General features: G+C 37.7%; 63 protein-coding genes and 1 pseudogene (2 of these 64 cut by a window edge). 58 read left to right on the top strand and 6 right to left on the bottom strand.

The window, feature by feature from the left end; genetic code table 11:
- The 19 genes from ACXADT_RS22355 to ACXADT_RS22265 all read left to right on the top strand — a co-directional run.
- Positions 1 to 902 carry the end of a copper resistance protein CopC gene (locus tag ACXADT_RS22355; protein WP_474834772.1) on the top strand. It extends 1027 nt beyond the left edge of the window, so only the last 902 of its 1929 coding nucleotides appear in the window; its start codon lies beyond the left edge, outside the window; it ends in the stop codon at positions 900 to 902.
- Positions 903 to 953: 51 nt separating this feature from the next.
- The gene (locus ACXADT_RS22350; protein ID WP_474834774.1) at positions 954 to 1553 is read left to right on the top strand and encodes a hypothetical protein; all 600 of its coding nucleotides are present in this window, start codon (positions 954 to 956) and stop codon (positions 1551 to 1553) included.
- 105 nt (positions 1554 to 1658) lie between these two features.
- Positions 1659 to 2282, top strand: a complete 624-nt coding sequence (locus tag ACXADT_RS22345; protein ID WP_305914002.1) for a TVP38/TMEM64 family protein — start codon at positions 1659 to 1661, stop codon at positions 2280 to 2282.
- Between the two features lie 92 nt (positions 2283 to 2374).
- Complete coding sequence (locus ACXADT_RS22340) at positions 2375 to 2650, top strand: thioredoxin family protein (RefSeq protein ID WP_305913979.1); 276 nt, start codon at positions 2375 to 2377, stop codon at positions 2648 to 2650.
- Between the two features lie 30 nt (positions 2651 to 2680).
- On the top strand, positions 2681 to 3094 hold the full coding sequence (locus ACXADT_RS22335) for a MerR family transcriptional regulator (protein ID WP_474834776.1): 414 nt from the start codon (positions 2681 to 2683) through the stop codon (positions 3092 to 3094).
- Between the two features lie 1285 nt (positions 3095 to 4379).
- Positions 4380 to 5252 carry an ArdC-like ssDNA-binding domain-containing protein gene (locus ACXADT_RS22330; RefSeq protein ID WP_474834778.1) on the top strand — a complete coding sequence of 291 codons (873 nt, stop codon included), beginning with the start codon at positions 4380 to 4382 and terminating at the stop codon, positions 5250 to 5252.
- 117 nt (positions 5253 to 5369) lie between these two features.
- Positions 5370 to 7187, top strand: coding sequence for a hypothetical protein (locus tag ACXADT_RS22325; RefSeq protein ID WP_474834780.1), 1818 nt, complete (start codon positions 5370 to 5372; stop codon positions 7185 to 7187).
- Positions 7188 to 7752: 565 nt separating this feature from the next.
- A complete protein-coding gene (locus ACXADT_RS22320) occupies positions 7753 to 9588 on the top strand; it encodes a reverse transcriptase/maturase family protein (protein WP_474834782.1) in 1836 nt (611 codons plus the stop codon).
- A gap of 155 nt (positions 9589 to 9743) precedes the next feature.
- Entirely contained in the window at positions 9744 to 11237 is a 1494-nt protein-coding gene (locus ACXADT_RS22315; RefSeq protein WP_474834784.1) for a helicase-related protein, read from the top strand.
- Positions 11238 to 11258: 21 nt separating this feature from the next.
- Entirely contained in the window at positions 11259 to 12041 is a 783-nt protein-coding gene (locus ACXADT_RS22310) for a hypothetical protein (protein WP_474834786.1), read from the top strand.
- Positions 12042 to 12340: 299 nt separating this feature from the next.
- Positions 12341 to 13522 (top strand): AimR family lysis-lysogeny pheromone receptor, encoded by a 1182-nt coding sequence (locus tag ACXADT_RS22305; protein ID WP_474834788.1) that lies wholly within the window; start codon positions 12341 to 12343, stop codon positions 13520 to 13522.
- Between the two features lie 76 nt (positions 13523 to 13598).
- Positions 13599 to 13745, top strand: coding sequence for a hypothetical protein (locus ACXADT_RS22300; RefSeq protein WP_474834790.1), 147 nt, complete (start codon positions 13599 to 13601; stop codon positions 13743 to 13745).
- A 281-nt stretch (positions 13746 to 14026) separates the two neighbouring features.
- Positions 14027 to 14614: a hypothetical protein gene (locus ACXADT_RS22295; protein ID WP_474834792.1), complete on the top strand. Its 588-nt coding sequence runs from the start codon at positions 14027 to 14029 to the stop codon at positions 14612 to 14614.
- The gene (locus tag ACXADT_RS22290) at positions 14607 to 15212 is read left to right on the top strand and encodes a hypothetical protein (RefSeq protein ID WP_474834794.1); all 606 of its coding nucleotides are present in this window, start codon (positions 14607 to 14609) and stop codon (positions 15210 to 15212) included. Before ACXADT_RS22295 ends, ACXADT_RS22290 begins: the two co-directional genes overlap by 8 nt.
- A gap of 24 nt (positions 15213 to 15236) precedes the next feature.
- On the top strand, positions 15237 to 15878 hold the full coding sequence (locus tag ACXADT_RS22285) for a hypothetical protein (RefSeq protein ID WP_474834796.1): 642 nt from the start codon (positions 15237 to 15239) through the stop codon (positions 15876 to 15878).
- 403 nt (positions 15879 to 16281) lie between these two features.
- Complete coding sequence (locus ACXADT_RS22280; protein ID WP_474834798.1) at positions 16282 to 16734, top strand: response regulator; 453 nt, start codon at positions 16282 to 16284, stop codon at positions 16732 to 16734.
- 90 nt (positions 16735 to 16824) lie between these two features.
- Positions 16825 to 17142 (top strand): DUF2325 domain-containing protein, encoded by a 318-nt coding sequence (locus ACXADT_RS22275; RefSeq protein WP_474834800.1) that lies wholly within the window; start codon positions 16825 to 16827, stop codon positions 17140 to 17142.
- Positions 17143 to 17381: 239 nt separating this feature from the next.
- Entirely contained in the window at positions 17382 to 17960 is a 579-nt protein-coding gene (locus ACXADT_RS22270) for a hypothetical protein (protein ID WP_474834802.1), read from the top strand.
- A 259-nt stretch (positions 17961 to 18219) separates the two neighbouring features.
- Complete coding sequence (locus ACXADT_RS22265; RefSeq protein ID WP_474834804.1) at positions 18220 to 18579, top strand: hypothetical protein; 360 nt, start codon at positions 18220 to 18222, stop codon at positions 18577 to 18579.
- 294 nt (positions 18580 to 18873) lie between these two features.
- Here the strand turns inward: ACXADT_RS22265 and ACXADT_RS22260 are convergent, their stop codons facing one another.
- From ACXADT_RS22260 to ACXADT_RS22250, 3 genes are all read right to left on the bottom strand, one after another.
- Positions 18874 to 19029 (bottom strand): hypothetical protein, encoded by a 156-nt coding sequence (locus ACXADT_RS22260; RefSeq protein ID WP_474834806.1) that lies wholly within the window; start codon positions 19027 to 19029, stop codon positions 18874 to 18876.
- A gap of 86 nt (positions 19030 to 19115) precedes the next feature.
- On the bottom strand, positions 19116 to 19604 hold the full coding sequence (locus tag ACXADT_RS22255; RefSeq protein ID WP_474834808.1) for a hypothetical protein: 489 nt from the start codon (positions 19602 to 19604) through the stop codon (positions 19116 to 19118).
- A gap of 380 nt (positions 19605 to 19984) precedes the next feature.
- Positions 19985 to 20890, bottom strand: a complete 906-nt coding sequence (locus tag ACXADT_RS22250) for a hypothetical protein (protein ID WP_474834810.1) — start codon at positions 20888 to 20890, stop codon at positions 19985 to 19987.
- A gap of 238 nt (positions 20891 to 21128) precedes the next feature.
- Between ACXADT_RS22250 and ACXADT_RS22245 the strand changes: the two genes are divergently transcribed.
- Positions 21129 to 21359 carry a hypothetical protein gene (locus tag ACXADT_RS22245; RefSeq protein ID WP_474834812.1) on the top strand — a complete coding sequence of 77 codons (231 nt, stop codon included), beginning with the start codon at positions 21129 to 21131 and terminating at the stop codon, positions 21357 to 21359.
- Positions 21360 to 21721: 362 nt separating this feature from the next.
- On the opposite strand, the gene ACXADT_RS22240 is transcribed toward ACXADT_RS22245, so the two are convergent.
- Positions 21722 to 22945 (bottom strand): tyrosine-type recombinase/integrase, encoded by a 1224-nt coding sequence (locus ACXADT_RS22240; RefSeq protein WP_474834814.1) that lies wholly within the window; start codon positions 22943 to 22945, stop codon positions 21722 to 21724.
- 510 nt (positions 22946 to 23455) lie between these two features.
- Here ACXADT_RS22240 and ACXADT_RS22235 point away from each other — a divergent pair.
- The 24 genes and pseudogenes from ACXADT_RS22235 to ACXADT_RS22120 all read left to right on the top strand — a co-directional run bounded on the left by ACXADT_RS22235 (position 23456) and on the right by ACXADT_RS22120 (position 42513).
- Positions 23456 to 24046 (top strand): hypothetical protein, encoded by a 591-nt coding sequence (locus ACXADT_RS22235; protein WP_474834816.1) that lies wholly within the window; start codon positions 23456 to 23458, stop codon positions 24044 to 24046.
- Between the two features lie 95 nt (positions 24047 to 24141).
- Positions 24142 to 24450 carry a hypothetical protein gene (locus ACXADT_RS22230; RefSeq protein WP_474834817.1) on the top strand — a complete coding sequence of 103 codons (309 nt, stop codon included), beginning with the start codon at positions 24142 to 24144 and terminating at the stop codon, positions 24448 to 24450.
- Positions 24451 to 24521: 71 nt separating this feature from the next.
- Positions 24522 to 25499, top strand: a complete 978-nt coding sequence (locus ACXADT_RS22225; protein WP_474834819.1) for a helix-turn-helix domain-containing protein — start codon at positions 24522 to 24524, stop codon at positions 25497 to 25499.
- Between the two features lie 21 nt (positions 25500 to 25520).
- Positions 25521 to 25799 (top strand): hypothetical protein, encoded by a 279-nt coding sequence (locus ACXADT_RS22220; RefSeq protein WP_474834821.1) that lies wholly within the window; start codon positions 25521 to 25523, stop codon positions 25797 to 25799.
- A 372-nt stretch (positions 25800 to 26171) separates the two neighbouring features.
- A pseudogene (locus ACXADT_RS22215) lies at positions 26172 to 26263 on the top strand (transcriptional regulator); the annotation flags it as partial.
- A 54-nt stretch (positions 26264 to 26317) separates the two neighbouring features.
- Positions 26318 to 26935, top strand: coding sequence for a CadD family cadmium resistance transporter (locus ACXADT_RS22210; protein ID WP_474834823.1), 618 nt, complete (start codon positions 26318 to 26320; stop codon positions 26933 to 26935).
- 87 nt (positions 26936 to 27022) lie between these two features.
- On the top strand, positions 27023 to 27388 hold the full coding sequence (locus tag ACXADT_RS22205; protein WP_474834825.1) for an ArsR/SmtB family transcription factor: 366 nt from the start codon (positions 27023 to 27025) through the stop codon (positions 27386 to 27388).
- On the top strand, positions 27381 to 29507 hold the full coding sequence (locus ACXADT_RS22200; RefSeq protein ID WP_474834827.1) for a heavy metal translocating P-type ATPase: 2127 nt from the start codon (positions 27381 to 27383) through the stop codon (positions 29505 to 29507). The genes ACXADT_RS22205 and ACXADT_RS22200 overlap by 8 nt, the downstream gene beginning before the upstream one ends.
- 587 nt (positions 29508 to 30094) lie before the next feature.
- Positions 30095 to 30574 (top strand): hypothetical protein, encoded by a 480-nt coding sequence (locus ACXADT_RS22195; RefSeq protein WP_474834829.1) that lies wholly within the window; start codon positions 30095 to 30097, stop codon positions 30572 to 30574.
- A 439-nt stretch (positions 30575 to 31013) separates the two neighbouring features.
- Positions 31014 to 31253: a hypothetical protein gene (locus ACXADT_RS22190; protein WP_474834830.1), complete on the top strand. Its 240-nt coding sequence runs from the start codon at positions 31014 to 31016 to the stop codon at positions 31251 to 31253.
- Between the two features lie 230 nt (positions 31254 to 31483).
- Positions 31484 to 32404 carry an APC family permease gene (locus ACXADT_RS22185; RefSeq protein ID WP_474835899.1) on the top strand — a complete coding sequence of 307 codons (921 nt, stop codon included), beginning with the start codon at positions 31484 to 31486 and terminating at the stop codon, positions 32402 to 32404.
- Positions 32398 to 32781, top strand: coding sequence for a hypothetical protein (locus ACXADT_RS22180; RefSeq protein ID WP_474834834.1), 384 nt, complete (start codon positions 32398 to 32400; stop codon positions 32779 to 32781). Before ACXADT_RS22185 ends, ACXADT_RS22180 begins: the two co-directional genes overlap by 7 nt.
- Before the next feature lie 33 nt (positions 32782 to 32814).
- Complete coding sequence (locus ACXADT_RS22175) at positions 32815 to 33045, top strand: SHOCT domain-containing protein (protein WP_474834836.1); 231 nt, start codon at positions 32815 to 32817, stop codon at positions 33043 to 33045.
- Positions 33046 to 33173: 128 nt separating this feature from the next.
- Positions 33174 to 34706 carry a multicopper oxidase family protein gene (locus ACXADT_RS22170; protein ID WP_474834838.1) on the top strand — a complete coding sequence of 511 codons (1533 nt, stop codon included), beginning with the start codon at positions 33174 to 33176 and terminating at the stop codon, positions 34704 to 34706.
- Between the two features lie 182 nt (positions 34707 to 34888).
- Positions 34889 to 35470 (top strand): YdhK family protein, encoded by a 582-nt coding sequence (locus ACXADT_RS22165; RefSeq protein ID WP_474835135.1) that lies wholly within the window; start codon positions 34889 to 34891, stop codon positions 35468 to 35470.
- Between the two features lie 176 nt (positions 35471 to 35646).
- Positions 35647 to 35829, top strand: coding sequence for a hypothetical protein (locus ACXADT_RS22160; protein WP_474834840.1), 183 nt, complete (start codon positions 35647 to 35649; stop codon positions 35827 to 35829).
- 44 nt (positions 35830 to 35873) lie between these two features.
- Positions 35874 to 36620: a F510_1955 family glycosylhydrolase gene (locus ACXADT_RS22155; RefSeq protein ID WP_474834842.1), complete on the top strand. Its 747-nt coding sequence runs from the start codon at positions 35874 to 35876 to the stop codon at positions 36618 to 36620.
- Positions 36621 to 36637: 17 nt separating this feature from the next.
- Positions 36638 to 37369, top strand: coding sequence for an urease accessory protein UreH domain-containing protein (locus ACXADT_RS22150; protein WP_474834844.1), 732 nt, complete (start codon positions 36638 to 36640; stop codon positions 37367 to 37369).
- An 88-nt stretch (positions 37370 to 37457) separates the two neighbouring features.
- Positions 37458 to 37682, top strand: coding sequence for a glutaredoxin family protein (locus tag ACXADT_RS22145; RefSeq protein WP_211201530.1), 225 nt, complete (start codon positions 37458 to 37460; stop codon positions 37680 to 37682).
- Positions 37683 to 37871: 189 nt separating this feature from the next.
- A complete protein-coding gene (locus ACXADT_RS22140; RefSeq protein WP_474834847.1) occupies positions 37872 to 38198 on the top strand; it encodes a metal-sensing transcriptional repressor in 327 nt (108 codons plus the stop codon).
- A gap of 12 nt (positions 38199 to 38210) precedes the next feature.
- Complete coding sequence (locus tag ACXADT_RS22135; RefSeq protein WP_474834849.1) at positions 38211 to 40616, top strand: heavy metal translocating P-type ATPase; 2406 nt, start codon at positions 38211 to 38213, stop codon at positions 40614 to 40616.
- Between the two features lie 27 nt (positions 40617 to 40643).
- Positions 40644 to 40850 carry a copper chaperone CopZ gene (gene copZ / locus ACXADT_RS22130; protein WP_474834851.1) on the top strand — a complete coding sequence of 69 codons (207 nt, stop codon included), beginning with the start codon at positions 40644 to 40646 and terminating at the stop codon, positions 40848 to 40850.
- A gap of 114 nt (positions 40851 to 40964) precedes the next feature.
- On the top strand, positions 40965 to 41363 hold the full coding sequence (locus ACXADT_RS22125) for a DUF302 domain-containing protein (RefSeq protein WP_474834853.1): 399 nt from the start codon (positions 40965 to 40967) through the stop codon (positions 41361 to 41363).
- A gap of 406 nt (positions 41364 to 41769) precedes the next feature.
- Positions 41770 to 42513, top strand: a complete 744-nt coding sequence (locus ACXADT_RS22120) for a response regulator transcription factor (RefSeq protein WP_474834855.1) — start codon at positions 41770 to 41772, stop codon at positions 42511 to 42513.
- Between the two features lie 98 nt (positions 42514 to 42611).
- Here the strand turns inward: ACXADT_RS22120 and ACXADT_RS22115 are convergent, their stop codons facing one another.
- The gene (locus ACXADT_RS22115; RefSeq protein WP_474834857.1) at positions 42612 to 43322 is read right to left on the bottom strand and encodes a cytochrome c biogenesis CcdA family protein; all 711 of its coding nucleotides are present in this window, start codon (positions 43320 to 43322) and stop codon (positions 42612 to 42614) included.
- A 302-nt stretch (positions 43323 to 43624) separates the two neighbouring features.
- Between ACXADT_RS22115 and ACXADT_RS22110 the strand changes: the two genes are divergently transcribed.
- The 5 genes from ACXADT_RS22110 (at position 43625) to ACXADT_RS22090 (ending at position 48241) form a co-directional block, all read left to right on the top strand.
- A complete protein-coding gene (locus ACXADT_RS22110) occupies positions 43625 to 43897 on the top strand; it encodes a hypothetical protein (RefSeq protein WP_474834859.1) in 273 nt (90 codons plus the stop codon).
- 56 nt (positions 43898 to 43953) lie between these two features.
- Positions 43954 to 44175: a hypothetical protein gene (locus tag ACXADT_RS22105; RefSeq protein WP_474834861.1), complete on the top strand. Its 222-nt coding sequence runs from the start codon at positions 43954 to 43956 to the stop codon at positions 44173 to 44175.
- Between the two features lie 203 nt (positions 44176 to 44378).
- Positions 44379 to 45938 carry a multicopper oxidase family protein gene (locus ACXADT_RS22100; RefSeq protein WP_474834863.1) on the top strand — a complete coding sequence of 520 codons (1560 nt, stop codon included), beginning with the start codon at positions 44379 to 44381 and terminating at the stop codon, positions 45936 to 45938.
- Positions 45939 to 46091: 153 nt separating this feature from the next.
- The gene (locus tag ACXADT_RS22095) at positions 46092 to 46958 is read left to right on the top strand and encodes a cupredoxin domain-containing protein (protein ID WP_474834865.1); all 867 of its coding nucleotides are present in this window, start codon (positions 46092 to 46094) and stop codon (positions 46956 to 46958) included.
- Positions 46959 to 47119: 161 nt separating this feature from the next.
- On the top strand, positions 47120 to 48241 hold the full coding sequence (locus ACXADT_RS22090; protein WP_474834867.1) for a cell wall-binding repeat-containing protein: 1122 nt from the start codon (positions 47120 to 47122) through the stop codon (positions 48239 to 48241).
- A 144-nt stretch (positions 48242 to 48385) separates the two neighbouring features.
- On the opposite strand, the gene ACXADT_RS22085 is transcribed toward ACXADT_RS22090, so the two are convergent.
- Entirely contained in the window at positions 48386 to 49825 is a 1440-nt protein-coding gene (locus ACXADT_RS22085) for an MATE family efflux transporter (protein ID WP_474835138.1), read from the bottom strand.
- A gap of 268 nt (positions 49826 to 50093) precedes the next feature.
- On the opposite strand from ACXADT_RS22085, the gene ACXADT_RS22080 reads away from it, so the two are divergent.
- The 9 genes from ACXADT_RS22080 to ACXADT_RS22040 form a co-directional block, all read left to right on the top strand.
- On the top strand, positions 50094 to 50423 hold the full coding sequence (locus tag ACXADT_RS22080; RefSeq protein WP_474834869.1) for a four-helix bundle copper-binding protein: 330 nt from the start codon (positions 50094 to 50096) through the stop codon (positions 50421 to 50423).
- 161 nt (positions 50424 to 50584) lie between these two features.
- Complete coding sequence (locus ACXADT_RS22075; RefSeq protein WP_474834871.1) at positions 50585 to 51970, top strand: sensor histidine kinase; 1386 nt, start codon at positions 50585 to 50587, stop codon at positions 51968 to 51970.
- A gap of 1 nt (position 51971) precedes the next feature.
- Positions 51972 to 52646: a response regulator transcription factor gene (locus ACXADT_RS22070; protein WP_474834873.1), complete on the top strand. Its 675-nt coding sequence runs from the start codon at positions 51972 to 51974 to the stop codon at positions 52644 to 52646.
- Between the two features lie 169 nt (positions 52647 to 52815).
- Entirely contained in the window at positions 52816 to 54828 is a 2013-nt protein-coding gene (locus ACXADT_RS22065; protein WP_474834875.1) for a heavy metal translocating P-type ATPase, read from the top strand.
- A 634-nt stretch (positions 54829 to 55462) separates the two neighbouring features.
- The gene (locus ACXADT_RS22060; protein ID WP_474834877.1) at positions 55463 to 56002 is read left to right on the top strand and encodes an N-acetylmuramoyl-L-alanine amidase family protein; all 540 of its coding nucleotides are present in this window, start codon (positions 55463 to 55465) and stop codon (positions 56000 to 56002) included.
- 147 nt (positions 56003 to 56149) lie between these two features.
- Positions 56150 to 56755, top strand: coding sequence for a sigma-70 family RNA polymerase sigma factor (locus ACXADT_RS22055; protein WP_474834879.1), 606 nt, complete (start codon positions 56150 to 56152; stop codon positions 56753 to 56755).
- Positions 56727 to 56870, top strand: coding sequence for a YvrJ family protein (locus ACXADT_RS22050; protein ID WP_474834881.1), 144 nt, complete (start codon positions 56727 to 56729; stop codon positions 56868 to 56870). Before ACXADT_RS22055 ends, ACXADT_RS22050 begins: the two co-directional genes overlap by 29 nt.
- Positions 56871 to 56876: 6 nt before the next feature.
- The gene (locus tag ACXADT_RS22045) at positions 56877 to 57104 is read left to right on the top strand and encodes a helix-turn-helix domain-containing protein (RefSeq protein ID WP_474834883.1); all 228 of its coding nucleotides are present in this window, start codon (positions 56877 to 56879) and stop codon (positions 57102 to 57104) included.
- Between the two features lie 155 nt (positions 57105 to 57259).
- Positions 57260 to 57671, top strand: the start of a protein-coding gene (locus ACXADT_RS22040) for a peptidoglycan-binding domain-containing protein (RefSeq protein WP_474834885.1). Its footprint extends 875 nt past the window's final position; only the first 412 of its 1287 coding nucleotides appear in the window; it begins with the start codon at positions 57260 to 57262; its stop codon lies beyond the right edge, outside the window.

The following is a 57671-nucleotide window of genomic DNA, read 5'->3' as shown; positions in this document are numbered from 1 at the left end:
TTCCTATTGTTCAATTTCTTTTACTTTCTTTTGGTTTTTTAATCAAAAAGATAAGGCTATTTTTATTTGGACTAACATTATTAATGTTGCCATTTGTCATCGGACATGCCTCTTATCCAAGATATGGTGGTTATGTAACAATGGCTATTTCCTATCTTCATGTGCTATCCGTTGCAATTTGGATGGGAGGTCTTTTGGCATTATTGTTAAAACCTAAAAGCATTAAAAATATAGAATGGATAAAAACTGCTGGAGTGCCCTTTACAAAATGGGCTTTATTAAGTGTCGTAGTGATCATCTTTTCAGGAATCGCGATGACCTTTCAATTTCTTCCTTCTTTTTCATTAGGGAGTCTGTTCGTAAGTGAGTGGGGAAGAGCTCTTGTTATAAAAACAACATTATTTATTATCCTGGTAGTGATAGGATATGTTCAGCGAAAAACGATCCTGAATCTGATTTCAAAATTTGATCATTCTTTCTTTGTAAGAACAAGAGCTGAGGTGTTTTTTGGAATTATCACTCTCTTTTTTGCAGCTTCGTTAGTCGCAACCAATCCTGGTGCCGGTGAGCAAGGGGTCTATCTTGAGAAGAATGTTAAAGAAGACTTAGCTCTCGATGTAGAGGTTACGCCGTTTCATGTTGGACAAAATACCATGACCTTACAGTTCCAAGAGGATTCAACTATTCGCAACGTTTCTGTTGTTCTTAGTATGCCTCCTAACTGGAAAGTAGAAAGAAAAGCGTTTGCAGTTGATGACAGAACCTATAAGCTAACAGGTAATTTACTACATGCAGCAGGGACGTTAAAGATGGACATTTCGGTTGAGTTGACAAACGGAAAGGAAATACAAATTCCTTATAGAATTGTAGTTCCGGGTGAAACACGCTTTAATGAGTCATGATTTGAATAAATGAATGAGGTCTTAAAAGACCCAGAAACGAGGTCATAAAAATTGAATACCATTCACCATGGATTTTGGACATACTTTGTTTTTCGAAAAAAAAAGAACTTAGTGAAATGGTTTGTGTTAGGTGCTGTTGGGCCAGATGTGATTTATTTCATTATGTTCTTCTTCCTTGCCATTGAAAAAGGAATTCTGAACATTCAGTTATTCACAGACTTATTTCAGTTAGTCATGTCTGGATTCGAAATGGATTCATCTAGTAAATCAGTGAATCAATTGCACGATTTTATTCTTGAAATGTTCAATAATCCAGTAGTAGATATGCTCCGAAAAACGGGACACTCACTCATTATCTGGGGAATTGTATACGGTGGGGTTGTATGGAGAAAAGGTCTAAAGTTAACCCGGTTACATGCGCTCTTATTTGGATGGGTAGGTCATATTATTACAGATTTACTGACGCATGTGACAGACGCTACACCGATTTTCTATCCAATCAGTGACTTTGTGATAAAAGGTCCCGTTTCTTATTGGAATCCTAACTACTACGGAAAAGAATTTCAAACCATTAATACGATATTGATAATCGTCGCCACCGTCTACATGGTTTATGACTTTATAAAGTACAAAAGAAGAAATAAAAAATAAGTTTCTTTTCTAGCGAAAAGAATAAACAATTTTTTAAAAAAAGGAAGTGATTGTATAAAACATATCCGTTCGGTTGTTGTGGTAGGACTCGTGGTTTTCTTTTTGATGGTATGGATGGTTCCATCATTTAGAGAGATAATTCCCATTCTCTTTTCAACTGATGCCGTTGAAAGTCTGAAAACTTACATGAGATCATTAGGCTTTTGGGGTCCACTTTTCGCTATCTTTTTAATGGTTTTACACAGCGTCGTTTTTGTTCCTTCAGAAATCATTTTGTTTGCAAATATCTATATTTATGGTTTTGCATTAGGACTCATATATACTTGGATTGGCTCAATGCTTGGTGCCTATTTATCTTTTTATTTAGCTCGTTTATTTGGAAAGCCATTAGTAGAAAAATTTGTTTCCATAGAAAAGCACGAAAAGTTTGATCGGTGGTTTCAAAAGAATGGAACGTTCGGTTTGTTTATATTACGTTTAATTCCTTTATTTTCATTTAATTTACTCAATTACGGGGCAGGATTAGTATCCATTACTTTTTGGCAGTTCACGTGGTCTACAGCTTTGGGAATCATTCCGCCGATGATGGTGATGGGCTGGTTGTATATAAACTCGCTACAAACGAATTGGGGGCTCATCATTTTATTCGTTTTGATCGTTAGTATCGTTTTAATTAAAATTTATAAGAAAGGTTCATTGGCGAAATACAGCAGAAGAAGTAGGGGCTGACCCTTGTTCAATATGATTTTAAATTAACCTCTTGACCTTGTAGTTTAGTATAAGGTTTATACTTATGGTAAATCTACTGGAGGTGTTATGAAATGGGAAAAAGAAATGTAGAGGTTTTTATTGCAGGCTGTCCAATGTGTGATGAAACCGTAAGTTTGGTGAAAGAGTTAAGCTGTGATCAATGTTCTATTTCTTACTATAATTTAAATGAAACAAGTAAAGAGAAAGCAGGTCTGGAAAAAGCAAAAGAATATGGGATTACTCGAGTTCCAGCAGTAGTGGTTGATGGAAAGCTTATAGATTGTTGTCAGCAGCAACAACGCATAACTCGTGAAGTACTGGAGAAAGCAGGAATTGGTCAGGGCTAAGACTGTTAATTATTTAAGGGAGTGATTCTTTTGCGTGATGGCCTATTAATTGGAGATTTAAGTAAGAAATTTAATATTACTACTCAATCAATAAGGTACTATGAACGAATAGGCTTAATTAATCCTCCAAAGCGAACAGAGTCAAAGTATCGTATCTATTCTAATGAAGACGAAAGTAAGCTCCGCTTTATTTTACAGGCAAAGCAATTCGGTCTATCATTAGATGATATTAAGGAGTTAATCAATCTTAGTTCCAATAATATACGTCCGTGCGAACATCTGAAAAGCTTACTGGAACACTATATTCGAGATGTAATTAACCGTATCCAGAAGCTTGAAGATTTCAGGTCCCAACTAATTGACCGATATGAGCAGTTAGAAGTCGTTGTAAATCATAATGAAGGTAATATATGCAAGATAATAGAAAGTGAATCACTGAAATAATCTAACAACCCGTTACTAATCATCACGTAACGGGTTGTTAATTGAGCACATTTAAAAGGAAAACAAAAAAAATAATTAGATTGCTTTGAACAAAAGTTAGACTTGTTACAGAAAAATAAGTAATATATATCACATTGTAGGTAATGCATTATTGTATGAATCTATGTGTATTATCTTGAATCCGAGTCTTCTGTAAACTCGAAGCGTTAGTTGAAGATGAGATCAAAAAAGACCTATCACATTATATATATGTATAATATGTGTGGTTCTTTTAATACCAAGCGTTAAAGTCCTCTAACCTAAATATAACATTGGTTATACCCCTATATGCACGATGCTGATAAGGACGGTATGGTAGGTGAGTAGGCCATTAAATCATTCGGCAGGTTTTAATTCGACGACTTCCAATTATTTCAGAGCTAATCCATGAATACGGATTAGCTCCTTTTTTATAGAGTAAAGTAACTCTACTTAAAATAATATAATTTTTTAGTTTCCTGTTTTATTAATTCCTCTCCATTTAATCGAAGCGTGATTTTAATTCCTCATAAAAAGTGTTCGGTCCATTTTGAGAGTAATATAGATGCTCTTTCTATTACATACCAGAAACTTGAATCAAACTTCACCTATCCACAATTGTCCACTATAAGACCTAGTCAAATCTTTTTATGGGTGCTCAAATGAATTGACGGGGGTAGTCAAATCATTTGAGGGGGGTGTTTTACCTAATATATGGATAAAAACCCGGTCAAATCATTTGAGGGGGGTGGTAAAATCATTTTAGTACCCGGAATCGGTGTTCTCCGGGCAAATGAATTGACGGGGGGTAGTAAAATGAATTGAGGGGGACTACTAAAATGTTTTGACCAGGGGCGGTAAAATTATTTGACCCGATGTATTAAAAGGGTTATGAATTACAACGTAATGAAATACGAAGTTGATATATTACGAATTGGAGAAAACACAACTATAGAATACCCAATTCAAGACGACCTTAAAATTCCTTGTAGAATTCCAATATCAAAGGTATAATACCCCTATATTGATTTTATTTTAATTTTTGTGCGATCCATTTTAGGATTAGCGGTAACTATAAAAAAGACACTAACCTTTGGGTTATAGAATTGAGCGCTCTCTGTGTGCTTATTTATCTATTAAACTCAAAGGTTATTTTTTTTCTTCATATATATCTTTGTGCATGGTCAAACGAGAATGAAAGATTCCTGCGAGGAGTCTGTCGTTCTCGTTTTTTATATAGATAAAACTTTTTGAAAGGGTGTTTCTAGTGAAGAAAAAACGCTGGAAGACAAAAATGGGTGAGAAAACAAGAGAAGAGAGGATCGAGGAGCTTAATGAGAAGTTGGAGGCTGGTGTTGCTGAATTTTCGTATAATCCAGAAGAATTTAAGGCTTATTTGGAAATGAAGGCAATCATGCCTTCTTATTCGTTTCGGAACTTAATCCTTGCTAGAGCTCAACTGCCAGAAGCGAGATTTCTAGCTTCTTTTAAGCATTGGAACAAGCTAGGTAGGAAAGTGAAGAAAGGATCTAAGAGCTTACGCATTTTAGCTCCTCGATTTAAGAAGGATGAGGAAGATGATAAGGATAGGCTAACTGGATTCATCCCTGTACCGGTATTTGATGTATCACAAACCGAAGGTGATCCACTACCTATAGACCGTATCAAAATTGAATTAGAGGGTGATTGTAAGGAAGCCCGCCAAATCATTGGTTGGGCTGAAACGATTGCTGAGAAGGATGATTGTCCAATTCACTATGGAAACGCAGATGATGCTTACGGGTACTACGTTCCATCTGAGCACCGTATTGTGGTGTCAGACAAGGTGTCCATTAACCACAGGTGCAAAACCTTGGTACATGAATTGGTTCATTCAAAAGTTCATCGCTTTGACTTGAAATCTTCTAGCATGGAAAAAGAAGTCGTCGCTGAAGGAACAGCATTTATCATCTGTTCGTACTTTAACCTCGACACTTCAGACTATTCCTTCCGCTATTTGAAATCATGGGCGAATGGTGACCAAGAGAAATTACTAGAATACGGCTCTCAGATTTGCGACACAGCAAAGAAAATCATTGAAGAATTTGAAGAGCTGGAAGAAAAAGAGAAAGCAGCGAAATCAGAATCTGTTCCTGCTTAGAGAAAAAAGAAATAGAAATAAGAACAAGTGTTCTATAAAATAAACTTAACAAGGGAGGTGTTCCCTATCTTAAGGATAGGTGATGCTCATTCACCTTCCTTTTGATTAGGGAGTTATATGAGCGCCATTGATTGGAATGAAATTGAAGAAACGAATGAACAACCGAAGATGTTGGAAGTATATCTGGATCAGAGCTGGCAAGATGCCTTTTGTTATGCACTGGCGTTAGAAGAACCGAATAGAGAAGGTCAGCTGCCCAAAGTATTAATGGCAATCATCTCTGGAAATGATTCCACTCTCCAATCGATTAAAGCAGCATTTGATATTGGAAGTAGCGGGTTATATTTCGGTCATGGTGTTAAGGGATTAGCAAGTTATGACTTTAGCCGAGAATTTCAGATGGTTGCTGAAAAAGGAGCTTATGAAAAGTTTCCGATTACCATTAACCAGAATAGAAAAGCTTTGGCTATGGTGCATAACGACCTCCTTGGAGATAACGACTATGTTCTCTCGTTTGAGGGAGATCCAGCTGAAGACATCAGGCAAATATTTGGTGGAGGAAAATATGGTCTACATATCTTACCTTCCTGGAAGGAACGAGTGTATGAAGAACTAAAGCAGCGCGGTTTTCTTGAAGAGGTCGATTTTTATCGCGATTCAGGGCTTTTTAAGGAAGGGTTTGCTCTTCATAAGCTCACTTTAGAGGAAGAACAGGCAGATAACCTTATATCAGAGCTTATTGCTGAAGGTGTTTTAACCTTCCCGCAAAACGGTTCTGGTAAAGCGCTTGAGGAAACCAATGACCTCACAAGTTACATGGGAGATTTTGTTGACCAGATGGTGGACAAGGTGTCGGACCAGGTTCAGCCCACCCATAACCCAATGGAGGATGAGGTACTTGAACAGTTTGATTCTTATAAAAGACCTTTGTTCCCAGTACAAGGTCACGTAGCAACCGCTGTTGCAAAACGTCTTGAGAATCAAAAGAGTTTGATTATACAGGGCGAGATGTCGACTGGAAAAACGTCGATGCTTGTTGCTCTAGCAGATGGCTTTTATCAACGAAAACAAAAGAGCGGTTTCTTTGCTTGCGTGATGGTACCACCATCCCTAACCAAGAAGTGGCCAGAGGAAATTAAAGAAATCATTCCAGGAGCTGAAGTCTATGTGATCAGCCATACAAAACAATTGGTTGATTTTCATGTGAAATGGACAAATGCAGGAAGACCAAAACCTAAGCGACCTACATTTTTTGTCATCTCATTTACCACGATGCGTGGGGATTGTGCGTTAGAAGCAGTTCCAGAGTATAAGCGTATCAAGACAGAGTTGCAAGTTCGTACAGGAACCGAAGCCTACCGAGAAGGATACTATTGTCCTGATTGCGGTGAATTGGTTTTAGTAAAAGAATCTTCCAACGTATCGTTGCAGGAAAATGGTGAAGAGGTCACTGAAACAATCACTCGTCCAATGAAACATGGGGAGTTTGGTAATTCACGACGTCTCCACAATTCCAAGCAACCCGCTAATGCATTTTGTGAAGCATGTGGAGGTAGCTTCTGGACCAAAAGAGTAATGAACCGTTATTCTTCTTTTAAAGAATGGAGTAAGCATGAAAAGAAAATTGCTCATGCAGCTAGTGATGGGAATACAAACTTGGTTCGACATCTTCAATCCAATCAAACAGAGATACCGAAAGCAACCGGAAAGCCACGCAGAATCGCAACGATTGAATATATCCGAAGAAAAATGAATAACTTCTTCGATATTTCGTTAGTTGATGAAATACACGAATTAAAGTCTGGTATGAGTGCCCAAGGTAATTCGTTAGGTAGCCTAGTCGCTGCATCTAAGAAAGTGGTGGGCGGTACAGGGACTTTGTTTGGTGGTAAAGTGCGCTCGCAAGGGCATTTAGTAATTCGGTTAGTAGGATAACCGTAGGTGAGTAGAGGTATCAGTAAACCTATCATCACAACCTTACTCGTGAGGGAAACCAATAACGGGGACAGCAGCATGGTTGGTAATGTCATAAGTCACCTAACTATCAGGGTGCAACTGCGTGGCTAGATGAAAAGATACAGATGAGGATGAATGCTATACTGCGTGAACGATAGCCAGAGGGGTCCTAGCGAAGACATAGACGGAAGATAGTTACAAACGTCTGTTGACCATATACTATTTGACCGCTTTGCCATCAAATAGTTTCTATCTTTAAGACCGCTTTTCCATCTTAAAGATCATACCTTAGTGGTCACCCAATCAAAGTCAATGATAAATGGCGAAAGTCGCATCCGACACTGAATCATTCCTATGTTACTAAATGTACTAAACGAGGATTGTCTAAGTCAGAATGCCGTTAGGCTATGACACCTTAGATGTCTGAATATCTGATATGACAACGGAGAACCCGTAGTAGTCTGAGCTAGGGAAAGCCTAGTACACGGCGAAGGGGTCAGGTTATCCTGTCCAATAATAAAATTAGGAAGGTGTGTAATACACTATGCAAATCCCAAAAGTAGTTATGGACAATCTAGTTAAGAAGTCTATAAAAAACCAAGAGTTCACATTTAATCGAATTTACCGTCATTTATACAATGTTGATTTCTTTCTTGAAGCTTACAGTCATGTAGCCAGCAATGAAGGAAATATGACAAAAGGTTCGGATGGTAAAACGATCGATGGAATGAGTATAGAGAGAATTAACAATATTATTGAACAGCTAAAAGATGAAAGTTACCAACCTAATCCATCAAAAAGGGAATACATCTCCAAAAAATCAGGAGGTCAAAGACCACTTGGTATTCCATCGGTAGACGACAAGTTAGTTCAAGAAGTTGCTCGGAGATTACTTGAAGGAATCTATGAACCTGTCTTTAAAAAGTCATCACATGGTTTCAGACAAAATCATAGTTGTCACACTGCTCTTACCCAAATTCAGAAGAACTTCACTGGAGTTAAATGGTTTGTAGAAGGTGATATAAAAGGGTTCTTTGATAATATTGACCACCACATCCTTATTAATCTTCTAAAAAGAAAAATTAAAGATGAGAAGTTCATACGACTTATCTGGAAATTTCTCAAGGCAGGATATTTAGAAGATTGGGTCTATCACAAAACCTATAGTGGAACTCCTCAAGGTGGAATCATAAGTCCTTTATTAGCCAACATTTATCTGCACGAGCTGGACTCTTATATTGAAAAATATGCAGAACAGTTTAACACAGGTAAAAGACGCAAAAGAACTCATGAATATAGAGCATTAGAATGGCAACTTACAAAATTGAAAAAGTCTGATGAAGAATGGAAACAACTGACTGAAATAGAGAAAAAGGAACATAGGAAAGCCTTCAAAAAGCTAATCAAGCAAAGAAATAATATGAGCGCAACAGAACCTTTTGATAATAGTTTTAGCAGAATTTATTACACCAGATACGCTGATGATTTCATCGTCGGTGTGATTGGAAGTAAACAAAAAGCTGAACTGATTAAAGAAGATATTAAAGTCTTCTTACAAAAGGAATTAAAACTTGAACTATCCGACGAGAAAACACTAATTACCCATAGTCATGAAGAGAAAGCTAGATTCCTCAGCTTTGACATTACAGTAAGTCAAAGCAACCAAGCTAAAAGAGGTAAAGACGGCAAACTCCAAAGACATAATAACGGAAAAGTGAAACTCTACGTTCCGAAGGAAAAATGGATTAATAAACTTCTTGAGAAGAAAACCTTACAGATGGAAGGTAAGAATTGGAGAACTGTCCATAGACAAGAGCTAGTCAATTATGATGATCTTGAAATTCTCAGTATCTACGATGCTGAATTACGTGGCTTCTATAACTACTATAAGTTTGCGAACAATGTCAGCGTACTGAACAAGATGGCTTACATCATGGAATACAGTATGTACAAGACATTCTCAGCAAAATACAGAATTTCAGTTCGGAAAGTAATAGACAAGTTTAACGTCAATGGGAACTTTACTGTTCAATATGAAACAAAGAAGGGTGCAAAATCAAGACAGCTAATAGACTCTTTCAAAAGAGATACTAAAATCAGCAAAGACTCTTCAGTAGACTCTCTACCAAACACTTGGAAGTATAGCGGAGTGACAAGCACAATCGACAGGTTAAAAGCTAGAGTATGTCAATACTGTGGTGCTTCAAATGTCGATTTGGAAATGCATCACGTCCGTAAACTAAAAGACTTGAAGAAGAAGAAAAACCTTCAAAAGTGGGAGTTAATCATGATTGCACGTAATCGTAAGCAACTTGCATTATGTGCGAGAGGTCAAGGCAATGATTGTCATATGAAACTCCATAAAGGACAACTTAACTAGAGGATAATAGTGAGCCGTATGCTTGGAGACTTGCACGTACGGTTCTAGGGGAGAGTAGGTGGAAACCTGTCATAGAAATGTGATAAGGCGCTGCCTGCTTATCCTTCGCAGAAGATGTTTATTATCTTCTATGGCGCCTTTTCCCTCATGAAATGGTGAAGAACGGTTACAGGTATTCAGAGGTAAGAAAATGGAATGAAGAGTTCGGGAACATCGAAACGACAACAGTGGATTTTGATGATCGTGGAGAGTATTCCAATAAACAAAGTAGAGGTGGAACGAAACGAACGGAAAAAGTTCTCCCAGGTATTTCACCTTTTGTATTTGGTAAGTTCCTTGTTCAAAACACGTTACTCGTCCGTTTAGTGGATGTGTGGCCAGATCCAGTCGAACTCGTTAATGTACCAACAATTCTAGTAGACATGGACAGCGAGTTAAGGGCTGAATACCAGAAGATGATTACAACGTTCGAAAGTGAAATCGATAGTAGAGACGATGGTCATAAGCTTTATCTCCCGCTCACTTCTACAGGGATCGCTTATCCAGACAACCCGTTCACTTATCCTTCTGTGTTATTTAAAAATGATGAAGGCGACCGAGAAGTCATATGGACGCCGGACCATTTATCTCAAGATCGATTATTGAACAAAGAGAAGAAGCTTCAGGAAATCATCAAAGGAGAAATGACGGAAGGGCGTAAGAGCATCATTTACGTTCGAGATACCGGTTCATCGGTTGCTGGGAGAGATGTGAGACCGCGTATAAAGAAAGTATTAGAAGATATCGGTGCTAAAGTGGATATTCTTGATACTTCCTCTACGCAGACGAATAAACGAAGCGAATGGTTGAAGAAAAAGATCGAGAAAGAGGGTAACGATGTCATTATCGTTTCTCAGGAGCTCGTGAAAGTTGGATTGGATTTGCTTGTTACGCCAACGCTCATCTTCTATCAATTCTCCTGGTCACTCTTTACGATCAATCAAGCATCAAGAAGAGCATGGCGCATTGGTCAGGATCAAGAATGCAGGTTGTACTATCTCGCATACAAGGATTCTTACCAAGAGCAGATGGCTGAATTGATTGCGATGAAAAATAAAGCAGCTAGTGCGATCAACGGAGATGTTTCTTCAGACGGATTATCCGCTATGTTAGGGGATGATGGTGACCTGCAAAGCATGTTGATCAAATCTATTAAAAAGGGCAAAAAGCTGAAAGGGTCTACTGAAGAATGGGTAGCAGAAACTTCTGACCGAGCTAGAGCTATTTTAGCTGGGATTGGTAAGAAGAAACAACCAAACCTTCAAACACAGTTCGTTAGCTGGGTCCGCCAGCAAGTGACTGCTGAACCTACACGAAATGTGCTTATTAGAAAAGCAGACTCTATCGTTTCCAATATAGAGAAAGGCGAAGTCACTGGCTTTGTTTTTCACAATGGTGTTTTGGAAGTAGATTTGGTTGATGCATTCGGAATAAGCCTCGTGGGCGATGGTGCGGTTCTATCTCACCTTGTTAGTCATGAAAGACGTTCCGCTAAGAGAACATCCTATAATGCTAGCATCTTCGAAGTGAAGGAAGAACAAACGACATCGAAACGGAAGGTAAAGGCAGCGCCAGTGGATGGACAGCTAGGGTTCAGTCTTTTTGATTAAACTTAAATAGGAGGAAAGGGAATGTTTATTGCACTTTCAGAGATTTATATATTCATCTATATAGTAATGGAACAGTATATTTTCGAAAGGCTATTAGAAATCAGAATGCAAGATGAAATAGACTTTTTCTTAATGGTAGATGAGCTCAGTTTAGAAGATTGTACGATGGAGCGGGACGCTGACATTAGTCTCGCTCCATCCCTAGGGGTGAGTAATCCTAATGAGCCAACAGAGGTTGAAACAGTTAAAGTGAAGCGTGAAGTATCTGAACTTGATAACGAAGCTCTCGACTTTCTCGATACACTTCAAAGTGAGTTAGGAGTTAACTCTTCTGAAACAGAAAGTCAAGAATTACAAGAAGAAATGTTCACATACTCAGATGAAGATATCCCACCCGTTGTTCACGGTCAGGATTTTATAGAGCCTGTTTATGATGAAGCTGATCTTCTTCATATAGACGACATTAATGAAGGGATGGCTATCCCAAATGATGAAGAGTATCGTACAATTTCTACAACCAAGATTAAGGATAATCTTGATGGTGAGCAACAATGGATTGCATTTGTTGTAGGGATTGAAGGTACCTTCATTCATGTGACTGATGGCAGTCGCTTATGGATCAATGTTGGAAATAGTTATATCAATAAAATTTCTAAAGGAAATCTTTTGGCACTAGATATTAATAAACAGGGCAATAAAGTCGATGTAAAACATGTAGTCAAATTGGAAAATGGTTGTTCTGAAGATTATTCTATACCTGATGAAAAGAGATATGAATATAGCGAATTAAGAGAAGCAATTTAAAGTTAGTTAAATAGCAGGGGATGCGACACATGTCGCCCCCCACGCTAAGCCATCAAATTATTTTGTAGGTTTCGCATGGGGGTCTTTCCCAATAAGTACTGGATTAAAAAGAATAAAGCTTGTCTAAATCACGGGTTGGGAAACATCGTGAAAAAATGGTCGATTTATACACCTTTTTTACTAGGCATTTCCCAATACTTAATGACTCTTCTTTTTGCTAAGCTATATTTATAGATCTCACATGATTTACCTGCAGTTTCAACAGCTGCATAACTATATAGACGGTGGTGGGATCTAGTATGAGTAATGAACTTATGAAGCAAATCAACCTAGATAAGACGAATAAACGAATCAAGAACAGCGACGTAGCAAGGGAACTACAAGTATCACCGGGAGCCGTAACTCAATTCTTTCGAGAAGATGAACAGATACGAATTGGATTGTTGCACTTCACGAAGTTGATTGAGTTCATCTATGAGAATGACGTAGAAACCAAAAGAGAACGACTTTTTGAATTCTGTCGAAAAACTAAACGCCCTGAAAACTTACGAATCGCAATGGAATATGCTCATATGAACGGTGAGTCACTATTTCTTCAGTACATTGTTGCACAAGATCTTGATGGAAAGCGACCGAATGATGAATGGGCGTCCGTTTACCAGTTGCTCTTAAAAAGAAGCATGGGTGAATTGAATGGAGCAGCATTACTCCGTGCGACTGAGGCATTGATGAGTCAGCGTAAATTGAAAACCAATGAAATGCGAATATTGGTCAATATCATTAAAATGTATGCTTACTTTGAAATGGAAGAGCACGGCAGCATGTTAAAACTGACTAAAGAGTTACCAGTTGAAATAAACACGATTAGGAATCCATATATCAAGGAAGCGTTCCGAGTAAGAATGCTTGAAGCATATGCTCATGGATACCTTCGTGATAATGACTTAGAGAATGCTAGAAACGCAGCATTAGAATTAACCTCAGATCCTAATTCAACTAAATTTCCGATGTGTGCTTCCACTGGTTATCATGTTTTAGGTCAGTCTTACTTATTTGAGGATTTTGAGCAAGTGGAGAATAACATAAAAGCGAGCATGGACGTTTTAAGTGACTTAGCATCACCTCGAGTGATTGCAAGAAGAAGTGAAATTAAGAAGACATATGATTTTTCAAAGGTTCACTGGTCAAAAGATGTAGATGAAAAAATGCTTTATGACGAAGGTGAACGTTTACACTTTTTGGTCTCGAAAGGGAAGAAAGAGGAAGCGTATCAGTTGATAAATGAGCTGGAATTAAAAAATGGTAAACTTTCTGCTTTTCAAGTTTACTATAAGGGGCTCATTGAGAATGACCCTTCACTCTTGAGGCGCTCTTTAGAACTTTTCAGGAAACAAGGGAACAAGTTTTACCTTAGACTTCCCCTCACTCGACTCCAGGAGTTGAGTAAGGATAGGGATGAGAAGTTAGAATTAATTTGGTAAATTGGTAAATTAGGAAAAATCCGGTACACAACCATGGTATAATGTAACGGTAAAAAAATTTGCAAGGGGGATTAAATTGTCCACTACAAAACGATTCATAGCAACCGTCGCAATTTTTGCATTTATGATATCGCCTTTTGCACATTCTGAAATTGCTAAAAGTACATCTCCAGGTGTTACCACTTATGGAGTAACAGATCCAGGCGGCGGCATTGGAAACTAGTAAACTAACATAATGTATTAATAAGATGACATCACTCATTCTGGGTGATGTCATCGTTAGTTTACAGGACTTTTAGTAAATTTCAGTTTTGATAAACACTAAAATTATCAGACAATTATGTTCTTAAAGATATTTTATATAGATTGTAATGGATGAATGTTTTTCGATGGTACAATCCAACTACTAACATAAAGAGGTGGGTCAAGATGATCTTAAAGGAAGATAACATAGATAACTTCGTTGAAAGTATAAAAAAATCGAATAGCAATCTGGAAGAAATAATGATTAAGTATTCTCATCAGTACGCAATCATAAAAGGGCACGCCAACCCTAATATTATCCAAGACGACGACTATTACGAAAATGTTCGTGACCATATCACATTTTCTGGGTTTAGCTGGATAGATGAGTTTTCTAAAATGTTTAAAAGAATGGATATTTCTATGGAAGTTTTACCTGATGGAACCTTTAATCACAGTAATGTGAATCTATCAGTTAATGTTATTCTTCCTAAGGACGACTCTGCAGTAACAGCTTATATTTACCGTAGATTTCAAGATCTATCAAAGTATAATCAATTTCTACATAGCGTAAGATTAAAGGGGACGAAAGGAAAAATTAACTCCATTCAATTCGAATTCTCGTTTGATGTGAAAAAGCTAAGTAAAATCATTCGTGAGAAATCGGTTGGTAATAAGCAATTGGTTGAGCAATGGATGTATATCACTGAGAAGTGCCAGAAAAACAACCGCAACGTGGAAGTGATTGATGTACTGTTTCCAGTAGTGAGTGGGAAAATCCACTACGAAGTAACCACAGAGTTAGTGTCGGAATACATCTCACTAAGCGGGAATACAACAAATGTTTAAAGAACATTTAAAGAGCTGGCCTCTGTTAGTAGGTCTCTCTTTACTTCTTTTGTTGTTTAGTCTTCCTATAGACGCAATGGCTGCATCTGATACTCTACCCATATTTAAGAGTGAAGACGGCCAAACCAAAGAAACTACGACAATGAATCAAACCGTCTCAAACATAACGAATGATTTGAATAGTAAAGCGCCAATGATTTCTCTAACCATATCAACCCTGTTCAGCATCATGTTTTTAATCGGTGTAATTCGAATGGCGTATGCTTTGGTTACCAAAACAGGCATGGTGTTAAAAGGATCTACAGGTATACTAATTGGTGTTCCTATTTTTGTCCTAACCATTCGGTTGTTTTTTATTATTTCTTTTACCACAACAGAATCTGAAATACCACATTTGGTTACAGATGTAATGAATCTTTTAATCAAAGCAGGTTTTTATTCTGCAATAGGTATGTTATTAGTCGCGCTTCTTATGAAGTTATTCCATAAGTTCCTTAACCATCCGGAGTATGGAAGGTGGAGCAAACGGTTATTTATTGGAGCATCGAGTCTGGTTATTTTAACAGCTATTATGCCGGTCGTCTTAACAGCAATCTAACTATCAAAGTAGGAGGTCAGGAATATGAAGCTACAACTAGTTGTAAATAATCCGACGGTTCAAAACGAAAAGAATTATATTACGTGTCGTTCCAATTGCGAATTATTTGACCCCATCACAAATGAGTGTGGCGTACACGATATAAAGGAACCTGACAATCCGAAGATAGCTGCACGCTGTGGGGAGCTGATATTAAAGGAGCATTCAGTAGAGTCCGAAGATAATCCTTGGGAAAAACCGTTAAATTTCGACCTCTTTGATGAAGACTTTACAGATGAAGAAGAGGCGGACAACATCTTTATGGAATTCAAAGGGGAGATCGTACCGGAAGATTCAGTTTATCCAATCCAACCCGATGTTCCAGCTAAACGGGAAGACGCCATATGGTATGTAGACCCTGATAAGAAGTTTGGATGTTGGGTAGTAAACAAATCACCACAAAAATTTATAGCTATAGACAACTTTGCTATAGTCCAGCAAGGCTGGACTGATCGAGTATATAAATCCCCTTATCCACTTCATGACCATGGTTCGTCATTGTCACTTTCTTCTCGGATGGTATGGTATGTAGATGAGGAAGGATATGGCCAATACGCTTTACTTTGTGCAGGTAAGATATCTATAATTTCACACCCAAAACCATCGAAGTGGAAAAGTAAGCAATGATTGCTATCAATTATAAAGTTACAGTATAATAAAAATAGATTAATAGACAGGATGCACTCCTCAAAATTTTTGATTGGTAGTCTCTACCGATCATCGTTTTGAGGAGTGCATTTTTTTTGGGAAAGGAGCATTTATTTTGTATCTATTCAGATTAGTGGGAAGAAAAATTGCGATGCTAATCTCCCGGTATTTCGTTGCTTATTTCCTCACATTCATTGTTTCGTTTGTAATGTCTTTTCTTGTCATGACAATAATCGATCATGACTATTATGGAAGCCTCCAAAACTTAATAGATACCAGCTTATTTCTGGCAGTTCTTTCTATTCCGTTTTCTTTTGTCTCTTATTACTTACTAAATGAAAACCGCAAATATAAACATATAAAAGAAAGTGAGGTTCACTAATTGAAGAAAGTACTCATAATCGATGATCAAGTTACCTATCGAAAAGGAGTAAAGCACCTGCTAGAAATTAAGTTTCCTGAACTGGTCATTGAAACAACGAATTGTCTTAGTCCAGAAAAGTTAGAAGGCATTCCCGACTTAGTAATAGTTGAACCTAATACTAGTTTTGAGCATTCTCTTCTTTTAATCGATTTTCTTATTGCTACTCATTCGAAGGTTGTTATTTTATCTACTCCAGATAAGGGTAAAAAGAGAATGCTCGCCCTTCTGAAGAGAAATATTCAAGGATTCTTACTAAAGAATATGAGAACTGATGAACTCCTGAATTGTATTGAAACAATCTTAAGTGGTAATCGATACATCCATCCCCAGGTTGCGAATGTGCTGCTCGATGCTTACCAGGTACAATACTCGATACATAATCAAAAGCAAACTAAATCAATTGTTTTGTGACTCCCGTATGGAAGTTTAATACATATACACTTGAATAACGTATTTTTTGTGGTATATTTGTTATAAATAACTTACGAGGAGCGTTTTACTATGAATATTACGATTGCTGTTTTCGGTGGAAGTCAGGAAAGAACTTATCAAAAAATCGGGGCGAAACATGGTTGCAAAGTTCTGTTTCATCAAGGGAAGACAAGAAATGGAGGCAACCGAAAAGAGTTCCGTAACATTATCAAGAAAGCTGATGTAGTTGTTTGTATGGTTGGAGCTCTTGGCCATGTATCGATGGATGTGGTGAAAGAGTTAAGCAAGAAAAACAACAAATCTGTTGTATACCATAATGGTTTTGGAGCTTCTGGAGCTATACAAAGTTGTATAGATAAGATGTCTGAAAAGGGAGCTGCCGCTTAAATGATTCATGAACACGGTATTCCTAGTCTATGTCTTTGGTTATATGGAATTTAAATATCATATAAGGTTTCGATAACATTCATTGAATCAATGCTAAAAGACTTCAAGAATAGGAGTCTTCCCATTTATTAAAAGCTTTTTAAAAAAATAGAACAACCTAAGCGATTTTCAGTTGGATTCTGACAGTAAAGGTGTTTCCAGAGAATGTGCTAGTGGGTAATTGTATCAGGAGGAGAAGAATGGCTCATACCCGTTATCTCGTTATGCTTGTATGCTTATTAGTCTTAGGGGGTTTAAGCTTTGGCATATTGCGTTATTTAAATCAACAAATTGCAGGCCCCCCCATAGAGAATGCAATGGAGATAGAAACTGAATTAGAAGACTATTTAGGGAAAGAGTTAGATGACCTTTGTGTAGTTAGTGCTTCTTTTAATAACTATATTATTGGGGATGAAGAAGAGGGTAAACAATACCATATTTTAAGGAACTCAAAGGGAGAGTTAGTAGAACCAAGGGGGGCTATTCTTGCCAACGAAACAACACGATTAGTTCCAGGTGAACGAATTGATTCCACATTAACTGTTATTGATGGGGAATTAGAAAGAACGGATTTGAATTTTAATGGATATTTTTCAGACGAAAATATTTCTTTAACTTCTACATATGGTGAAAAAGTTGAAGAATATCGATTTGCAGTTAACGAGAATGTTGAAATATCGGTAAATGATTATGATGTTAAAATAGAAGTTTTGGAGAGTGATCCTGAAAATAATGTATTAACTGCAAACTTATCAAAAAATGTATGTACCATGCATTAACATCTAAAGGGAGAAAATGAACTCAGCTACTTTACAATAAATAGTATCCGATAAAGAAAAAATGCACAAAAATTTCAATTACCGTATTAGGTATATATAAAATCACCTAATATTATTTAATGCAGTATAACTTAGAGCTTTATTATTGATAGATTGATTTTAATAGTAAAATTTATTTTGTTTTACTAAACTCAAAAGCTTCAGGTGTCGATTAATGAAGGGAAGGCAAAAAGAAGCAGCAAAAGGGGTTTAGACATCTATGAAAAAAATACTTACTACTTGGCAAACGTGGGCAGTTTTTTCCGTGTTGTTAATTCTAGTGATCGTTGCATCAACTATATATGGAACATACGGTACTGGAGACGTGGAAAGACGAGAATACCTTACTCTTGAAGAATTTAACTCTATTGATATTGGGATGACTTTTGACGAATTTAAAAAAGTACAGGATGCCAAACCATCTAAAGATGCTGAATTAGTAACAGAAGGACTCTATGCGATAACTTATAACGGCAAAGAAGACCACACATCTGCAACGGTGTTCTTGAAAAAGGAAAACGAAGATGACAAGATTGGAGATTTTGTCGTTATGGATAAAAGCCAGCATGGACTTGAATAAGTCTATCCTGGCTTTTATTTTCTTCATAGAAAATATGGAGTTTAGCAAGAATGTACTTACCACGGGGGTGAGAGTATGCTTAACAAGCATCGCTCTGAAAAAATCTTACGAGACCTTAGGAAAATCAACATGAGAGTTGATACATTCATAGCTAAAGCAAATCATAATATCTCTAAAACTAACAAGCAACTTGAAGATCGAAAAAGAAAAGATAATGAGGGGTAACCATTGAACAGGGCTTTCAAAATAGTTCGCTACCACCGAGAAAGAGGGAACTTAATTGGTCCCTCTTTCTTATAAGGTAAAGAGCATATAGAAACAAATCATTACACCAAAGAATGGAAGAGTACTCTTAAGGTAAGATCCATTTAAGAAAATTCGAACACCAATCAACACATTAAATGAAGCTACCGCAGCAATAATTAAAAATACGAGTGTTTCCCAGGTCATATAAACCTCCAATGAGATCTTTTATAGGTTCATAATACAACACATATATTGAGAGATTTTCGCTAAATTATAGATTTACCAATCAACTATCTTAAATGCTCTAGGATTTGTAAAGTTCTTAAAAAAGGATTACCTAAATCATTTGTATTTTGGGCAGCGACTTTCTTCATTTCTTGTATGCATTTGGTGTAGTCTTTATTTATTACTAAATTCAATGTATCTACTTTTTTTAAGTTTTGTGTTATGTAGCCTTCAGGAACGTAGGGAGACCATAGCATAAAGACTTTCTCCGGAAAGTTTTCTAATAGTAGATCTGCGTATTCTTGTTGAACTCTATGCTTTTGTTTAATCTTTTCAACCGTATATTCATTGTTACGATACAATAACCCTCTTATATGAGTGGTTACTTCACACAAATAAGCTGTATTCGTTTTAAGGTTTAAACCAATTACGTCAAGTTCAGATAACCCTTTCAAACCACCGCCTGGGATTCTAACGTTGTAGTCCACAAAATCGCACTCCAGCATACTTTTAAGATAAGCTCCAACAATATATTCTCCTACATCTGTCTGCATGTATATCACTCCTTATATAGTTATTTCATCTGTATAAAAATGTTTGAACAAAGGATTGAAAACTCGTTTCTCAGTATAACTCATTCTCTGATAAGTTTATATTTTCATAGTTTTTGATGATTATAGACTTGACTAAAAAATGTCAATTACCGTACTTTTATCAATTGGAGAACATTAATAAAATCCATATAAGCTATAGAAAAAGATGACCCCTGTAAACATAGAGGGTCATCTTTTAAAAGTAGCTTTAATCTTATTAAATTGTTCTATTAAAGAGGCAACATAATTAAAAAAGATGAAGGCTACTTATAAATGGGAACAGAATCATTTGCTAGTATGATAGAATCCGTTATCAAACAACAAGTAAACTAGCACTATTATTAGACACCACCGCACCCAATACAACGAGCATAATAAGTATTATCTGTTCCTAGATAGATAGTTTCTCCTTGATAAACGGCATAAGCGTTCGTGTACACTTTTCTATCAGCTGTAGGATAAGGGCTATTTTCATAGACCGCCATATAAACTTTCCCTACATTGGTAGGGTATTCATCTGCTGATGCAAAGTAATACGCGATACCCACACCTATACTTATTGCAATACCACCTACAAATGTCGCACCTGCCGCCGCAGCTATTGATGCGCTGACGACACTACCTACAGCGCCAGTGGATAAAGAGGAAAGCGTTCGTTCTGCGTTGATGTTTACCCAATCCGAGAACAAGAAATCCCACGGACCTGACTTATAACTCGTTTCAATCCATCCATCAGCTGCTTGAGTTGATACATCTCCTGACTTATCATCAAGAGAGGCCATCGTATTATTCGATTTCGCTTTTTTACTCTTTTTTCCTTCATTAATTGTTACTTCAATATGGTGATTTTCATCATTTATCTTGTAATCATCTGTATTTACTTTTTCTATTACTTCCACTACATCATCAGTGATCGAGACCGTTGTATTGTCCTTATCGGTTTGTAAAATGACTACCATTTCACCCTGCTCACTAATATCCCCGAAATGCTCAGGGTTATTTAAATTAAAATCTTTCATCGTATCAGCTACAAGTTGTCTGTTTTCATCTGAAAGGTCTTCTATGTTGGAAGCATAGTCTTCTATGTCAAAATCCTTTAAGGTATCCTCGATAATGGCCTTTTCATCTTCATTGAACTCAGCTTTACCTGGGCCATTACCTGCAGCTGCTGATTGACCAGCGAATGCAGTAGAAACTAAGCTAAAAACCATTGCAAACATTGTTATGATTGATAGTAACTTTTTCAAATTAACACTCCTTTTCATTATTAGCGACAGTCACAACCCGACACCTGACGTTAGCGCTAAACATTTAACACCACCTTTATTTGTATGCATTACCATAATATGGTTTGAAGGAACGCATGAATTAGTGTAACATAATAGTCGAATAATACAAAATTTTGGAATAAATTATAAAATAGACGGAATATCAGGGGCCTTTGGGCATGACATAATCTTAAAAGTTATAGAAAGGAGAAATATCATGAAGAAAATCGATAACTCTGAATGGAAATTGAGCTGGATGGCTCTAGCAGTATTCATCGGGGGGAGCATCGTTAGTCAATTCTTATATATGCCTGATATCCCACATATACCATCTATATTGGGGTGGATGATCGGATCTGTACTATTGGTGATAGGAAATGTTATTTACGTACTATTTAAAAGAAAGAAAAATACCGGTACGGAAAAGGAAAATCACAATCATGGGTAGTATACCTTGTCACCAAAACAAGAATAAGAGTATTTATTTTCAAGAAAAAAAGCACTTCCAGATATGGAAGTGCTTTTTTAGAGGGATCTGGTTATCAGGTTATCAGGTGCCCCTATAAGGTAAACAACATATACATACAAATCGTCACACCACAGAATGGAAGGATGCTCTTTAATATATGAGGCGTTAAAGAAGATACGAACACCAACCAAAGCATTAAATGAAGCTACCACAGCTATGAACAAAAATACGATTGTTTCCCAGGGTATGTAAACCTCCTCTTCTTATGTGAAAGTTTTTTGTGATTGTATTTTATATTTTGACTATAAATTTCATAAAGTTACTCTCTATATATTTGTCCATCACATTCCATCTATAAAGCTAGAATCTATCCATGTATTCGCAGCGTTATCCATCCTAGCCAAACGCTTTTGTAAGTAAATCTGAGTAGTGGTCAGACTTTTGTGCCCCAATGTTTTCGATATGCTTTCCAAACTGGCACCGCGTTGAGAACTATATATTGCAAAGAAGTGACGGAGGTCATGTGCTGAAATGCGCTGAGCTCTTGCCTTTAGAAAAGGTAAATCGGTTCTATTCATTACTTTTGAGAGATAAGAAGAAAGGTACTTTTCATTATAATTCTTACCTTTGGCATCTGGTAATAGAGGAGTGGTATCACTTCCATCCAATTCCGATGTATATCTTCTCCTTTTACGATAAGCTACAATTCTATCCCATATTTTAGGGTGGATTAATACTTCTCTTTTTTCATTTCCTTTCCCAATAACCTCTAGAAACAATTTTCCTTCATAATATGTAAGATCACAAATTCTAGCATGACATAGTTCCTTAACCCGAAGTCCAGTACTTGCTAGAACACTGATAAAAGTATGTTCAACAATGTTATTCTCGAAATATTTGAGTAACTGCAATACCTCAGCTTCGTATAAATCTCGATTTGGACGATCATTTTCATGAACATTACTAGTTTTAAGTGCCTCATGAAGTCGTTTAGTTATGTAGTTCCGCTTATATAAAAATTCAAGGAAAGCCTTTATTATTACCGTTTTTCTAGATAACGTGGCTACAGAATAGCGGACTTTTTTATCCTCTGATTCTTTATCTTTGTCTTTGTGATCTATATCCCTCTTTTTTGCTCTTCCTAGTTTCACTTCTTTCAACCAGGCTTGATACTTTCTAATATGTTTTGGCTCTAATTGTTTCAACAGCTTAGTGAGATCAGCTTTTGTAGAATCAAATTCATATAACTCACCTGCAGAAGAAAGTTGGTTATAGAAAAAGAGTAACTCTCGTAGATATTCCTTTTTCGTTTGTTCAGTACGATTTTTCTGTTGATCCAAATCGCGCTCATGATGTACAAACATATACATCATTTCTAGGTCATTAAATGCAGAAAAATAATCAAAGTCCGGATCGTAATCAGTTTGGTCCATCAACTGAACGTAACGACTGCCATCTAGCATCTGTTTTTGGAGTGATAGCAATTGATAGGGAAGGATAGCGTTCTTCTGTTTCTCTAAATCATTCATCCCTTGGATAAGTTCGTACTTATTTTGTTTTTCCATATACCCTAACCTCCTACTTAGTTATTGACTCTATATATTAAATAGTGTTACTAAATCATAAAATTATGAAGAATAATCATTAGTAACAATTCTAATGTTTGTCTTAGATATATAGTAAAAATAGAAAATGATACAAATATATTTTATCACGATTATATATTCATTGATTGCACTTAAAAGGAAAAATGCATTATTCTTCCTCCCCTAAAATAATGATAGATATTTAAAATAATATTTATATGTCCGATTATAAAGTTAATAGTTTTATATGATGGAAACATATGCTATACTTTCATTAAGTTGGAATAACGTACACCAGTTCGTATGTTATTCGACTAACAAAGTGAAAAGAAAGGAGATTAAAGATATCGAGCATAGCTATTAAAATGTGCTTATCATTCAGAAGGTTGAACTAGTATTCTAGCAACCTAATTAATTGATAGCCGAGGTCTAATGTGTGGAAAGTTGAAGACCTCCATACACTTCTTAATTTAAGAAAGGATGTTCAAAATGGGTGAAGTAAAGACAGTAACATTTCGTTTCGAGGAAGCAGTTTCCGTTAAGGTGAAAGGAGAGAAGGGACTATCTGAGAATCAGATTCTCTCTATCGCAAAGAAACAAGTGATCGATAGATTAAAAAGGAAATTTCCTTCCTTCTCTTACAACATAACGGAGGGGGAATCCATTGATTTGGAGAAAGCCTACCCTGGATTGCCCGTTCGCTCTAAGGATAGTGGGGAATTAGGGATCATTACGAGCATTAAAGCGAGTAACAAGCTACAAGTAAACTTCACCTTAACGAGTGGTGAATCTTTAAGAGGACTACCAGCTGCATTAGGTCCGGTGCATAAAGGAACCAAACTCGATAAATTTGTTCGAAAGAGAGAGCACTGGCGCCAGGGCTTGACGGAAGGCGATACCGGTTACCTCGTAGCAAAGGATGAGATTATTCCAATCGTGTTTAGTAAGCCGACAAAGACCTTCAGCATCGCCTTTCCCATTTCTCACGATCCGGATGGAAGTTATTTTAAATTATCACAGCATCACTTAACCTTTGTTTTTAGTACAAGAAAAGAAGCAGAAGCCTTCAAAAGCCGTTAAATATATAGAGAGGCTACGCTCATGCGTAGCCTCAATCATGGTGTTTTTACGGTACCTTATGGCAATAGAACTAGCTTTAAGGAAGGGTGTTCCAAATGGGTGAAACTAAAATACATGAACAATTAAGCTTTTTTCAAACGTGCACGTGCGAGAAAGGGATCTTTTGTCCTGAAGTTGAATTTGATAGCGACGGAATCATGAAGTACCATCCTTGTTTTCATCAAAATCTTGGAAAGAACTTTACAGAGTCCGATATGGAGTACTTATGTAAGTACGTGGGGGATGGAATGAACATGATGTCGATGGCCTTAATGCATCCACCAAAGGCTATCGCTACCAAGCTCTCGAGGATAAGAAAAGCAGGAAAATTTGATTACTATAAGAACCTGAACCGCTATTGGTAAAGGCGGTAGAATGGCTCAGCAAGAGTGCAGCGGTAGAGGGTATTTAATTAGGTATAAGGAGTTTTGATTACATGACAAACCAAGAATATTACACAACGAATCAGGTTGCTGAAGAACTAAATGTTGCGATTGAGACGATCTACAGCTGGATTCAAAAAGAGGAACTGGTCCCAGTCTATAAAGATTGGCGCGTGGACAACACCAAGCTATTTAGAAAAGAAGATGTTGTAGCATTGAAAAACAAGCGTTTGAAACCTGGCTATACGACAGGGGACATTGCTAAAAAGCTCGATATGCCGCTTCCTACAATTAAATCGTATCTAAACAAAGGAATCATTCAGTCCTTTAAGCATGTCTATAGAGGAATCGAGATGAACTTTGTGACCGAAGAAGAACTTGAGACGTTTATGAAAAGTGACTTATTCCGTGAGTATAAAGATGCGAAGCAATTCTATTACGTTAAGGATAAAGACAACAGTTATTTCTTATATCAAAAGCTTAACAACTTAAAAACAGGGGAAGCTGCTCGTATTACGAAAATCGATGGTTCTGAAGTTATGGTCACGACGGAGGACGGAGAATTGTTGTCAATTGAGGAAGCTGAATCATCAGGATATCATGTTGAACAACAAATTCAGACGAAGAAGTATATCAGTAAAAAGGGATATGCAACATTCTCATTTTCAAAGCCTAGGCACATATCATCACCAGTCTACGCTCTCATCGAACTCTTATATGAACATCTTGGACCAAGAAACATTAAGGTTAGTCTCACGGATTCCGATATCGTAGTTAAGGTCAAACCTATCCTATTGCCACTAAATGAAGTTGAACACTCGAAAGAACTCACACTCTTAGAGAACAACCTGATCGAAGGAAAAGTGAATAAGCGACATCACGATGTCCATATCGATAGCGATTTAAAACCAGTACCTGTTTATTTAACCTCTTCGAAGAAAGAGTATTATATGAGCCGGGCGAAGGATGAAGGGACTAGTCTTGAAGCCTATCTAAAAGAGCTTATTGAAATCGGTGAAGAATACAAATGAAATGCTGGGCGGTGTAGGAATGTGAGCGTTGATCAGTTGAGTTTGTTTGAAGAACAAGAGGATGTAAACCAGAAACCTTCTATTATATGTACGCCACGATTTCAACCGAATGATCTCCTTACTATAAAACACCCTGATAATTCCATGGATCCAGAAGACTACTATTATGTTTCTAGCTTTGCGGGTAAGCAGGGGAATGTGATGAGCATAAAGGTATTAGATAATGGAAAGGTTTGCTACGAGATTATATTCCCAAATGATTCTGTGGGGATTTTTTATGAAGAGGATCTCACTGATTAATATAACTGGTATAGTGGCGTCCTCCTCAATTCATATAGCTAGGATAATAGCTTTATTCTAGATAAGGGCAGTTTAGAACAATAAGATGTAATAAAATTAGAATAAAAAATTGATTTTTAAAATGGTCATAAAGTTTCTCTGAAAGCTATTTTAGATATTTGAAAAGAAACAACAGAGGTGACAAAATGCATAGCAAATAAAGGGATGGGTTATTCCTTAAACTGACGTGTTAGGTTTGTAAAAAAAAACACTCATTGCGAGAATTGGGATTCCCCCCAATTCTTTTTTCATTCAAGCTAATGCTTGAATGATGAAGTGGATAAAGGGTATACTATATTCAAGTAAATGTTTGAATGAGAAAGTGGTGGGAATATGAATAAAAATACTTGCGAGATCTATTGCTATGACGAAGAAAAAGTTAATCAATTATAACAGGATTTAAGACAGTAGATATTTCTAGTGTTTGCATAAAATGTTCAAAAGTTTGTGTTGACATATAGGAAAGAGGGGGTTGAAAAATGATAACAACTATACTTACAGCCGCAGCTATTTATGTAGCAACTGGTATTGATTACCTTGTTATTTTAATTCTATTATTTTCACAAATTAAAAAAGGACAGGCAAAACATATTTGGTTAGGCAAGTATATTGGAACGATAATTGTTATAGGAGCAAGCCTTTTAGTTGCTTTTGGTGTTACTAACCTAATTCCTCAACAATGGGTTATAGGACTACTTGGGCTTTTACCACTTTACTTAGGTATAAAGATATGGATTAAGGGAGATGAGGATAATGATGAAGGAAACATTTTATCGTTATTTTCCTCAGGTAGGTTTAATCAATTATTTGTAACGGTAACTTTTATTGTATTGTCTTCCAGTGCAGATGATTTTTCCATTTATGTACCGTATTTCACAACATTGAACGTGACTGAAATTATTGTCTCTATCTTTACCTTTTTAATTATGATTGGAGTTTTACTCTATGTCGGTTATCGTTTAGCCAACTTGGATTTTATATCGGAAAAAATTGAAAAGTATCAACGTTGGATTGTTCCAATTGTCTTCATAGGATTAGGAATTTATATTATATTTGAAAATAAAACATTTAATGCCCTATTCACATTACTGTTTTAATAAATACTAGTTAACAAGACAAAAGCATTAAGAAATGATTTGTATGAGATTCACTTGAATTAAGTTCTGAATGAATGAGGTGAGAATATGAGTAAAGATACTTGCGAAATCTATTGCTATGACGAAGAAAAGGTGAATCGAATACAAGGAGATTTAAAAACAGTAGATATTTCTAGTGTTGCCCAAATGTTAAAAGTGATTGCTGATGAAAATAGGGCAAAAATCACCTATGCTCTTTGCCAAGATGAAGAGCTTTGTGTATGTGATATTGCGAATATCGTAGGTGTTACTGTCGCCAATGCCTCCCATCATTTGAGAAAACTTCATAAACAAGGTGTCGTTAAGTTTCGAAAAGAGGGTAAACTCGCATTTTATTCGTTAGATGATGAACATATTAAGCAGGTAATGATGTTCTCATTAGCCCATAAGAAGGAGGGGAAAGGTAATGTCTGAACAAGTAAAGGTCAATGAACAAGAGTCAAAAACATACCGTGTTCAAGGATTCACCTGAGCTGACTGTGCTAAAACGTTCGAAACGAACGTGAAACACCTGGATGGTGTTTCGGATGCGAAAGTTAATTTTGGTGCTTCTAAAATTACGGTTACAGGAAATACAACCATTGAAGCACTTGAAAAGGCAGGTGCTTTTGAAAACTTGAAATTACGAGACGAAAATGAAAAAAAGGTAGAACATGAACCTTTTTGGAAGCAAAAAGAAAATATTAAAGTCTATATTTCAGCGGTATTGCTTGTAATTAGTTGGTTTTTAGGAGAGCAATTAGGGGAAGAACATTTTCTTCCGACGATTGGTTATGCAGCATCCATTTTAATTGGTGGATATTCGCTATTCATTAAAGGTCTTAAAAATCTAAGTCGATTAAAGTTTGATATGAATACATTAATGACCATCGCCATTATAGGAGCTGCAATCATTGGTGAATGGGGTGAAGGGGCAACGGTAGTTATTCTCTTTGCCGTCAGCGAAGCCTTAGAACGATATTCAATGGATAAAGCTCGGCAGTCTATTGAATCATTGATGGATATTGCTCCAAAAGAAGCGTTAATTCGTCGTGGAAATGAAGAAATGATGGTCCATGTTGAGGGTATTCAAGTGGACGATATTATGATCGTAAAGCCTGGGCAAAAATTAGCGATGGATGGAGTGGTCATTAAAGGCACTTCTACGCTAAATCAGGCTGCGATTACAGGAGAAAGTGTTCCAGTAACTAAAACGATTGAGGATGAAGTCTTTGCAGGCACCTTGAATGAAGAGGGATTGCTCGAAGTCAAAGTAACAAAACGAGTGGAAGATACTACATTATCGAAAATCATTCATTTGGTGGAAGAGGCTCAAGCAGAACGAGCACCTTCTCAAGCGTTTGTCGATAAATTTGCAAAATACTATACACCAGCTATTGTGATTCTGGCATTCTTAATTGCAGTTATTCCTCCGTTATTCGGCGGTGATTGGAGCGAATGGATTTATCAAGGATTAGCTGTATTAGTGGTTGGTTGTCCATGTGCACTGGTTGTTTCAACTCCAGTTGCCGTGGTTACCGCAATAGGAAATGCAGCAAGAAATGGTGTTTTGATTAAAGGTGGTATTTATTTAGAAGAAGCAGGAGCCGTTAAAGCCATTGCTTTTGATAAAACAGGAACATTAACAAAAGGTGTACCTGCTGTTACCGACACCATAAACTTTGGTGAAAATGATAATGATTTATTGTTGATCACAGCAGCGATTGAAAAAGGTTCACAGCATCCTCTTGCTTCAGCTATTATGCGAAAAGCAGAAGAAAAAGGATTGAAATTCAATGATGTATCGGTCGATGATTTTCAATCTATTACAGGTAAAGGTGTAAAAGCAAAAGTAAATAACCAAATGTATTATGTAGGAAGTCCGAACCTTTTTGAGGAATTGCATGGAAGCATTTCTAGTGATAGAAAAGAAAAAATTGCGGAGATGCAGACAAAAGGCAAAACAGTGATGGTGTTAGGAACAGAAAAAGAAATTCTTTCGTTCATTGCCGTAGCCGATGAAATGAGGGAATCATCTAAAGAAGTCATCGGCAAGTTGAATAATATGGGTATTGATACCGTGATGCTGACAGGTGACAATCAAAGGACAGCAAAAGCAATTGGAAAACAAGTCGGTGTTTCGGATATTAAAGCTGATTTACTGCCAGAAGATAAATTGAATTTCATTAAAGAATTTCGAAGAAAGTACCAAAGTGTCGCAATGGTTGGAGATGGCGTGAATGATGCACCAGCTCTTGCTGCTTCCACTGTTGGTATAGCAATGGGTGGAGCTGGGACTGATACAGCACTAGAAACGGCTGATATTGCGTTAATGTCTGATGATTTAAGAAAATTGCCATATACGATTAAATTAAGCCGTAAGGCTTTAGCAATCATCAAGCAAAACATTACCTTCTCTTTAGCGATTAAATTAGTTGCATTACTGTTAGTTATGCCTGGATGGCTTACATTGTGGATCGCGATCTTTGCAGACATGGGAGCTACGTTGTTGGTAACCCTTAACAGTTTGCGGTTACTAAAAGTAAAGGAATAAAAAATAATAAAGCAAGAGAAAACACTGTTGTTTCTCTTGCTTTATTATTATAGTGCTAGTCTTATTCAACTAAAGAGGGCGCTTGCTGAATAAAAGGTAAGCGTTCTATGAAGGTTTTGGACAGGATTCTTGAAGACTCAGTTTCGAGATAATAGGGTGGAAAGGGATAATTCTTGAATTTTAAAAAGGTCTTTTCAAATTCATACTAAATGATTTTTCTGCCGTTCTATGACAAGACCATAACGACTAATGTTAGGAATCGTGGCGGCTTCCCTCTTTTTCCCTAATATATATCTATGGATAATCTTTTTTTAATTCTATTAGTTCTTGTCTCTCCTTCTGTAAACCAATTAATGAGATATGAAATAAAAGAAGTAAGAGGTAGCACTTATACATGGATTGGATTTTTGGGTACATATATTGGTTCTAATCTACCAGGCTCGTTTAACCCTAATAGGTGTAATGTTGGCAATTGAATATACCAAAAGACAAAGCAAAAGAGAATACGAAGGGAGCTTATCTGTAATAAGATAGGCTTCTTTTTTTGCGAAATAAAGGGTTGAGGAATTTGGGATAATTTGAAATAATTGGTATCGAAGGTTTGGCGGGGTAACTCTGAAGGTTGGGGTGTAGATATTTTAATGGGGGATCTGAAAAGAATTACTTTAATTATTTCATTTGTCTTTATTGTAATTACTCTATTTGGGTGTCAATCTGAAAACGATGAAATGATTCTACTAGATACAATTAGTCAAATCTCTATATCTAATTCAGACGGTTTCGGAGGGCTAAACGAAAATTTCAGCTTTTCTTCACAAGAAAAAATAGTAACATCTAATTTTGAAAAAATTATGGAGCGATCAACATTGGTTAATAAGGGAGTCTCCAAGGAAATTCCTGACTACGACATACTCGTGGAGTATAAAAATCAAGATACTCATGGAATACAACTTATACTTGGAAAATCGGATGAAGAAAGTTATCTTACATACATTGGTCACGAAGATAAAGTATATAAAGTTTCACCCGGTGACACAGAAAGAATAAGAGCATTGCTGAATATCTAAGGCAAATAGCGCTCTGTGCAGGTTTTGGGCTGGATTCTTTAGGAATGGGTTAATATTTTTATCAGAATAGGAGAGAAGAATTTGAAGGCATTCGCTTGGAGTCTATTATTATTTCATTCTGCTATATTAATACTGTGGATAATGAACTCTGGATACTTATTCTCATTGATGGGGATAGTTATTTGGATTATTGCAGTGGCGGTAGGGTTCATTGTTCAAAAACAAATAAATGAGCAATTGTTGATAAAAAAACTCTTGCTATCATCAAGTTACTTTATGACTTTTCTGAGTGTAATAACTGTTGGAATATATTTTGTTACCAGTTCTATGCCTTAACTGTATTTCTGCATAGCGGGTGCACCTATAAAAACGAAAATAATTTAGTCTTGTTCTCATCTGGTTTTAGGCTGGTAGTATCTCGCGGTGTTTGGAGGTTGAAATGAAGAATAGGATATTAATTGGTTTATTTCTAGTAATTATTCTTGGAATATCCACTTGTGGTCCATATAACCTCTTCAATGATTTTAACGAGGTAAATGAACTTAAAGAATTTGTTTCAAAAGATCAAAAGTTTAACGGTCAGGCGGTTGTAGATATAGATTATAAGGGATCTGACACCTATTATATTCAAACAAGGGATGAAGAAAAAACAAGACATTATATCGTAATGAAATATTAAGCCTCTGTAATGAATGGACATTGGAAGGTTTTTGAGCAAACCTCAATAGGAAATTATTATTAAGTTCCAAAGACCGCTAGACTTTCAAATTAGAAAGTCTAGCGGTCTTTGTTTGAATTTAAGCCACATGTAGTGAGAATATAGCAAATCGAATATTTTTTTATTAAAATGCATAAAATCTGCAAAAAGTAAGGGGATAAAGCTAAGAGAATGTTATAGGGGTGAGAGTTTTGGGAGAATACAAAGAAAATAGCCTTTCTTTAATTGGAGCAATTGGTTTAGGGACCGGGGTAATAATCAGTGCAGGAATTTTTGCATTACTTGGTCAGGTTGCAGAACTAGCTGGAATATGGTTCCCCTTGATTTTTATTGCAGGTGGAATCGTCACAGGGTTTAGTGCTTATTCGTATGTGAAGATGAGTAACGAATTTCCCTCCGCAGGTGGAATCGGAATGTTTCTTGTTAAAGCATATGGAAAAGGAACATTAACTGCTTCGGCAGCTATGTTAATGGCCGTTTCCATGGTCATCAACCAGAGCCTTGTCGCACGAACATTTGGTACGTATACGCTACAGATATTTAATATAGACCAATCAGGTTATCTTGTTTCTTTGCTAGGCGTTGGACTATTGTTATTCGCTTTCTTAGTGAATATTTCAGGTAATAGCTTTATTCAAACATTTACATCAATCGTATCTCTACTAAAAATAATTGGATTAGTTATTTTTGCAATGGGAGGATTATGGGTCGCTGGATTTTCCATTACTCCTGCTGAGGGAGGGAGCGGAACACCAGAAACTACTATAGCTAGCATGATTGCTGCAGTCGCATTAACAATCCTATCCTTTAAAGGTTTTACCACCATAACTAATAGCGGTTCAGAAATTGTGAAGCCAAAGAAGAACGTGGGACGAGCGATTATTGCTTCGATCCTTATAAGCTTAGTGGTTTATCTGATTATTGCATGGGCAGTATCGAGCAACCTTCCATTAAGTGAAATTATTAAGGCAAAAGATTACTCCTTAGCAGAAGCAGCAAGACCAGCTTTTGGGGAGTATGGTGTCTGGTTCACTGTTGCTATCGCTATCATTGCAACGATCTCAGGTATAATCGCAAGCGTTTTTGCGGTCTCGGAATGCTTGCGATGTTAACAGATATGAAGCTTATTCCACATAAGCATTTCGGTATGCCAGGGCGTATTCAAAAGCACACTCTTGTCTACACCGTCGTACTTGCAATGGTGTTAGCAGTTGTGTTTGACCTGAGTAGAATTGCTTCAGTCGGAGCCATTCTTTATCTCGTTATGGATATGATTGTGCACTGGGGTGTCTTTAAGCACTTACGTGAAAAAGTAAATGCTAAATCAGGGGTTGTGCTGACTGCCATGACTCTTGATGCAGTTGTTCTGCTCGCCTTCTTGTGGGTCAAAGCTACTACTGACTGGTTGATTGTCGTAGTTTCTGTTGTATTTATCATATTCATTTTTATTGGTGAACATTTTTTCTTGAAGTACAGACGTGAAAAGTAATCTTACTATAAGACAGTATAGGAGTGGATTAAGATGATGAACGGTGGCGGAATGGGAGGAATGGGAGGTGGCTTCTTTGGTTTCGGCTTCCTCTTCATTCTAATTATCATTGCAATTGTTGTTATCGTATTTTGGATGAGGAAACCTGGATCACATAGTAAGTCTACTTCAACTAATTCCCACGAAACGTTGAAAGAACGTCTCGCGAAAGGTGAAATAACAGAAGAAGAATATGACCGGTTAAAAAGAAAATTGAATGAGTAATCTAAGTTGTTAGGTTTAAACGGAGTTCATACCTGGTAAAGGATGAACTCCATATTACGGTCTCGACATTTTCTGCATATTTACGGGGGAATGACTACAGAAGGTAAATTCATAAGAGGTGAAACGGAATGAAACGAAAAGTAATAGGATCAATCGTAATCGTCATTCTACTAATTATTGGAGGAGTGGCTTTTCTGAATTCTCCTTTTTATAGTAGTGGGGATAAATCTTTACCAGAAGGTGTTACGCAGGGTGAGGTTAGTGTTCTAGAAGTGAATGCACAGGAACCAGAGAATCGACCTGTAAAGACATTCAACTTAACTGCAGAGGAGACCGAGTGGGACATCAGTGAAGGTAAGAAAGTCAATGCGTGGACATACAACGGGACGGTACCTGGGGAACCTTTGCGTGTTACTGAAGGGGATTACATTCGAATTAATTTAAAGAACGAACTAGATGTGCCAGTTACGATTCACTGGCATGGGATGTTACTTCCCAATAAAATGGATGGTGTTCCGGGGCTCACACAGGATGCTGTACAACCAGGGGAGTCATTCACATATGAATTTATTGCCAATGATGCGGGAACGTACTGGTATCATTCGCACCAGCATAGTTCTAAACAGGTGGATAAAGGCCTCTATGGTTCACTAGTTATTGAAGAGAAACAGAAAAGATATGAAAAAGAGGAATTTTTCATCCTTGATGAATGGGCCGTCAACCAAGAGAAAAAAGATATAACGAATATGGGTGGCATGATGAAGGGTGCTATGACAATGAACGGCGAGGCTGATACCGAACAGATGTATGATACGTTCACAGTGAACGGAAAAGCGGGACAGGCCGTTGAACCACTTGTTATGAAAGAAGGAGAAACGGCAAGATTGCGCTTCGTTAACGCAGGTTACCAGCAACATCAATTGGTTTTCCCTGAAAAAGCAATGAAAGTGATCGAGATCGATGGTGAAAAGGTTAAGAATTCAGGTGGTACTTCGAACGTACTAGAAATCGCGCCTGGAGAACGGATCGATGTAGAATACACAAGACAGAGTAGTGAACCTACAGTAATTAGAGAGAACTCTGGTGGAGACAATGCAGATGATATGGTAATTCCTGTTCTCTCCAGTGAAGATGAAGCTTTTGACCCAAGCAATCAATCAATTTCATCTTCTGGCACTGATGTTGCAACTGGCACTTCATTTGGAAGTGAAGAAATGATTTTTGAAGATGTACCTGAACCTGACGTCACGTATAATATGGAATTGAACATGGGAATGGACATGGGGGAAGGTGTAGCTTTTCAGATTAATGATCAGGTATTTCCCGATACTCCTCCTATCAATGTGAAAGAGGGGGATATCGTGAAGGTGAAAATCACGAATTCCGGAAACATGAATCATCCTATGCATTTGCATGGTCATCGCTTCCAGGTAGCCTCAAAAAATGGAAAGAAATATGATGCCCCGATCGTGAAGGATTTAATACACGTTAAGCCAGGAGAAGAATACACCATCTACTTCAAAGCTGATAATAAAGGGGAATGGTTGTTTCACTGTCATGATAACAACCATGCTAATCGAGGCATGGTAACAATCGTAGACTATAAAAGTGTCTATTCACCTTTTGAGCTTGGCGGAGAGCACAATAACCAGCCAAACTAACTTTTTGGATGGCCTGGGTACAATATCAAGGCAACTTTTATTTAGTTTGGATCATTTATAGTATTTGTCTTAAAAAATAATAGTTTCTACACAATAACTTCATATCTTGAAGGTAATATTTATCATGATCCTTCATAAAAGGGCCACATTAAGAGAAAGTTTACGGAGGTTGGAAGAGTATGATGAAGAAGAAAAACATGATAGCACTCACCTTTATAATCCTTTCATTATTATTGGTTGCATGCAGCAATAATGAAAACATGAAAGAAGAAACAAATAAGGAGTCTTCAAACATGAATTCTGAATCTGAAGAAAGTATGGAGGAAGGTATGAATCATTCAGGATCTAGAGACATTCCGGATAGGTTGGAGGAAGCAAATAACCCAACTTATGAAATTGGTAGCAAAGCGAACATTACAGCAAACCATATGAAAGGGATGGAGGGTGCTGAGGCTACAATCAAAGGGGCTTACCAAACGACAGCATATGTGATTTCGTATACCCCTACTACAGGTGGTAAAATGGTAGAAGACCACAAATGGGTAATTCAAGAGGAAATAGAAGAAGCTGGAGAGCAAAGGTTAGAAGAGGGGATGGAAGTTACTCTTACAGCTTCCCATATGAAAGGTATGAAGAGCGCTAAAGCGACCATCGAATCGGCAAACCCTACTACGGTTTACATGGTAGATTATATGCCTACTACTGGGGGAGAGGAAGTAACCAATCATAAGTGGGTAACAGAGTCTGAACTAACTGTTAATTAGAAAATATTATTATAGTCATTGTTACTTATCATGCACCTATCATGCTTGTAAGATAGGTGCATGAATTGTTTTTATAATTATTTTGTACTGCAATCACTCCTTTGCACAAATTCTCAATATTTCTTTGGTAGAGTATGAACGGATTGCTTTAATATAAGGAAAAGGAGAATCATTACTTGAAAACGAAGTGGTTTACTTTAATAGGAACAACGATTTTACTAATTAGTGCAGGATGTCAGAATGATAAGGAAGCGAAACCAGAAGACAACACTGAAGTGGTTCAAGTCGAAGAGGGAGAAGAAAAGCTTGTTTCATTAAAAGAGTCCAGTTTATATGGCGAATTACAAAATGAAAAATAGACCATGTTCATGGAATTGGATACCCAGGTAATCGTAATGAATTAATGATTGCAACTCATAACGGACCAATTATAAATTTTGAGGGTTCCTGGTATGAAGCAAAAGATAATAAAAATGATTACATGGGCTTTAATGATGTTTCTGATGGCTTTTATAGTAGTGGGCATCCAGGAGAGGGATCTAATCTTCCAAACCCGCTTGGTCTAATTAAAAGTATGGACAGAGGTAAAACGATAGAAGAGTTAGGATTCCAGGGAGAATCAGATTTCCATTACCTTACAGTGGGCTATGAAAGTCATGCGATCTACGCAGTGAACCAGATGGAAAACAGTAAGATGGGTACTGGGGTTTATTACAGCGAAGATGCAAAGGAATGGGAAAAAGTGCAGCTTAACGGAACTCCTAATCAAGTATCAGGAATCGCTACTCACCCAACCGACTCCAATGTCGTAGCTATTACATCACCATTAGGTTTATTTGTATCAAATGATAAAGGGAATTCGTTTGATCGTTTAACTGAAGAAATCAGTGTTAGCTCTGTCACATTCATGGAAGATCAACTGGTTTATGCAACAGAAAATAAGAAGTTAGTTATCCAAAATCTTAAAAATGGAAATGAAACGGAACTCTCTATGCCAGAAGGTGATCTAGAAACAATTGATTATATTGCGGTCAATCCTCAAGACGAGAAAGAAATTGTTTTCCACACAGTTGGTGAATCTATATATCAAACGAATGATAGAGGGGAAAGTTGGAACGCGTTAGTTAAAGATGGTGAAATTATAGAATAAATACTAGGAGTAATACTATGTATGATGTTTTTAATGCATTAAGTCAATTTCTTAGTGGACCTCTGACTACACTGGCATACCAGACTAACTCGATTCCTTTGTTATCAGCTTTTATTCTTGGGGTTCTTGGAGCGACTGCCCCCTGTCAGTTTACAGGGAATATAGGCGCGATTACGTTCTATGGAAATCGTTCATTTCAAAAAGGAATTGCTTGGAGCGAGGTATTTTCATTTATTTTAGGTAAAATCGCCGTTTTCTCGACCCTGGGGTTAATCGTTTGGATCCTGGGCCAAGAATTTCAGCGAAGCCTCACAATGATTTTACCTGTGGCAAGAAAATTCTTCGGACCTCTGGTCATTTTAATAGGCTTATACCTATTAGAGGTATTAAAAATGAACTGGAGTGTAAAGCTTGGTAAAGTTCCAGAAAGATTCTTGAAGAAGGGCAAGTGGGGAGCATTTCTAATGGGAGGAAGCTTTTCATTAGGGTTTTGTCCTACAATGTTTTCACTGTTTTTTATACTACTAATGCCTCTTGTTCTCGCAAGTTCATACGGTGCAGTCCTGCCTGCTACGTTTGCGTTAGGAACGTCATTGCCCTTCATTATTGCGATGTTCTTGATCTGGTATTTCGGATTAAGTGGTACTTTTCTTAAAAGAAGTAGAAAAATTGGAGTTACTTTACAAAGAATTGCGGGAATTATACTTATTGTGATTGGCGTCCTTGATGCTATTACATACTGGTTCTAAAAGTTTTATGAAAAGAGGGAGGGAAATATAGGTGAAAAAGACATTAGTCACAGTTTATACAAGGCCAACTTGAAGTGATTGCCAACAGTTGAAAGAGTTTCTTTCAAATTCATCGATACCTTATGAAGAACACGACTTATCCTCTTCTCCTCATGAAGAAGAAGACATGATCAAACAACTTGGAAATCGAATTGTTCCTGGAATAATCATCACTGTGGTTTCATTATTGGGATTAAAAAGAAAAGAATACAAATTTACCGGTTTTGAAAATAATGAAAAAGAGATTAAGTCTCTTCTTCTTGAGAACCAATAACAAGAGGGGCTGTCAAATGGCAGCCCCTCTTATGTTATTGGTTTTTTATAAACGGATGTTTGGATGTTTACCCCCTAAGGGTATAAAAATTATATAAAGAAAAAGGCTTAAGGTATAATCCGTTCCACTTGACTTATATACCTAACGGGGGTATATTGTAGTTAAGTTAAATAAAAGGAGATGACCACGATGAATAATGATTTGGACCTTGATCTTCCGCTTCAACCGGATAAACAGCCTTCTGAGGACAGAACGGAAGAAGAGAAGCAACAATTACAAAATCGCTTGAAGCGAATAGAAGGACAAATTCGAGGTATTCAGAAAATGGTCGGAGATGATCGTTATTGTGTTGATATCCTTATTCAATTATCAGCTATTCAAGCTGCATTAAAGAAAGTGGGATATACCTTACTGGAGAGGCATACAAAAACATGCGTAGCGAGCTCCATACAAGAAGGTGACGGTGATCATCATATAGAGGAACTGATGAAAGTAATCCAACAATTCTCCAAATAAGAAGGTGATAAAATGGATGGTACAAAAAAAGTTTCATTCGATATAACAGGTATGACATGTGCCACTTGCTCACAGCGTATTGAAAAAGTGCTAAACAAAATGGACGGTGTTGAAGCAAACGTTAATCTTGCGATGGAAAGAGCGGATGTTCAATTCGATGAACAACAAGTAAACGCTTCTGATATCGTAAACAAAATCGAAAAGCTAGGGTACGGGGTTCGTAAAGAACAAGTTGAACTAGACATTCATGGGATGACCTGTGCTGCCTGCTCAACTAGAATCGAGAAAGGGTTGAATCGTACCGCTGGAGTAGATTCAGCATCTATAAACCTGACGACAGAATCCGGGATTGTAGAGTATCAACCGAGCACGATTACGGTAGAAGAGATCATTCAGAAAGTAAAAAAATTAGGGTATGATGCAGTCGTTAAGGAAAATAGAGAAGAGAAGAAATCACATAAGGAAGAAGAAATAAAAAAGAAAAAAGTGAAGCTTGGGATATCGATCTTGCTTTCACTGCCATTACTTTACACCATGATTGCTCATCTTCCATTCGATGTTGCTCTTCCATTACCTGAACTTTTCATGAACCCATGGTTTCAATTCTTATTAGCTACTCCAGTACAGTTCTATATAGGGGCTCCGTTTTATGTGGGTGCTTATCGCGCGCTTATTAATAAAAGTGCAAACATGGATGTACTGGTTGCACTCGGAACATCTGCTGCCTACTTTTATAGTGTAGTGGAAGGAATCCGATTACTACTTACGCCGAGGTATCATCCTGAACTGTACTTCGAAACGAGTGCTATTTTAATCACGCTAATTCTTGTTGGTAAGTTGTTTGAGGATCTTGCTAAGGGTAGGACAACGCAAGCGATCACGAAGCTTCTTAACCTACAGGCGAAAGAAGCTAGTGTTTTAAGAGATGGCGAAGAAGTGAAGGTTCCTGTCGATCAGGTAATAGTTGGTGATACCATTATCGTTCGGCCAGGTGAAAAGATTCCAGTCGATGGGACCGTCCAAAAAGGGAAGTCCTCAGTAGATGAATCCATGATTACCGGAGAGTCGATTCCGATTGAAAAAACGGACGGTGATGCGGTGATCGGTTCCACCATGAATGAAAATGGCACATTAACGATCAATGCAGAAAAAGTAGGAAAAGATACTGCATTAGCAGGGATCATCAAAATTGTAGAAGAAGCTCAAGGCTCAAAAGCACCTATTCAACGAATGGCAGATATCATCTCGGGTATTTTTGTTCCTATCGTTGTAGGAATCGCGGTGGTAACTTTTCTTGTCTGGTATTTATGGGTGAATCCGTACGATTTACCTCAGGCACTTGAAGTCGCGATTGCAGTTCTAGTTATTGCTTGTCCATGTGCACTTGGACTGGCGACGCCTACTTCGATTATGGTCGGCACAGGAAAAGGCGCTGAGATGGGTGTATTGTTCAAAGGTGGCGAATTTCTAGAGGGTACACACCAAGTCGATGCGATCTTGTTAGATAAAACGGGAACAATCACGAAAGGTAAACCGGAAGTGACGGACTTCACTGTTTTTGAAGGAGAAGAAGAAGAGGTATTAGCCACTCTTGTAGCAGCAGAAAAAGCTTCAGAACACCCACTTGCAAGGTCGATCGTCCAATATGGCGAACAAAGACAAATTAAGGTGGATGAAGCAGAAAGTTTCGAAGCGATACCCGGACACGGAATTACATCGATGATCGATGGCAAAAGAGTTCTCATCGGAACTAGAAAACTAATGGAACGCGAGAATGTGGCGTATACTCATCATGAAGATGTGATGGCAGCCTATGAAACAGAGGGAAAAACAGCCATGTTCATCGCCATTGAGCAAAAGGTTATGGGTATCATTGCTGTGGCTGATACAGTGAAAGAAACATCGAAACAAGCGATACAGGAATTACGAGATCTGGGCATTGATGTTTATATGATTACTGGAGATAATAAACGGACGGCCGAAGCGATTGGAAGACAAGTGAATATCACAGGTATATTTGCAGAAGTTCTCCCAGAAGACAAAGCAAATAAAGTAAAAGAATTACAGGATCAAGGCAAAGGAGTCGCCATGGTGGGAGATGGGATCAATGATGCGCCAGCTCTTGCAACGGCTGATATAGGAATGGCAATCGGTACCGGAACAGATGTTGCGATCGAAACGGCCGATGTCACTCTTGTTGGTGGGGATTTAGACCATATTCCTAAAGCAATCAACTTAAGCCGTAAAACGATGAAAAACATTCGCCAGAATTTATTCTGGGCATTATTCTACAACTCTATCGGCATTCCGATCGCTGCACTAGGTCTATTAGCACCTTGGGTAGCCGGTGCCGCGATGGCTTTCAGTTCTGTATCTGTAGTTACGAACTCACTTCGTTTGAAGCGAGTTAAAATATAATTTTATTTTAGAAAGGAGTATTTCAAAATGGAACAAACAACAATTAATATCAAAGGGATGACGTGTAACCACTGTAAAATGGCGGTTGAAGGAGCTTTAACTGAGTTAGATGGTGTATCTGGAGTAGAGGTAAACGTGAAGCAAGGGAAAGCCGACGTTTCATACGATTCATCAAAGGTTACTGTTTCTGAGATGAGTGAAGCAGTAGAAGATCAGGGATATGAGGTGGTATAGCTTAAAAAATTAAAACAAATAAGTATTTAACAATGTTTCAATTCATTCACAGGTTTTTGACATTATTAAAGTATCGTAACAGACAACAAATTATAATGAAGGGAGAAGATAGTCATGAAATTTGATTTTACGCTCAAAACATCTTTAGGAATCGATGAAGTAGTGAGTTCACTTGAAACATCGCTTAAAGAGGATGGGTTTGGAATTCTCTGGGATTTTGATTTAACAGGTAAGCTTCAGGAAAAGGGAATGGATTTTAATACGCCATATCGTGTACTTGAAGTATGCAATCCTAAGGAAGCTGAACAAGTGTTGAACGAAAATAAAATGGTCGGATATTTCTTGCCTTGTAAAATTGTCGTCTACGAAGAAGATGGTGAAACATTTGTTGGTATGCCAAGGCCAACTGCTTTAATTGATTTTATTAACAATCAAAAATTGAGCGACTTAGCGAGTGATATTGAAAAACGTTTAACGACATCCATTGAAACTGCGCTGATTTCCAGTCGATAATGTTAGCTAGCTTATCATAAGAAAGGGAGTAATTTTATTACTTCCTTTTTTTTATGTGAACATTCAGCTTTAAATTAGCGTGTTTAAATCATACAACTTGAGAGGGAAGCTGAATAAGAATTTTGAAAAATAACCCCTCTGATTTTCTGATATCTTTTGTATTTACTGTGAAGTTTCTTTATACTGCACATTCTGTATACTAAGAAATGCACATTTTGTTTTGGAGGCTTAGAAAGTGAAAAATTATAAGAAGTTCAAATAAATAGCGATTCTCTCGAGTAGTGGTTTAATTATTATTTTCGAACTATTTCGTCATAAATTCATGGTAGGTTTAATCAGTCACGACGTTGATTTTTTTATCTCTACTGTTTTGTTTATAGTAGGTGCTATTCTTGTTGGGAATCTAATGTTCAATAAAATTGAAAAGCTCGAAAAAACAAAATATAAAAAGGAAAGAGAAGCAAAGCAAATATTCGATGCAAGCATCGATGGTATCTTTGTGTTCAATGAGAAGGGATACCTCAGTGTTATGAATCCTGGTGCAAAGGATTTATGTGGGCTAGATGAGGGAGAACGCTTTACTTCCAAACATGTCATGGAACTTATCAAAGGAGAAACACTGTTTGAAGATTTTAAGTCAGGGTTTAAGAAGATTAAGGAAGGGTCTTTATTGAAAGCCGACGGGACAAACGTTCCTGTTAGTTACAGTATCACTATACTTGACCATGATGACCCAAATCATAATACGGTAATTACAGTAAGGGATTTATCTTCTAGAAAAGAAATGGAGAATGTAATTAAAACGTTATACCAGGAAACAGCACAGAAGCAGTATGAAACAGAAATGCTATATAAAATTTCAAGAGAAATTCTATCGATACGAGAATTAGCGGAAGATAAAAAAACGCAGCTTGAGGGTGTTCTTGAATTAATAAAAAAATTACTATTAAGTACAAGGGAAAAAGAAATATTAAAGTTAGTCGCTCAAGGGAATACGAACAAGGTCATTGCAGATCAGCTTCATATAAGTCCACATACAGTCAAAAAGCATCTTCAAAACACCCTTTCAAAATTGCAAGTTTCTAACCGTTCTGAAGCTGCTGTTAAAGCGATACAGGAAGGGATCGTGCGAGGTAAGTCTTCAAATTAGTTCAAAGTCTAAGTGATTGAGTCACAATAAATCTAGCTCCATAGTATAGTTACTGACAAAAAGGCTGAGTATATAGCGCTCAGCCTTTCATGATTCATTTAAAATCCGATAAATCCATCGAAGAAACGCCCTGCTAAAAATGAAGTTAACTTTGTCATGAGATCAAAATATAAAAATACACCCATGAACATCATGGTATAACCGCCTATTTTGATAATTTTCCTGTTATATTTTTTAATCCATTTCATTCTGCCAATAAAGAAGGACATGACTAAAAATGGTACCGAAAATCCTGCTATATAAGCGATCATATAAAGTAAGCCCTGACTTGGATTTGAAACGCCCATAGCGATGACCGCTGCCAGTATAGGACCTGTACAAGGGGTCCACCCTGCTGCAAATCCCATACCAATCATACTAGAGCCTAAATATCCAGAAGGACGATTTTTAAAAACAACTTTCTTTTCTCCCATTAGAAAGGCAGGCTTATAAATACCTACGACTACTAATCCAAAGAAGAAAATGATCATGGCACCTATTTCTCTAATTAAGTTGTTGTATGTAATAAACAACGTACCGATTAGGGATGTTGAAAGGCCAAGTACGATGAATATGATGGAAAACCCCAGTAGAAAAAAGAGGGTGTGAAATATTGCTCTTCGTTGTAACATGCCATTTCCTTCTTTAATTTCATCTACAGAAATTCCTGTAATGTATGATAAAAAAGCTGGATATAACGGTAAACAACAGGGAGAAATGAACGAAAGTAGGCCTGCCCCAAAAGCGAGAAATATGCTAACATCGACCATCCCTTCACCTCCAATAATATATGACATCACTTTCAATAATTCAGTCGAATTGGAATGATAGGTTTCTTAGATTCGTTCAACAGCTTCAAACCACTATCTCCCAAAATTATTAAAACGTTAACACAAAGATTACTAAAAAAATGTGGAGAATTTATGCACGATATTTAGGAGTTTAAGGATGTTTCAAGAAGGAGGGGAGTATTTTTTTACTCCTATTTTGGCTCGAATCATCCCCTTTTGAGGTAATGTCGATTCGTGTCACAATCGGTATACTATCGACATAGATCACATTTCACAGGAGGTTGTTTTGTAAGAGCAAGAAATTACTACTTACGATGTTATCCATTCTACTAGTGATTATAGTAGCAGCGTGTTCGAACAATACAAATTCAGAGGCAACATCAAGTGAAGAATCCGATTCTAAATCAGAGCAAACTTCTTCTGAAGAAAAGGTATCAGAAAAAGAGGCTGAAGAGGTTAAGTCTAAAACAGAGAAAACGGAAGATGATGGTAAGAAAATTGAAGTTTCAAGTGTTGAGTTTGGTTATGAACCTTCTAACTTAACGCTTAAATAAGGACAGAAAGTTGAACTAACCCCAATCAAGGAAATGCGTTTCATGACGTAAAAGATATGTCAGTCACAATGAAAGAACAAGAAGAAGGTCATGAAGATGATGGCATGGAAAGTGGTCATAAACACGGGGGCGAGTTCTCTCTACACGTGAGTGCAGAAGCTGGACAAAGCAATAAACTCGGGTTCACTCCTTCTGAAGCAGGCGAGTATGAAATCTACTATAGCGTTGAAGGACATCAAGAAGCAGGTATGGTGGGTAAAATCGTTGTTAAGGAATAAATGTTTATAAATTTTTCTCCTTAATGACTAATGTTCGTGAGGATTAGTTATTTTAAGTTAACCCTATTTTCTCGGTGATATGCGGATGGAAATAGGGTTAACTTTGTGTATGAGATATGTCAAAAAAAACATTTAGGATGCACAGTCTCTGCAGAATTATTCCATATAATACATTCTGCAAGATACTTAACGGAGGTGCATTCATGAAAAAAGCAATGCTATCTTTGCTTTTATTATTACTAATCGTATTAACGGCTTGTGCAGGAAATAATTCTGTGCAAAAGGCTTCAACGACCAACGGCAACAAAGGGAAAGTGGAAGCAAAAAAGGAAGATCTCAATGGAAAGAAAGTGAATGAATTTACTTTGATTGCTGAGGAATCGACCTGGGAATTTGGACCTGATCTGATTCTTCCAGTTTGGACATTTAATGGCACAGTGCCTGGTGAAGAACTGCGCATTAGAGAAGGAGAAGCCATTCGTGTCACACTAAAAAATGAGTTAGAAGAGCCTACGTCTATTCACTGGCACGGTGTTCCTCTCTCAAATAAACAGGATGGTATCCCTGGAGTAACCCAAGACGCAGTATTACCAGGGGATTCGTATATGTATGAATTCGTTGCGAATGAGCCAGGCACATACTGGTACCATTCTCACCAGGAGGGAGTCAAACAACTCGATAAAGGGCTGTATGGTACTCTTATCGTCGAGCCGAGAGATGGCGTTAATGCGGACAAAGATTATACGCTAGTCCTTGATGAATGGGAGTCTGGCGATAGTGAGGATTCTGCTGACCAGAGCATGAAGAATGGTGAAGATAATCATGCTGGCATGGATAACCATGGTGAAGATGATGCAGGAAATATGGATGCGATGATGGGACATGATATGAGCTCTTATGATTTATTAACCATTAATGGAAAAACGTCTGAAAGCATTGAACCAATAAAAGTAATACCTGGTGAAGATGTGAAATTAAGATTTATTAACGCCGGGTACGTCGCACATAAGATGCACATTCCAGTAGACTATCGTGTCACACACGTGGATGGCCAGAAAATAAATAATCCTAAAACACAATCGCCATCTTTAATAGAAGTAGCTCCTGGTGAGCGATATGATATTGAATTTATTGCGGATGGTGATGTAGGGAACTTCACAATTGACAGTCATGGTGAAATAGAAGGAACAGAAACTATGAAAATAGACGTTATTTTTGAAAAAGAAAACTCTTCTAAAATGGCAAACCATCAAGATGATGAGGATAACGTAATAGGCTTTGGCAAGCTTGGGGAAAAGAAAGATGGGCCATTTACCCTAGATGATCAGTTTGATGTAGAATACAATATGGATCTTGGTGTCAAGATGGACCATAAATCTATGGAGATGAATTGGACCATTAATGATAAAACCTTTCCAAATGTTCCACCGTTAAAAGTGAACAAAGACGATAGAGTGAAAGTAACCTTAACAAATAATAGTGAAGATAAATCTGTACACCCTATGCATCTACATGGACACTTCTTTCAGGTTCTAAGTAAAAATGGTAAAGAACTTCAGGGGGGTCCGGTCATGAAAGATACTCTTAATGTTAAACCAGGTGAAACCTATGAAGTTGCCTTTTTAGCAGATAATCCTGGTAATTGGTTATTACATTGTCATGACTTACACCACGCATCTAGCGGAATGATGTCATTGGTGACATATAACAACTTCAAAGAATTCTATCAGAGTAGTGGGGATGTTGAGAATATGCCAGAATAATAAGCATTCATTTGCCTTACCAATGAAGCAAATATCTAACAGCTAAATGTGGCTGTTAGACGTTTGCTTCTTTTTTTGCACCTAACATCTGTCATGGGTATTGTTAACTCTCTATATACTTATAAGAGGACAATCGTTAAGGGGGATTGGAAAATGGGTGTGAGTGCAATTGCAGAAATGACTTTCGCAGTGATTATTATTTTATGGGTTATAAGGGTTGTTTTTACCAATAGATCCAAACTATCGCCAGTCGCAGGTATGATGACAGCTATGTCCTTTGGAATGATGATCGGTTTATTAGGGGGAGTGATTGTAGGGGTTACAAGTTCCCAAGGACTCCTATATGCAACTATAATAGGTGTATTAATTGGATTGATAGGAGGATTCATTACGGGTTTACCGTTTACGATTATGGCTGTTCTTGATGGAAGTTTATCAGGGATGATGGGTGGCATGATGGGAGCTATGCTTGGAGGTATGATTTCATCCAATCAAGTGCCTATTCTGCTAAATTATATGTTTTGGATGTTTATCTGCTTCTCACTTATCCTCATTTACCTTTTATATGATGTGCTCATGATTAAACTACCATTGATGATCAGAAATCCTTTGCTGCTTGTCGCCTTGTTCGGTGTGCTGTTTTATTCGTTTGAATACGTGGACATTGGTAGCCAAGGGGTTAATAATGAGGCTGCATTAAGCCACCATACAGGGCGTGAACATAAGAGTAGTTCAAAACTAGATACGCAAACTATCGTAATAGCTACGGATTTTTCATATTCTCCAACCGCTATTCGAATTGAAGAAGGAAAACCATTCACTCTGATTTTGAAGAATAACGGGGATAGTGAGCATGACTTAGAAATAACAAATTCTGAAGGGGTGCTCGTCCATCTCCATGCCCAGCCTGGAGAGGAAACAAAAGATAACGTGACGTTACCAAGCGGAACCTATAGATATGTTTGCACAGTTCCTGGACATAAAGAAGCAGGCATGTTCGGTAGTATCGTCGTCTCATAGTACTTAATGACTGCTTGATCTCTGAGCATATACTGGATTTATTAAGAGCCAAAGTGATTATTTACAGAGCCTCGTGTTCATGGTGTTGAATTTTAAAATGCACAGTTTCTGCAAAAACACAGGGTATACCCTCTAATGAAGCACATATAGGAGGGGTCGTCATGAAAGTAGAAGAGAAACAGCAATTTGCGCAAGCTCCAGAGGAAATAAATGAATTAGCTTCCTGGAATCTTCAGACGTTAAATACAAAGAATGTAACCAGGATAACAAGCAATGATCCTGTAACAACTTCTATTCTAGTTTCACAAACGATTTGGCCATCTACGCATGCCAACAATAGACCTGGGACCGTTATTCTACTACCACTTGATAAGTGGCAAATCGGTCTTGCATCAGTTGACCTGGTGCATCATCCTAATAATGGACCGATTATGTATTACGACCATAATGAAGTGCCAGTGGATGTTTTAAATGAGGTAACTCGATTAAAACCTAAAGGCAACGTGGAAGATACACAGATTATGATTGTCGGAGATGCTCCAGAAAAAGTGTACAGCCAGTTAGAAGAGTTTAATATCGAGAAGATATCATTTGAAAGTTCAGCTGGGTTTGCGGCTGAAATTGATGAACGTTATGCAACGATTACAAACAGTGAATATCCAAACAGTATCATAATCGTATCTGAAGAAGAAGAAGCAAAGGATTATTCGTTAATCGCATCAAATTGGATCGCTCACATGCAAGAACCTATCTTGTACGTAAAAAAAGACGGTTTACCCGATGAAACGATAAAAGCATTGGAAAAGCGAAATAAAAACGCCAATTTATATCTTTTAGGTCCTGAAAAGATTTTAAGTAAAGAAATAGAAGAAAAACTACGAGCATATGGAGAAGTAAAGCGAATTTCAGGAGAAGAGCCTGTATCCACCTCGGTAGCTTTCGCTAAGTTTAAGGATGAAAAAAACGGGTTCGGGTGGGGTGTCAGTGAACCAGGTAGAGGGGTTTCACTCATCTCTACCGCGAATTCAGACCAGGCTATCCCAGCTGCTCCGTTCTCACACCTTGGTAAACACGCTCCGCTTCTCTGGTTAGAAAATGGAGAATTGACTGAAGAACTATATGAGTTCTTAGCATTAATAAAACCAACTTTCCATGATGACCCTACAAAAGGTCCTTATAATCATGCATACCTTGTAGGTACTGTGCAAGAAGTTTCATTTCAAACGCAAGGTATTATCGATGATAAATTAGAAATCGTTTCCGAATCTGGGCATGGGCATTAATGTATCATTCTAATAATGAAAACTGATTCAGGACTCTTCCTGGATCAGTTTTTTTACGTATTAAGCTATCATTCGGGGGGATTTCAAGAAAATGGTTAAGATAATCAATGGTCCCAAAAATATAAGCTAACAAAGTTTGAAAAATTAATAACTGTTAACGCAAGCAGGTAAATCGTCTTTCGTTGTTTCCGGATGGCAATGAGCTTCTGGATCTTCTTTAGGATCCACTTTTTGAATAATCCACTTGTCTCGACTAAATTGAATAGCAAGGACGATTGCTCTAAATCCAATATCGAGTCCTATCGCGATCCATACTCCCATTAATCCCATGCCTAATTTAATTCCTAATAAGTAAACAAATAATGTTCGAATAGCCCACATTCCGATTCCGGTTAAGTACATCGGAAATTTAGTATTATTTGCTCCCTGAAAAGCACCAGTTAGAATTAACACAGCTGCAAGAAATGGTTGAAAAACGCCGGAAACTTTTAGGGCAGTCCCTATATTTTTAGTAACATTTTGATCTTCAGAAAAGAATGTACCGGCCCATTCCCCTGCAAAAAATAAAACACCACCGAACAGTGTCATCACACCGATAGCTAGGAACAAACTAAGTTTTGCATACTGTTTCGCTTCTTTTAAACGACCTGCACCGATTTGTTGGCCCACGAGGATCGTTGCTGCAGTGGCGAATCCATATCCCATCATATAAGAAAACACCTCGATGTTTCCTGCAATTTGATGTGCAGCAAATACGTTTGTTCCGAGTGTAACAACAAATCCGAAATATATAATTTGTCCTGCCCTCATGATCAACCGCTCACCTGCAGCGGGGCTACCTAATTCCATCAGTTCTTTTAAATGGACGGGATCTGGTTTCCAGTACTCTTTCTTGAATTTCAGAATTTCGGATCTCTGTGTATACAATAGTAGACCTATCGCACCGATCATTCTAGCAACTACTGTTGCGACTGCTGCACCAGTTAATCCGTAAGCTGGAATGAACCAGAGGCCGAATATCAAGATATAATCTAACGCTACATTAATTCCGTTAATGAAGATGCTGACTTTCATTGGAGATTTCGTATCTCCAGCTCCTCTCAGTATTGCGCTGATCACAAACATTAATGACATGAAAACAGATGGAATAGCGACGATTCGAAAGTATGTCGCTCCAGCATCCAGGACATTGTCTTCAATACCCATCAATTTAAGTAATGGTTCAGCAAATAACAAGGTTACGATTCCAGTCAGTAGGCCGAAAGCGATTGAGATTATAATCGACTGTTGAGCAATATGTCTCGCTTTCTCAAACTTATTTGCTCCAATGAAATTTGCGATATAGACGTTAGCTGCTACTCCAAGAGCCATAAATAATGCAAAATAAATAGCCAGTAGGGCATTCGACACCCCAACAGCTGATACTTCGATCAAGCCTAGCTTCGATACGAAATATGTATCAACAAACCCAAGGATCGTTTGAAAGAAATTCTCAATAATCGCTGGTAAAGCAAGTAGTAAGATGATCTTCACTTTCTTTCCATTTGTAGCCTGGTTACTGTCGATTTTCTCCGTATTGTTCATCATCGACATTCTACTGCAACCTCCTTTTTAAAACAAAGCTTGAATTCTTAATTTTTGACTCAGAAACCTACCTTTTACTCGAATAATCTAAATCAACACTTACATAGTGTTTTTAATGTAACGTTTATAAATAACCAAAAAATATGGAGAAACTGTGCATAAACAATGAAATTTCGAAAATAACTAATTATTTTCAATTTCACGTTTTAATCATAACGAATCAGGCAAAATATCCGAGTGTAAACAAACTTTAAGGAGGAATTTGATTATGTCACACGAAAAATATGGATCTATGATAAAAACGCTTCACGAATGTATGACCGCATGTAACCATTGTTACGATTCTTGTCTAAAAGAAGACGATGTTAAGATGATGGCTGAATGTATTCGTATGGATCGCGAATGTGCAGATATTTGTGGATTCCTTGAACAATCACTAGTAAGAGGTACACCATTTGCCGCTGAGCTTGCTCAAGCATGTGCAGCTATTTGTGAAGCGTGTGGTAATGAGTGTAAGAAACATGATCATAAGCATTGCCAGGAATGCGCAGACGCTTGTTTCAAGTGTGCGGAAGAGTGTAAAAAACTAGCAGCATAATAAAACCGCGTACTTAAACAGAAGCTACAACGACCGTTCATGGTCGTTGTAGCTTTTTTATTATGCTATTGGACGTTATTATTAGATAAAATAGTTGGTTAAGCGTGATGCACAAATTCTCGATATACTATTGGTAAGATAAATGTTAAAAGGGGTTAACTATGCGATTCAAACGAAAGAATAAATTAGCGACAAAGCTAGGATTCTTATTTCTAACGAGCATCATTCTTTTAGAAGGTATTCTCTTTGTTGTCTTATATTTTGGTTTTCTAAATCAAAGAGTAATGGTAGAGACTGATTCATTGATCGCTCGTGGAAATAGTCACCGAGATGTTTTAGAGAAGCATTTCGACGAAGCTACGAGAGGTCATGTTGCATTGATGGAATCTGAAGCTGAGACACAGGTTGTTATTACCGATGCTACAAACAAGATTCTAGACCATTCCAATCTGATCACAACAGAAATTAAATCAATCATTTATTCCGTTGATCAAACCGCAGTTGATGGCGGAATTGTTGAGGGGGATTGGGTCAGAGCACCATATGTTTCCACGGTGTCTCCAGTGAAGATTAATGGGGATTCCGTAGGTTATGTGTACATGTTCCTTGATACAGAGGGGATAAGAGATATACGTGATAAATTGACCGTTCAATTTCTCATTGTAACCGGGTTAGCGCTATTTCTAACCGTAATCACTATTATTTACTTGTCGCGGATTATTACAAAACCCCTAATACATATGAAGGAAGCAACTCAGAAGATGAGTAACGGAGAGCATGATGTCTATTTAATTGAGGATCGGAACGATGAACTAGGAGAACTAGCCAGAGCCATTCAAACATTATCAAATGACTTACTTCGTTTAAAGAACGAACGGAGTGATTTTCTTGCAAGTATTTCTCATGAATTACGAACACCGTTAACGTATTTAAATGGCTATGCCGATATTGCGAAACGGAATAATCTAACGTCAGAGGAAAGACACCGTTACCTTACGATTATTAAAGAGGAATCTGGAAACCTTACAAACCTTGTAAAAGACTTATTCGATATGGCAAAAATGGACCAAAAAGGATTCTTAATCGAACGCGAGAAAATTGAACTTTGCTCTCTCATTAATCAAGTCAGAGAAAAAGTAATGCCGGCGTTCGAAAACAAAGAGATAAACTTGTTTACCTCCTGTCAAAAAGAAATAATCATTGCTCTTGATCCAGAGAGGTTTTCTCAAGTATTACTTAATCTCTTAGATAATGCACTTAATTACTCTGAAGAAGGAAAAAGTGTCCGTATTGAAGCCGTCCAAGTAAAGAAGAATCTCCAAATAGAAGTTATCGATGAAGGCGAAGGTATCCCAGAGAAAGATCTTCCATATATTTTTGGTCGTCTCTATCGAGTAGATAAATCCCGATCCCGAAAGTACGGAGGATCAGGACTGGGACTTTCAATCGCGAAGGAAATTATTGAAAAGCATGAAGGAACAATCTCTGCTACAAGCGAGGCCGGCAAAGGCACAACCATCAAAATTGTCATTCCAGGAGTTGAATAACATGAAACGAGTTCTAATCGTCGATGATGAAGAACGAATGGTAGAATTAATTGCATTATTTTTGAAGCCACAAGGGTATATCACTTACAAAGTGAATTCTGGTCTAGAAGCGTTAGACGTGATAAAGGAGAACAAAATCGACCTCGTATTATTGGATGTGATGTTGCCTGAAATGGATGGATGGACGACATGCAAGGAAATTCGAACTTTATCGGATGTTCCCATCATCATGCTGACGGCAAGGGATCAGTCGAATGATATCGTCAAAGGACTGAAGCTTGGAGCAGATGATTATATTACGAAGCCATTCGATGAAGATGTTCTTCTAGCACGAATCGAAGCTGTTTCCAGGAGATTAAGTTCAGTGAATGAAAACATACTCGTTGTTAAAGGGTTGACCTGGGATAAGGACAAGCATACAGTTTCTTATCAAGGGAAAACGATAACAATGACGCCAATCGAATTTAATCTTCTTGGACTTTTCTTGAAGAACCCTGATCGAGTCTTCAGTAGAGAACACCTCATTCAATTGAACTGGGGATTCGAGTCCAGTACAGAAGGCCGTACTATCAATTCCCATATACGAAACCTTAGAGAGAAATGTCGTCAATCTGGATTTCAAATAGAAGAGCATTTAAAAACGATTTGGGGCGTCGGCTATAAGTGGAAGAATTGAGTAAGGATTTGAGAAATACGCAGGAATTTCATTGAGCACACTTATACGTCATCCCAAAAGCTGCCGAATCAGGCAGCTTTTTTGTTTTCACACTTTCTTGATAATTTCTGGGGAAAAAAGAATTGTATTGGAGAGAATAATACTAATTACAAAAGAGAGGGAGGTACATATGGAACACTCACATCATGAACATAATCATAGCGACGCAGAACATAACCATAGTGAGGAGCACGATCATAGCTCACACCACGCACATATGGTAGAAGATTTTAAAAAAAGGTTTTACATTTCTATGCTTATAACGATACCCGTTCTTATTCTATCCCCAATGTTACAGGGGTTTGTTAATATCGACCTCAGGTTCACAGGGGATTTATACATTTTATTTGCGCTTTCAACTTTCATTTTCTTTTATGGAGGTTGGCCTTTTCTGACAGGTGCTTGGAGTGAATTGAAAGACAGGAATCCTGGCATGATGACGCTGATTGGACTCGCAATCGTTGTCGCTTACGGATATAGTTCACTCACAGTATTCGGATTATCGGGTAAGAATTTCTTTTGGGAGCTTGCAACCTTAATTGATATCATGCTTCTTGGACACTGGATCGAAATGAAATCAGTTATGGGTGCATCGAAAGCACTGGAGGAATTGGTTAAGCTCATGCCTTCTGAAGCCCACCGCATCGAGGAAAACGGAGAAATTAAAGATGTACCTACATCTGAACTAAATGAAGGCGATCACGTCCTCATCAAACCTGGTGAAAAGGTGCCAGTAGATGGTGTGATTATCAAAGGGCAATCATCCATCGACGAATCGATGCTGACCGGAGAATCTGTTCCAGTTGAAAAAGGAAAAGAAGATGAAGTAATCGGAGCATCGATTAATGGAGAAGGTTCGTTAACGGTAAAAGTTGAAAAAACAGGCAAGGATAGCTACCTTTCACAGGTCGTAACAATGGTAAAAGAAGCACAAGAATCCAAATCGAAAACGCAGAATTTCTCTGATCGGGCTGCAAAGTGGCTGTTTTACCTTGCGCTTGGAGCAGGTATTTCAACCTTAATCGTCTGGTTGTTACTCGGGTATGATTTTGTGTATGCCCTCGAACGTATGGTAACAGTAATGGTAATCGCCTGTCCTCACGCGTTAGGGTTAGCTGCACCACTTGTCGTAGCGAGATCCACAGCGTTATCAGCGAAAAAAGGCTTACTCATTCGGAACCGCGCTAGTTTTGAAGGCGCGCGTCAATTAGAAGCTGTCGTGTTCGATAAGACAGGAACGCTAACTGAAGGAAAGTTTGGCGTAACGAACGTCATAACTGAAAACGAGAATGAAGATCAGGTCATCCAGCTAGCTGCATCTGTTGAAATGGAATCTGAGCATCCTATAGCACGCGGGATTGTTGAGGAAGCGAATAAAAGGAGCCTTTCAGTTAATGAAGTTGAAGATTTTCAATCGATTACTGGTAAAGGGCTAGAAGGGACAGTTGAAGGTAAAAAGGTGATGGTCGTAAGCCCGGGTTACATGAATGATGAGAAAATCGACTTTCAAAAAGAAACATATTCTGAGCTTGCCGAACAGGGGAAAACGGTTGTTTTTGTATTGATCGATGGCAAATTAGAAGCGATGATCGCCCTGGCTGATATAATTCGAGAAAGTGCGAAAAATGCCATTCAGCAGTTAAAGAACCTAAACGTGTCTTCTATGATGCTAACTGGAGATAACCAGCAAGTGGCAAACTGGGTTGCGGAGCAGTTAGAATTAAATGAGGTTTATGCAGAAGTATTACCACATGAAAAAGCTGATCAAATAAAAAAGGTAAAAGAAAGAGGATTAAAAGTGGCCATGACAGGGGATGGCGTGAATGATGCTCCTGCATTAGCCAATGCAGACCTTGGTATCGCGATTGGCGCGGGTACAGATGTCGCGATGGAAACTGCTGACATCGTGCTAGTTAACAGCAATCCAGAAGATGTAGTTTCTATTATCAATCTCTCGGAAGCAACATATAAGAAAATGATTCAAAACCTCTGGTGGGCAGCTGGATACAATATAATAGCAATTCCACTTGCTGCAGGAGTTTTATATCCCCTAGGTATTGTACTAAGTCCAGCTATAGGTGCTGTTCTCATGTCTTTAAGTACAGTTATTGTTGCGGTTAATGCCAAGTTATTAAAAACTTAAAAACCTTTAGCTCAAGAACTTGGTAGAAAATTCAATAAGCTATCAGAGGAAATACTTTTAAAAATAGCCATAACGTATATATAGCCACGCTGGAGGTATTCAGCGTGGCTTTCTTATTTTATGCTTCTTTAATCTACAAGTTAGATTAGACATTATTAGATTTGGCAACATAGCTTCGCAAAGATGATAAGATGGTACTAATAACTTTTGCATTAAAACAATAGGATAGTCTCATAGTTGTTTATCACCCATATTTGGCAGTCGTTGTTTAATTAATGTGACTATGTATCATGAAATATGGGAGGAAATTATAGATGCTTTTATGGATTCCTAATTATATATATCGAATTCGATTCTTCAACTAAAGGGAGCTATGATTGAACACATCCATCCATACATAAAACGGTTAGTGGCCGCAGCCTCTAACCGTTTTATTTTGTGTTTTTATTGTTATATGTATAGCCAGACAGCCATTCACTTGAACAATTGTGGTTTTGTACTTGAAAACATATAGGCTAAGAGTTGGTTTTTTCATGCTTTTCAGCCACTATAAATTAAAAATTTTAGTATTTTTTGTAAAAGGTTGTTAAATAAGGGGTACTAATCCCTTTATATAGGGTAAGGAGGTTTTATAATGACATTAATTATTTTAGATGCAGGACATGGTGGGAACGACCCAGGTGCCAGCGGAAACGGGTTAATTGAAAAGAACCTCACGTTAGATTTAACCCTGCGTGTGGCGCAACAACTAAGGTGTGACTCGAACTTTGACGTTCAGTTGACAAGGGACGACGATACGTTCATTCCTTTAAGTGAAAGAGCGGATATAGCGAATCGCGCTGGTGCTGATTACTTTGTCTCCCTTCACCATAATGCAGGTGGTGGTACTGGATTTGAAAGTTATGTTTACCCGGGTACGAGTGAAAGCGCAACAGGGCAAAAGCGACATGTCGTTCATACCGCTATTATGGCGTTTTTATCTAATTATGGTGTATCAGATCGAGGGGAAAAGGAAGCGGATTTTGCTGTCTTGCGTGAAACACAAATGTCGGCTGTTTTGCTAGAAAACCTATTCTTAGATTCGTCCAATGATACTGAGTTACTAAAGAAGCCAAAATTCTTACAGGGATTATCTGAGGCGATTGCAAACGGTATACGAGCGGCTGTAAATTGACGGAAATTGTAAGTTCATTTTTTTTACCCTATAATAGAACATATGTTCTGTTTTTATCATGTGTATTGGCCATCTATGAAGGAAATACCGTTTCAAATTAAGCCTCCTTGATAAATATGATGAGAACTCGTAAAGGAGGGATAGATATTGAATTCACAACTAGAAAGCAAGGTTTCACATCAAATGATGGAGAGCTTTTTGAGTCAAGAACATTATCATCACTTGTTCTTGAAAACTGTATCTCATCCGACACAGGCTAATAAAGAACGATTGAATTATGCGTTTAAAGACTTTTATAACGAAATTCGTTTTAAAAAGTATATCTCGACTGCCCTATGGCGACATGCTCGCGATTATTTATCAAAGGAAAAGACGGAGCGTAGGTATTACCTTTTAAAAATGGATCAACCCGTCGGGGGTCAAGAAGGCGATGCCTCACAGCAAACCTCCTATGGGGAACAAAACGCGGCTGAACACGACCAAGAGGTTAGTCAGACAAGTCATTTGCTTGACCACATTGAAAATCCTGAATTATACGGTGCTCTAAAACATCTAACAGCAAGACAGCTACGGATGTTGGAGCTGTATATTCTTCATTATTTGACTCACGATGAAATTGCTGCCTTGCTGGGTGTTTCCCAGCAAGCTGTTTCAAAAACGATAAAACAATCTTTAGCAAAGATTCGGGAACGATTGGAGGAAGGAGAGGAAGGAGAGGAAAGAGATGGAAGCATGGGTCGCTTTAATCGGTAATTTCGGCTTCCCGATCGCAGTGACATTTTATCTCTTATTTAGGTTAGAGCGAAACTTCAATCAACTTGAAGAAATGGTTGTAAATTTAATTCGAGAGATTCAGAGAAGGAAGTGACTAGAAATGGGAGAGCTTTCATATTTGACGCGAGATGCCAAACAACAAAAACCGGAAGCTATGACACAGATTCTTCGCCTTTTCGAACCAAAAATAAAAAAATCAAGTCAATTCGCTCCCGTCGCCTGTCGTGATGATCTGGAGCAAGAGTTGAGAATTCAAATTCTAAAAGTCATCGATCGTTTTGAGGAGAACGAGGCACCCGACTTTTGGCAAGCTGTTCATCAGTTTTGATTGGTTCTACAAATCATAATTTTAATCGTTTTCGAAAAGAGGTTGTCTTTTGATAGAGGTAATTCCTCCTTAGTAGATATAGAGGGATGACGCACCGGAAAACGTTGCGATAACCTACTAATTTATTAAATAAATAATAAAAGGGAGAGGTTCACATGAGTAACATTGATAATCGTACGATACGAGAGGATTCACCGAAAAGGTTTATTGAAACGCTTCAAAGACAATTGATTCGAGAGAATCCTAGCGCGTTACCTCAATACGGGATTGACGGAGAGCTTGGGGACGAAACGACGGAATGGGTAAGACGTTTTCAAGAACGCAAAGGGCTACAAGTAGACGGTGTAGCGGGCCCGCAAACGCTCGGTCGTTTACGCTCCGATATTATCTACCGTCGCGGCGACACTGGTAAAGGGGTTGAGCTACTTCAAGAAGGTTTGATGTATTTCACGGTCGATCTTGCCTATGGTGCTAGTGGGGAATATGGTGCTGGAACAGAACAAGGCGTAAAGGACTTTCAGTATTTTAACTTTTTGGAAGTTGATGGTATTGCCGGACCGACCACAT

This window comes from Anaerobacillus sp. ABR4_321 (assembly GCF_056158505.1).
This window is presented reverse-complemented; position numbering and strand designations above follow the sequence as displayed.

Excerpts from the sequence above, each read along its gene's own strand:
- ACXADT_RS22345 (WP_305914002.1), top strand. The coding sequence starts at position 1,659 with ATGGTATGGATGGTTCCATCATTTAGAGAGATAATTCCCATTCTCTTT.
- ACXADT_RS22340 (WP_305913979.1), top strand. The coding sequence starts at position 2,375 with ATGGGAAAAAGAAATGTAGAGGTTTTTATTGCAGGCTGTCCAATGTGT.
- ACXADT_RS22325 (WP_474834780.1), top strand. The coding sequence starts at position 5,370 with ATGAGCGCCATTGATTGGAATGAAATTGAAGAAACGAATGAACAACCG.
- ACXADT_RS22320 (WP_474834782.1), top strand. The coding sequence starts at position 7,753 with ATGCAAATCCCAAAAGTAGTTATGGACAATCTAGTTAAGAAGTCTATA.
- ACXADT_RS22310 (WP_474834786.1), top strand. The coding sequence starts at position 11,259 with ATGTTTATTGCACTTTCAGAGATTTATATATTCATCTATATAGTAATG.
- ACXADT_RS22305 (WP_474834788.1), top strand. The coding sequence starts at position 12,341 with ATGAGTAATGAACTTATGAAGCAAATCAACCTAGATAAGACGAATAAA.
- ACXADT_RS22295 (WP_474834792.1), top strand. The coding sequence starts at position 14,027 with ATGATTAAGTATTCTCATCAGTACGCAATCATAAAAGGGCACGCCAAC.
- ACXADT_RS22290 (WP_474834794.1), top strand. The coding sequence starts at position 14,607 with ATGTTTAAAGAACATTTAAAGAGCTGGCCTCTGTTAGTAGGTCTCTCT.
- ACXADT_RS22285 (WP_474834796.1), top strand. The coding sequence starts at position 15,237 with ATGAAGCTACAACTAGTTGTAAATAATCCGACGGTTCAAAACGAAAAG.
- ACXADT_RS22275 (WP_474834800.1), top strand. The coding sequence starts at position 16,825 with ATGAATATTACGATTGCTGTTTTCGGTGGAAGTCAGGAAAGAACTTAT.
- ACXADT_RS22270 (WP_474834802.1), top strand. The coding sequence starts at position 17,382 with ATGGCTCATACCCGTTATCTCGTTATGCTTGTATGCTTATTAGTCTTA.
- ACXADT_RS22265 (WP_474834804.1), top strand. The coding sequence starts at position 18,220 with ATGAAAAAAATACTTACTACTTGGCAAACGTGGGCAGTTTTTTCCGTG.
- ACXADT_RS22260 (WP_474834806.1), bottom strand. The coding sequence starts at position 19,029 with ATGACCTGGGAAACACTCGTATTTTTAATTATTGCTGCGGTAGCTTCA.
- ACXADT_RS22255 (WP_474834808.1), bottom strand. The coding sequence starts at position 19,604 with ATGCAGACAGATGTAGGAGAATATATTGTTGGAGCTTATCTTAAAAGT.
- ACXADT_RS22245 (WP_474834812.1), top strand. The coding sequence starts at position 21,129 with ATGAAGAAAATCGATAACTCTGAATGGAAATTGAGCTGGATGGCTCTA.
- ACXADT_RS22240 (WP_474834814.1), bottom strand. The coding sequence starts at position 22,945 with ATGGAAAAACAAAATAAGTACGAACTTATCCAAGGGATGAATGATTTA.
- ACXADT_RS22235 (WP_474834816.1), top strand. The coding sequence starts at position 23,456 with ATGGGTGAAGTAAAGACAGTAACATTTCGTTTCGAGGAAGCAGTTTCC.
- ACXADT_RS22230 (WP_474834817.1), top strand. The coding sequence starts at position 24,142 with ATGGGTGAAACTAAAATACATGAACAATTAAGCTTTTTTCAAACGTGC.
- ACXADT_RS22225 (WP_474834819.1), top strand. The coding sequence starts at position 24,522 with ATGACAAACCAAGAATATTACACAACGAATCAGGTTGCTGAAGAACTA.
- ACXADT_RS22210 (WP_474834823.1), top strand. The coding sequence starts at position 26,318 with ATGATAACAACTATACTTACAGCCGCAGCTATTTATGTAGCAACTGGT.
- ACXADT_RS22205 (WP_474834825.1), top strand. The coding sequence starts at position 27,023 with ATGAGTAAAGATACTTGCGAAATCTATTGCTATGACGAAGAAAAGGTG.
- ACXADT_RS22190 (WP_474834830.1), top strand. The coding sequence starts at position 31,014 with ATGAAGAATAGGATATTAATTGGTTTATTTCTAGTAATTATTCTTGGA.
- ACXADT_RS22180 (WP_474834834.1), top strand. The coding sequence starts at position 32,398 with ATGTTAACAGATATGAAGCTTATTCCACATAAGCATTTCGGTATGCCA.
- ACXADT_RS22175 (WP_474834836.1), top strand. The coding sequence starts at position 32,815 with ATGATGAACGGTGGCGGAATGGGAGGAATGGGAGGTGGCTTCTTTGGT.
- ACXADT_RS22170 (WP_474834838.1), top strand. The coding sequence starts at position 33,174 with ATGAAACGAAAAGTAATAGGATCAATCGTAATCGTCATTCTACTAATT.
- ACXADT_RS22165 (WP_474835135.1), top strand. The coding sequence starts at position 34,889 with ATGAAGAAGAAAAACATGATAGCACTCACCTTTATAATCCTTTCATTA.
- ACXADT_RS22155 (WP_474834842.1), top strand. The coding sequence starts at position 35,874 with ATGATTGCAACTCATAACGGACCAATTATAAATTTTGAGGGTTCCTGG.
- ACXADT_RS22150 (WP_474834844.1), top strand. The coding sequence starts at position 36,638 with ATGTATGATGTTTTTAATGCATTAAGTCAATTTCTTAGTGGACCTCTG.
- ACXADT_RS22140 (WP_474834847.1), top strand. The coding sequence starts at position 37,872 with ATGAATAATGATTTGGACCTTGATCTTCCGCTTCAACCGGATAAACAG.
- ACXADT_RS22135 (WP_474834849.1), top strand. The coding sequence starts at position 38,211 with ATGGATGGTACAAAAAAAGTTTCATTCGATATAACAGGTATGACATGT.
- copZ (WP_474834851.1), top strand. The coding sequence starts at position 40,644 with ATGGAACAAACAACAATTAATATCAAAGGGATGACGTGTAACCACTGT.
- ACXADT_RS22125 (WP_474834853.1), top strand. The coding sequence starts at position 40,965 with ATGAAATTTGATTTTACGCTCAAAACATCTTTAGGAATCGATGAAGTA.
- ACXADT_RS22120 (WP_474834855.1), top strand. The coding sequence starts at position 41,770 with ATGTTCAATAAAATTGAAAAGCTCGAAAAAACAAAATATAAAAAGGAA.
- ACXADT_RS22115 (WP_474834857.1), bottom strand. The coding sequence starts at position 43,322 with ATGGTCGATGTTAGCATATTTCTCGCTTTTGGGGCAGGCCTACTTTCG.
- ACXADT_RS22105 (WP_474834861.1), top strand. The coding sequence starts at position 43,954 with ATGTCAGTCACAATGAAAGAACAAGAAGAAGGTCATGAAGATGATGGC.
- ACXADT_RS22100 (WP_474834863.1), top strand. The coding sequence starts at position 44,379 with ATGAAAAAAGCAATGCTATCTTTGCTTTTATTATTACTAATCGTATTA.
- ACXADT_RS22095 (WP_474834865.1), top strand. The coding sequence starts at position 46,092 with ATGGGTGTGAGTGCAATTGCAGAAATGACTTTCGCAGTGATTATTATT.
- ACXADT_RS22090 (WP_474834867.1), top strand. The coding sequence starts at position 47,120 with ATGAAAGTAGAAGAGAAACAGCAATTTGCGCAAGCTCCAGAGGAAATA.
- ACXADT_RS22085 (WP_474835138.1), bottom strand. The coding sequence starts at position 49,825 with ATGAACAATACGGAGAAAATCGACAGTAACCAGGCTACAAATGGAAAG.
- ACXADT_RS22080 (WP_474834869.1), top strand. The coding sequence starts at position 50,094 with ATGTCACACGAAAAATATGGATCTATGATAAAAACGCTTCACGAATGT.
- ACXADT_RS22075 (WP_474834871.1), top strand. The coding sequence starts at position 50,585 with ATGCGATTCAAACGAAAGAATAAATTAGCGACAAAGCTAGGATTCTTA.
- ACXADT_RS22070 (WP_474834873.1), top strand. The coding sequence starts at position 51,972 with ATGAAACGAGTTCTAATCGTCGATGATGAAGAACGAATGGTAGAATTA.
- ACXADT_RS22065 (WP_474834875.1), top strand. The coding sequence starts at position 52,816 with ATGGAACACTCACATCATGAACATAATCATAGCGACGCAGAACATAAC.
- ACXADT_RS22060 (WP_474834877.1), top strand. The coding sequence starts at position 55,463 with ATGACATTAATTATTTTAGATGCAGGACATGGTGGGAACGACCCAGGT.
- ACXADT_RS22050 (WP_474834881.1), top strand. The coding sequence starts at position 56,727 with ATGGAAGCATGGGTCGCTTTAATCGGTAATTTCGGCTTCCCGATCGCA.
- ACXADT_RS22045 (WP_474834883.1), top strand. The coding sequence starts at position 56,877 with ATGGGAGAGCTTTCATATTTGACGCGAGATGCCAAACAACAAAAACCG.